Below are 40,501 nucleotides of genomic sequence, written 5' to 3' on the forward strand. Positions count from 1 at the left end.
CCTGTGTATCACCAGCCTGCTTATGGCTATTCGCAGCAGAGCAGCTACCAGCAGCACTCCGGTTACGTGCAGCCGGTCTACCGCTGAGGCTCAAAGCAACGGACGGCTCTGAAGGCAGCCAAGTGCAAGACCCCGCCTCGCCAGGAGCGGGGTTTGTGGTGGCCTCACTCAGCTAGCACACCCTGGTAGGAGGTCATGGTGGTCTTCCATCTTGGTGATTTGGTTAGTGGGGGTGTCTGCAGAGATGGGGAACAGTTCGAAAAGGTAGACCTTCAGAACTCAATCAGGACCGACCTAAGCAGACCCATCTCGACCTCACAACGGAAGATAATTAAGTGATTGGAACCAGGAGAGCGTCAACAGAGCAGGCTTGAGGTGGAGTCCTGAACTGTGTTGCCCCGAATCCCAACCTTGGTCACGGCGATGATGCTGTCTGCAGGGATACTTCTTCAATCCTGCGGGCGCAAACAATCAACAATTACTCCCAACCTCTCTGATTACGGAAGCCAGCTTCAAGGTGGAGCGCGCTTTGAGCTGGAAGCTAGGGGGAATAGAGATCGCAATCCTCCATCGGGAACCTTGATGATCTGGACGCCAGATTATCAAGGGATGAACCCTTTAACTCAGAAGAAAATTGATGCAACATTGACAGACCTTATTGATCGATTTGAGTCCAGGTATGATCTCGTAACTGTCATCTGGAAAAAGCATTCGGATTCAATAATTTATAAGGAGTACTCGGACAAAATTAAAAATGGACTGGGCCCAGATTTGATACTGACTCACAATTTTATGATTCCTCAGCTTAGTGATAAAAAAGAAATATCTCCAATCCCAGCCGATCTTTCTAGGCTGCATTCCATACGCCCGAAGCTTCTTCGGGGGGCAAGAATAAATGGAGAACTTTATGCCGTTCCTTTTATTCTGGATGTGCAATTGCTTTGTTATGATAAGCGAAAAATGTCGACTCCGCCAGCCACTCTTCAGCAGATGGTTGCATTGTCTAAATCAGGAATTTCAACAGCAATTGGAGGTAATTTCCTTGAGAAGATGTGGGGATTGCCGGGTTTCAGTCCATCATTGTTTGGCGAGAAAAAGCCTCCTGCTGCAACGCTAAAAGCCGGTCTGACTGAGTGGATGAAAACCCTTCAGGCGATCGACTCAGAGCCGAACCTGGCTCTTTTTGAGAATTCAAGGGTCATGACAAAATACTTCTCAGAGGGGAAGATTAGTCTGATGAATTGTGCCTCAATTGACTTGCCATTTCTGAGGGCTCGAGTTGGAGCGGACAACCTCGGAATCTCTACATTGCCAAGTATTAATGGCCAGCCAGCGCAGCCAAGGCTTACAGGTGCCTCCTTCGCCGCCAATCCCTACATGAGTAATAAGCAGAAGGATCTTGCCTTTCGATTTACTAACTTTGCGATTAGTACTGATCAGCAACAGCAAATTGCAATCAACTGGAACTCCCTTTTGCCAGTCAATGAGAATAGTGATTTTAACAAAGAGCTCCTCCCTGTGTTGAAGATTTCAGAAGATTCATTTAGAAGGTCTTTTCAGCTCACGAAGGATGAACTTGAAATTTTGGCGATTAACTTTGATAGCATTCAAGAACTCTTTGAGGATGCAACTTCCGGGCTGATTGACCCTGCGAAAGCGAGTACTGAAATCATTGATCAACTTGAGATTAAGCAATGACTACCACCAGTCAAGTCAACCTTGAGCCCATCACTGTTTTTTTGAATGAGTTCTGGCACGCCCTTGGGCGTCCAGCCGTGAGTGCACAGATACTTTTGATCATGGCATGCTTGTTCTTCGGGCTTTTTCTGTCAGGAAAGAGTGATTTGTCGATTCCCGTGTTTGGGATGAATCTAAATCGTAGGGCAAGATTTGCTCTCTTCATTGTTGTTCCTGTTGCTATATCTTGTCTTGGAATGGCTATTTTTCAGCACCCTTACGGACTCATCAAGCAGGTAGGTGTTCTCGTGCTGCTTTTTGCGTCCCTGTCACTCTTGTTTCAGATTGCCGTAAAAGTCGTTAATGGTAGTCGTAAAGGTCTGGTTGAAGGGTATAGGGATAGGGTTGCTCTCCCTGTTTTTAGTGCATATTGCCTATTCACGATTGTCCAAACCTTTGGTGATCCCGGATCCCTCCTTGGCACGCCAGTCATCCAATTGTTCCAAACCCCATTTAGCTTTGGTGACGTAATACTAGTTACCTTTGGACTGTTTTTATGGGTTAATTTGTCTTCTCTTCTCACTCAGACTGTAGAATGGATTTGTGGATTTAATAAATTTTTTGATCGGGAAGCCTCTAAGGCGGTTTACACTCTGATTCGCTATGGCTTGATAGGTTTTGGGCTGTTTGTGATCGTTGGGATCATTGGCGTGAACCCAACAGTTTTTGGACTTATTACTGGGGGCCTTTCGGTGGGGATAGGCCTAGGTTTGAAAGAGATTATAAGCAATTTTGTAAGTGGAATATGGCTTCTACTGGAAGGCTCCACTAAGCCTGGGGACGTTATTAATTTAAATCTACTTGACAGCTCAGCGGATCCATTCCAGATCGCGAAGATCACAGACTGTGGCTTAAGGGCAGTCACCGTGACCAACGTTAGTGATCATTCTGAGCGTATTATCCCAAACAATTTGTTCTTTACTAATCAAATTACTACATATACCAAGAATCATAAGATTATCGCGCGTAAATCTTACTTCGGAGTCGGCTATGGAAGTGATCCTGCTGAGGTCGTTGAGTTGATTACCAGCGCCGTTGCATCACACTCTGAGGTGCTCAGTAGCCCCGCGCCATCTACAAGGTTTATTGAGTATGGCGAGTCCAGTCTCAACTTTTATGTGAAATTCTTTATTAAAGATGTTATGGGAGGGATACGGGTCACCAGTGAGGTGAACCTAATCATCTGGGAGGTATTGAAACAGCATCAAATAGAGATCCCTTTTCCCCAGCGAACCCTGCACTTCGCCGATCCGCTGAATCTGCTAAAAGAAGACAACAATTGAAGCTGGATCTGAATTGGTCAATGCCAAGCTCTCGCCTCAGCGGCTCTTGGCTCGTCGGCGCTGAAGTTTTGGGTCCTCGTCACGACTGATTCGCCTTGGGAAGGCTGCCACGAACGGCTATGCCTGCTTTGCCTCGTACCCAATTGTCGATGAGTTGTAGTGCTTGATCAGGTACTCGCTCTGATCAAGTGAAGTCGGTTTGAGATCGCAGCTCATCAGTGTGCATTTGTCTGCTCCTTTCTTGCGGTTTGTTTGATGATTCATTAGGCGTGGCATGGGCGCCGCCATCCTCCGTTCTGAATCCTCAATCGCCGTGTCTTGCAGATAGCGCTGACGCTCGTCCTCTCGATTGCTATTGGAGACCAGCTGGGCATGCGCTAGGAGCCCAAGCGCGCTTTGGCGGACGATTCACTGATGGCCTATCGCAGCTCCATGCTTGGTCAATGGAGTTATTTGAACTGCTGATGCGAATGACCAATAGCCAAAAAGACTTAAATAGTGTGTTCTGGCGAGCTCCTGGTAAGCGTCTATGTCGCCTATGAGACAGTCGCAACACACGAGTTTTTGTATGGCCAGCCTCCAATATCGCTTTGCCAAGCATTCTCTCGACCGCAAGAGCTTCGCGACTGAAAGCCGCGAGCTGACCTATCGGGGCGCTACTTACAAGACTCGTGTCTTAAGCATCCCTGCTGAGGGGAATCCCGTCGTCTCCCTTGATTTTCAGCTCATGCAGGAATCTGTTGCGGCTTGAAGCTTCTACGTCTGGAAAGTTGGCTATGTGGTGTTCGCGTCAAGACGGCTCGTCTTGCTCTTGATCGTCAGCTTGATCCCACCATGGACCAACCTGATGCAACCCACTCATTCCAGTCGCTGAATCGAGCTGCCCTTCCTAGCTTGGCTGCCAATCAGGCTCATCCTTAAACCCAGCCGCTAACTGGCGTTTGCGCTGTTGTGGGCAAGCTCACAGCAACAAGAGATCGAGCTGCTCAAGATGCAGCTGCAGATGCAGCAACAGTCCCGCTATGGCTATTGATCACAGCGCCGGGGAGCCTGATGCCTGCGGGCTGAAAGCAAGTCAACACCAACGCGTGGGACAGCAGGCCCGTGATTGCCGAGTCGACCATGCGGCAGATCGACTGTGCTGATATCAGCTGATCCGGTGGAAAGCAGAGGGGCCGAAGGAAACCTCTCTGCTCACCGGCATGCGACTCAAGGGTTCCGAGGCCCCTGAATCGTTCTTACTGTCAGCCGAGACCTGCCGGTGCCAGACCGTGAATGATCAGTTGTCGCGTGCCCAGTGATGCACTGCATTTGTGCCCTCTGCGTCTGTTTGACCTTGAGAAGGGGCAACGGCCGCGGAGGTTGACTTGATTCGTTTCACTGGCCGGCCATGTTCATGCAGAGCCGATGTGCATCAAGTGCTTCGCCTGGTGAGATCAATGTTGAATCGTGAGATGTCAACACCGCATCGTGCTCGACGTGTTCGTCGCTATGAGCTTTGTCTTTGCATCAGCACAGCTGTTATGGGTAGGCCCTCGCTCTCGATGCAAAGCATGGGGGTGTCCTGCCTTTTGATTTGCATTCCTGACAGAGGCTTCTGAGATTGATGAATGGCGATAACTTTTTGGGGTATTGATCTGTAGGCCCTCTTCCGAAAGCGCAGCCAGAGGTTTGCCATTGGGAACGCCAATTCATGACGACACTCCAGACAACAACAGCACTCCGTGAAGCAGCACTTCAGCGGCTTGAGGCTTCATTGGCGGCTAAGTCAGTCTCCAGCACGCAGCCCAAGAAAGCTTCCGTCATCAAAGGTCAGGCCTAGGTCGTGGGCCTTCGTGAGCCTTTGGTCAACCGTCTCTGCCTTGTTTGCTATGGCATCACTCCCTGCCCTGGGAACGATCAGATGTCACATCAGACTTGTCTAGGCTTCCAGTACGGTCCTCCTCATGGATATTGCCTACCTCCTTGGAGTGGCTGCTGCTTTTGGGCTCGGTGGCGTGCTCGCTGCGTTAAACAACAGGCGTGTGGCTCGCCGTGATCGGCGGCATTTGCACTGAAGAGACGTGCCTGAGGCAGAGATGTGTTCCGGCGTGGGCAGCGTGCTGGATAGTCAGGCGTTGCTGCTTTGGCCATGGATACGACGCACAGTCAGTGGTTCTGTCGTGCTTCGGGAGGGGCATAAATGCCGATTGCATCGTCTCCCTCAGCACCTAAGACACTCTTATCTATGCGATGGTCTTCAGAGAGGTGTCGATGCATTCACGCTCCAGCCGCTCCTCGGCGACGGCTCAACCAGGACGACAGGCCATCACGTTGCTTTTAACCCTCGCAACAGTCATTTTTTGCGGTTGGGTCAACGGGCGCTTTTGATGTGATCGCTCAATGAAACATCACAAATAATTGTGTTGTAACTGTCTTGTCTTTGCCCTTTGTGCTGGCTGCCTCCTTATTGCTCTTGAGTGAAAAATACTTTTGTGTTTTGAGCCAATTTGAGCACATCCTGTGGTTAAGGTTCCCGTTAGAGGCTTTAGTGTTGTTGGGGGTTTTGCTTGTGTCTAAGACTCTTAAAGAAGCAAGCTTGCTTGGATTTACCTTTTTGCTGGGTTTGGCCGCAATTGAGGTCATGCTTCATTTCGCTGGGTTTTGATCGGGATCGCGACGGCGCATGGGTGTTCGTCCTTATGACGGTCACTGTGTCATTGACGGTACAGAACACGATTCACTTTCGTTCGCAAGGTTGTCAGAGAGGCTTGTGGAGACCATTCATCGTTTCGAGGGTGATGCCTCCAGTTTTTAAGTGTGTGATGGATGCGGAGTTAGATGCACTGATCGTGCTGATTTGGCGAAATTGCTATTCCAAATGGTCTGTCTATGGCCTCGACTTAGTCCTGCTTTTCCGGGTCTGTGGCATCAGGGCCCACTGTTCGATGCTGGGATCAGCCTCCGTTGCAGGAGCGGATTCTTTCTGGATCCCCTCCTGAACTCGAACGGTGCCAGGTTGCGGATGGCTTGTGGAAGTGTCTAAACCACCAATCCAACTGCGATCACTAGCAGTGCAAGCCAGGTTCCGGGAGGGGGACTGTTGTCGGTGAACCAGGGTTTGTTGTCCATCTCCGCATCATGTCGGCACGGGGCCCCGCTTCCCTCCCTTGCTATTCGGGCAAGTTCTCAATGGCGCGATGCATGAATCGCTTCACGAACGGCATGGGCCACCCTTCGCGCTGAAGATTCTCGGCGATCTGATCGATCTGAATGGAGATCTCATCCGCAACGAGGTCCTCTAAGAGGGCGTTGGAGTGTTCCGTGCTGGAGGTCATAAGGCCAGGTGCGTCTTCTTGCACTAGCCCAGGTCGACCTCATGCTGCCACTCCTCCAGGACTTTCCCTTTGGCCTGACTAGCAATGCCGCACGAGTCGTGTCTTCCCGCGTGTTATGCGGAGGGGTCGTTGTGACCACCATCCTTGGTTGGTATCTGTACGTTCGACCTGATGATTGCAGTGAGCCCTCATGAATCGGTGGCCATCAGCCATGCGTCATCTGGTGCGATTTCTATCTCCAATCATTGATGCCGTGCCGACGCTCTCTACCTTCTTTGGATGTGACTTGCCTCTAAAAGCAGAGGCCTCAATGCAGGGGGACAACCTCAAGCCCGTTGGGGCGGCCTGCACAATCCTGTTTAAACATTTCGCTTTCTGTGCGTTGTCTGACGATGGGAGTTGAGGAACCCTCTTTGTAATTAAATTCAAATAAATGATTGAAATCTGATCGGTCTATTTGCTCCATCTCTGACCAGCCCAAACCTTTCGCCAGCTCTGGCATGTCCCAGTAGTGCCAGATGACGACGACGAGAGGGTCTTGCGAAGCTGGCAAGCTCCTTAAGTGCTTACCAGCTTGGATTGCTCCTTCCTTGGCTTGCCAGAGGAATTGTATATCTTTCCGTGTTGCTATAGCAAGAGGAACTGCTGTTTGGTACTCACGCTGATGAGATCTGGGCTTATTGATGTCAATAGGATGCACGTAGATTGCACTAGGCTTGCCAAAACAGCCAATCAGCATATAGGCCAAATTGATAGAACGTGTGAATCCTTTTGGGTTCAAGTTTTGAGATGTGTTGGACAAATTTTTGTCCCCATGGCGAATTAAGATTAGGCGCTTTGGTGCGGCTTTTGCTGATGCAACTGTTAGACCGAATGTAAGTAGGGTTAATGAGGCCAGCAGTCTGAAATGGATGCGATCAAGCATTAGTCGGACTCGAGTCCATTAAGCATGCATCATCGTTGCTTCCATTCCGCTAGCGATGGTACGTGCGGAGCGATGGCTTGGAGTTTTGTCTGGTTGCGACGTTTGTCGACTACTTTTGTGGGCATAGAGCTTTGCCGCTCTCACCGTCCGAGACCTGATTGGTACTTTGTGCTTCCCGATCAGGTGTTGGTCAAGGCTGGTCTCAGAGTCGGCACCTGCCAATCGGGCTAAAGGTGAAGGCACGATCATGCACCCTGATATCTCTGTTCTCAGGGGTGGAGATCAAGGCCTGTTTTTTGGGAAGCTTTGCTGAGTCTGCCCCAAAGCGATATTGAAGAGCGGCAGAAAGTCTCCAATCGTAGGAGTCATCATAGGAGCCGTTGATTCTGGCATCTAAGCCATCAGTAATGCGGTATGAGAGGCTAGAGCGAAGGCCTACATTATTCACTTCGTCTCGACCTTTGCACTTGTTGTAGTCGCCCTTTTGGTAGTAAGCACCAATGTTTGCTTGAAGGTTGGAAGTTATCCAATAGCCAGTATCTAAGCCATAGGTTAGTAGCGCCCCGCCATTGTAATTCCAGTTCAATACCTGGGTTGTCTCGCCGACTGGGATTAATCCATATGCATTGAATTTCCACTCGCTAGAGATAGCCTCTAGGTTGAAGCCAATTTGTTGATAAAAAGCAGACCCATCTTCAACTGATATCCCTGAGTCTGCATAGCCGCTATTCATTGGTCTTGAGTCGTAACCAGCATTCAATCCATACATCCAAGAGTCTTCTTCATTCTGCCAGCGATAACCCAGACGTGTTGATGTGCTGATCGTGGTACCTTTTACTGTTGTATCAACGATGCTTGAGTAATTGCTTCGATCAGCAAAGTTGATGTTGGCGAGCGCATCGAGGAAAATAACGCTGTTGTCGTTTACAGCCACTGGCAAGAAGCCACCGAGACCCGCCTGGTTCGGGGTGCCCGCAGCTTGTAGTGCGGCTTGAAAGCCAATCGTTGGTTTGATCTCTTCCTTCAGGCTGATGCTCATTACGCCGAGGTCATCTGCACTGCCGTCTTGGCTTCGACCAGGAAGTGGGTTCAAGGCCAAGGCAGAAGCCAGCAGACCGATAGAGAGGCGTTGAAGCAAGTGTCAGGAGCCACTGAGAAGAGCATGGCCTCTTTTCTCTCCTATCAGTCTCCATCTCGGTCAGTTTCAAGACGGGCTCATCTGCAGTGAATCCTCAGATATAGATGCTCACGATCTTTAACCGTCAACTGTTCCCGCTCGGCACTCACTCTTTTCAGGGCCTTGTTAGACGGCGATCTGTCTATCGTTCCATCTGATAACCAATTTCAGTAGATCATCGGGAGTAATTGTCCATACCGATCTGATCTGAGCTTGGCCGTTTATCGCCGCTTTCATCCCTAAAGCCTCTTCGAGCTTCTCTCTACCGAGCAGCGCCTAATCAATCCTTCCAAGCACAGAATTTCAGCTTGTGCATTGTTCCGCGGCCAAGGCTTCTTGAGGCGATTGATTGCCAACAATCACCCTTTTGGATCAGCCCATCAAAGCAGGCTTGGGCATTGCGCATGTTGCCTGTATTCCAGCACAGGCGTGCTGCTGAACCTTCGCGCTGCAGGAAGCCGTATACCCCATTCCGCGCGATGCGCATTTGATATCCAAAACAGTCTGATGTTTGGACAGGCCGACCATCAGGGCACACGACTAACAGCCTTTCATCACTGAATGAGTCTGTTTCTCCCTTGGATGTGAATGAGCACCGATCGTCCAATCGAGTCACACCATCCATCACCAGGAGACATTTGGCATTCAACGCACTGGCATCGCTCGGAACTGTATGCAGTGAAGCAAAGCTGGCCGAGAGGGCTGCCATCAGCGCCACGGCTTTGATCATGGAGAGCACTGGGTTGTCATCACCATGATTGCCTCTGTGATGCCTTCTTACAACTGGTTCACAAGCTAAGAGACGACGCTCAAGACCAGTTTGCAGAGGGGCAAGCCCAATTGTTCAGGCATGGTTCACCAGCGTTTCGTTAGAGGGGATGGCCTTTGACTCGTTCGGTGGGGATAGCACTGATCAATCCGACCATTGCGAAGCGACCATTTCAAAGCCCTGCAAAAGCCATACCTTTTGGCATAGGTGCATGAGCTTTTTGCTTGTTATAGCGTTATGAATTTTCATGCATTCAACCTCGCCAGATTTCATGATTAGATTCAAAAGGCACATGTCATCCTTTGAATCTATTGATCAATAGGCTAGAAGATTTCTGATAGGGTGCTTAGGGCTGGATGATGACCTCGAGCTGAGTTCTGATTGTTTCAATGGTTATCAATTGTTTTTAGCTGGATTTAACTCCATGGTTGCGTTAGTTGCGATCTTCTCTTTCAAAGAGACTGCTCCGGCTAATCCAATGGGTCCAAAAATTGACCCTGCGAGCAGCCATAGCCAGCTTGGATGATTTTTTGAATCTGCAATAGCAGTACTCAGTAGGCCACATGGAATCCATACACAAAATAAGGCGATCAGGATGTATGTGCTCATGGTTTGGCTTGTTTTTCTTCGTTCTAAGTTCCCATTGCTGTTTTTGTTGTCGTATTTGATTGAATAGTCTGTCGTCAAAGCACCCTTTCGTTGCAGCAATCAAGGCTTTCTCAGCATCCCGGTAACAACATGTCGGTGACGCATGGGAGTGTGCTGCTTCACGATCAACAAGGGATGGATTGGTGTGGGTACGACGGCCAGAGATCCGCCATCAATGGCTTCTCCATCGATTGATTGATCACTAGCGTTAGCCGAAGTGGCTGTGCTTCATGCCTGATGTGCTGGTTTTATTCATGCCTCATTGTCGCTTGAATGCTGCTCGAATGAGCCAAACTGAATCAATCAATTGTTCAGCTAACATCTTTACTCCTACCTTCATCAACAGATGATGTGACCTTTGTAACACAGTTTTTAATCATAAAAAGCGAAGGCCTACGTCATATTGGCGATATTGGCGGTAAAAATTATAATCAATTTGCCTCAGTCCTCTGGATAATTGTCTGGTGCGGATACGAGCTTGTCCTGGCCATGCCATCAATTTTTTGCGACACTCGTTTGCAATATCCATGCTCATCTCAACGATCCCGTGTGGATTCTTTTGATGCCAATAAAAAATCATCTCAAAAGCGAGATGAGTTAATACAGTCTTGTGATCAGCTTATAGAGCAATGTTACCGACAGATATTCTTTCATGCTATGACTGCTGATCGAGATGTTTCTCTGGAGTCACAACTACGCTCTGGCAGTATTACGGTCAGAGATTTTATCAGGGGTCTTCTTCTTTCAGAGCGATTCTACAGAGGCTATATTCTTTGTAATAGCAATGAACGAATCGTTGAGCAAGTGATAGGAAGAGTGCTTGGCAGATCCGTTTACAACTCAGAGGAAGTTTTGTCTTGGTCTATCGTGATTGCTGGGCAAGGATTTGCTAAGTTTATCGATCTAATTTTAGATGGTACTGAATATATGGATCGATTTGGTTACGACAGTATGCCGGTGCAGATCAACCGTCTGATCCCTGGCCAAGCCATTGGTGAGGTCCCCATCTATCAAAAATTGCCAAGATATTCTGAGTATTGGAGAGATAAACTGATTTCTAGCAAAATGATGATGTCGATTGATCAATTTAATACCTACAGCCTAAGAAGAGCGTCTGTTGCAAGTCTTATCTATGACAAGCCCGAAGGGCGAGCCTTGACTATCTGGACCCTTCTTCTCTCTATTGGATCGATTGGTGCCCTCATCATTGTGCTGTCAATCTTTAATGCCACTTTTACGGTGCGATGAATACTTCAAATCAGCTCATCAATGACCGCAAGCTTTTCCAAGCAAAGGTAACTAGCAAGCCTTGAAAAATAATGCAAGAAGTTCATAGAAGTCACGACATTGTCAGAGCTGCGTTTAATTCAAGCCTTGTTGAATTGGCACAATTACGTTCAGGGAATGAGCCAATATTAGGTGGTAGCCTTCATGCCAAGGCTGTCTGGGTTGATGAACTGGCTTGTATTGGATGTGGATACTGCACCAATGTTGCTTCAAATACATTCATGATGCTTTCTCATTCTGGGCGATGTAGAGCCCTTCGCCAAGATGGAGATTCGTTGATGCTGATTCAAGAAGCCATCGATACATGTCCTGTCGATTGCATCCATTGGGTTGACTTTAGTGAATTAAGATCTCTCTTGCCTGGACAGTCTGCTGTGGTTACGAATAGATGCACGCATCAATGGCCTGCTTGAGCATTCGTGAATCATGCAGCCTTGGTCATTATCAGGCTGCTTGATGTTTCTCGGTGATTATCGACGTGATCTTGATCCTTTCTTCGCTTCAGTGATTTACTTGTCTAGTTCTCTCAGTTAGATTCAGATGTCAATACAGATCTGGCCTTTTCTTGCTGTTTAGAGTTAATATGCTTTTCTCATCAATCAATTGATCGTTCTCGATCGGTTTGGCAAGATTTTCCCAAGGCCCTTAGAAGATCTACGTGCTATAGCTTTATTTTTCTATTCTTTCTCCTGTAGAGAAATATCGTCAACCCGGCTGCTGCCAATGGTATCGCAGTAAATATAAGTATGTATAGGGATGTATTGCTTGGATGCATGGCTCATGTTTTTAGAATTCTAGTATTATGTGTGTTACTGGTCGTGTATTGATTGATTGCCTGTTGCGGGTTAGATGATTCTTGCTTGCTTTCGAAGTTGTGTTCACAGCTGGCCTTTTGTTGATCCCTTTTGTGCCAATTTAATGTGTCAGGTTCAGTTGGCGCGTTAGCTTGCGAAAGCAATGCATGTAGAGATTGATGGCTGAGTCATTTCTCCTTTGGGTTGATTTATCTACTGCTGTTGTGTGTTTTGGCTTTATTGTTGGGATATTAAGCTCTTTGATTATTGACGATGACCTCTATTGGTGATCATTCATTGTATTCTTCTCAATTTTGTCTTTTGCTTTTTTTCGCCCCTCACGGAATGCATCAAGATCCATCTTGGCGTTGTTCCATCTGATTAATTTTTCGATGCTTTGCCCTTGGAGCCAGTTGCTTTCTGCAGCGATCAGCCTAGCGTGTAAAGCTCGCTCTGTTTTCGTCTCAAAACGAATTGTGCCGCTATCTAGCGGTGCATTGATGAAGTAGTCCCAATTTGGCTCAATCATTTTGATCAGAGTATTTTCTATATTTAACCCCGCAACGCTCTCTTTAGCAAATTATATGATGGCTATGACGTCTGGATTTGTTGTTTGTTTGAGTACATTGAATTGGTAGCATTTGACAGGGTTGTTGGTAAAATGAATGAAAGCATTGTTTGAGCTTATTGCCCCTTGGCCTGTAGCTTTTTGTGCCCTCTTCCTCTGACGACTGTGGATAATTGGCACAGCATTTAATTGACTGTGGATTTACGGGTCGTTCTTGTTTTTGCTCCAATTGTTCTGGCGCTCTCTTGGGCTGGTTACAATATTGGCCGTGCAGCGCTCGGTCAGTTTCAGTTAGCGCTGCGTCAATACAAGAAAAACACTGGTAACTAGTCTGGTTAGCTGGAGGGGCATGTTCGTTGGCTTGTCATGCTTGGTTTGTGTCCTTAATCGATTGTCGTTAGGTGAGGCGTTACAAGATCTCTAACGAGATGATCGAGGTAGCCCCCTGCTCCTATCTCAACGCAAAGCACAGCTATTCTTGCGCCATCTAAAAATTCTTGTTGCTGTCGCTTCATTTCGGCATCTTGTTCTAACCCCTGCACCCTTGCCCATGCAGTTTGTTTGATTTGTGCTGCCTATTTTGCCCTGTTGGTCTTTCCTCCTTCAGCTCTCTAGTCGTGTTGGACCTGTTTCAGCGCTGCAATGGTTCTGGAAGACGATTTAGCTCCAATCCATGCACTTCCTTCCTCTTCATTGTTCCGTGTTGTTGTCTGCAATGATTCGAGCACCGAAACTCTTTTGCTATCGCTTTATTTGAACCCCCTGGTCCCCTTGGCGCTTTCATAGCACCAAAGGAACAGGCGACGTGGGGCTGTCGATCCCGTCCAAAGGATGACTTTTGAATTATTATTTGCCATCTCTAAGGCCTCAGTGCGCAACCTTCCTCACATGCGTTACGAATGATTCCCTTCTCCTGACCAGATGAGCTTCTTGCCTGAGAGGCCGCTCGCGCAGGAGCCTCTAAGTATTAATACTTGTCCTTGGCTTGGCGTCGTTGGCTCTCTTGCCCCGTGCCGTTGACTTGCTCGGGTCAGTGTGCAACGTAATCCTTTCGCTGGTGGGGCATTTGTCGTGTCTGGGGTCTACAGAGGCTGGCTTGATTGCTCTTGAGCCACCGAGCCTTTGTTGCATTCTTCTCTGTTGCGGTATGGCTTCAAAGCTTCATTGCTCTGTTCTCGAAATCTGGTGAAAAGATTCAAATGTGATCGGTATGCTTTTCAAGCGTCTCTCTTGTCTTTATTCCTAAGGAGGGAGACTCTCTTTTCTCATGCCATTCAGCACAGCAAAATTCCTTGGCCTTGGGCTGTCCATAATTGCCATCAGTTATCCCTCCACCGTCTTTGCTGGTGATCAGAAGAGCAGTGAATGTCTGACCGCATCCGCCCAGGTACCTGAACTTCAACATGGATTGATCGAGGGGTATCTTGTGCAGTCCGATTTCCCTGACAGTCTGGAGTTGTTGCCACAACCTCCGAGCCTTGGACAGGCTGATCATGCTCTGGATACATCTATCTCGCGAAGAAGCTTCAGTCTGCCTGGAACGCCGCGCTGGACTCTTGCAGCCAGTGATGCCAACCTAAGGTTCCCCGATGCGGCTGGCACCTTTTCCTGTGCAATCGGTGTTCCCATTAGCGAGTCTGACACTCCTAGGCTTTACCAACTCCTCAGGCGCAGTCTCACCGATGCTGGTTTGTCGACTTACAAGGCCAAAAATAATTACAATCGGCGTAGACCATTCCTTGTGAATCAGAAGCCGATTTGTTCCCCAGAAGATACGATCGAGCTCACTTCAGATCCCTCCTATCCCTCTGGACATACTGCTGTTGGATGGGCTTGGGCATTGATTTTGAGTGAAATGGTACCCGACCGTAGCAATCAAATTCTGGCCCGAGGATTGGCCTATGGTGAGAGTCGCCATCTCTGCAATGTTCATTGGTACAGTGATGTAATCAATGGTCGAGTGATGGGAGCAGCGACGGTAACTGTTCTGCATAACAATGCTGAGTTTCGTGCCGACTTTGCAGCCGCAAAAGCAGAAGTTGCCAATGCCCGTGCCAGGAATCTAGTACCGAGCCGTGATTGTAACGTCGAGGCTTTAGCGCTTGATCAGGATACTCACTGAGAAGCTGTCTGAGCGAAGCAAATTGGCTTAGTAATGTTCAAGTATTGACAGCAGTGCATTACACCCTCCTTCGAATCAGAGGCTAAGCGTAGGCTGGAAAGTAGAAAAAGAAACCAGAGAGAAGGAGCAGGCCTCTCCTTCTCTCTACTCCCCATTGGCTCACCTCAAAAGCTGCATCTCTTGAGATGTTCTTATCGATGCGACTGCATTCAATCTTTAGTACTGATTTTAATGGATGGCATGGTCGCCTTCCTCAAGGATCGACAGAGAGATGTCGCAATGACCCTGGCGCAGTTTGATCATCTCCTGGTATTGATTTGATTCATAAGCAGCTTGTGCTTGAGCCACATTCTCAAACTCGATAATCAACGTGAAATGGCCTGGATCTCCTTCGCGTACATCAGTATTCAGTTCTCTGCATAAAATTTGTCCCTTGTGAGCTTCCAGAAAAGGTGCGAATGCGGTAAGAAAGTCTGTCATCCCTGCTGGATTGGTGATATTGCCAGCAACGCTCCAATAACCTTTAGCCATTTTTTGAGTGAGAGAACGATTTATTATTGCATGGATTAGCGGATTATCAAAGCAATTCACACCGAGACTCTATGATCATTGAATTGCCTCAACTGTTCTTGTTGATCTTGATTTTCTATTCACCTCCCATGCCTTTCCGGATCGTTCTATTCCTTCCTCGTCAACATCTCCATGGCTCAGCCAAATGGTGTTCTTCGCGACTCCCAGTGGGTCTCTAAATGAATCCAATTGGCCTCGCCATGAGCTGCTCTATTTGACGAAGTTGGTTGTAGGCATTCCTTTGACTCCAGCAACTGTTACCCAAATAATCGTTGTTTCATCGCTTTGATTTTGCACAAAGTGTGGTGTGTCGCCACCCTCGATAAAGGCCTTGCCAGCTTTGAATTCTCGTTGCACCTCTGTACCATCTGGCATTACCTGGGTCACCATCAGGTCTCCGGAGTTTTCGCCTTGGACATAAACCATCATCGGTGCTGGATGGGTATGAAGAGGGATTTTGCTGCCTACAGGTAACTCAACTCGGAATAGGCGCAGTTCTGGTGTTCCTTCTGGGTACTTCAAAGCAACTCCATCAATCGTTTTCGTGTCGCTAAAGACTTTTTGGATAACAGGCTTGCTGGATGTTGTGGTGTCTTGCGTCTTGTTTGACGTACACCCCGCCACCCCCATGACGATCACGGTCGTCGTGCTCAGAGCAGCCAGAAATTTCTGCACCATGATTGGCTTGGTTTTGTGGATTATCTCACCACTTTGACGCTTTCCCCCTGATCTTGCCCATGACTGTGACGCCTGTCACTCAGGCCCCAAGCCTCGTGATGCTCAACAGTCGCTCTTGTCGACAACGACGATTCGCCGTTGATTAAACAGTTCACTTCCCATTGCTCTGCTTGTGATCGCTCAGGGTTTGATTTGATTCGGGTGTCTTGTCTTGATGATCTGCTCCTCACTGCTCATCCCATGTCGGCTGCTGTTGATCGGGTCTTCGTCAATTCGTGTAAGCAAGAAAAAGGGGCTAGTGAAAGACCAGCCCCTTCGTTATTTGTTGCAGGTGTATGTTTCTCGACCCTTTCGCTTCTCTATGAAGTGATTGCAGAGTAGGCCACGGTTAATGTGATTCTTACGATCTCCATCACACCAGCAATGGTGAGGACTGTACCAACTTTAGAAAGGAATTTTGGAGGACGACCACCAGCCCATGCGGCTGAAGTGCCAATAAACTTATAGCTTGCCGAGGCCGGTGATTTGATGGCGTAGTTGGAGGTGCTTGAGAAGGAGTTCTTCAGTTTGCTGTCGTTACCGATCGCTTTGTCTGAGTAGGCAAATCCGAGCACCATCGCGGCTGTTCTATTGAATGATGACTGATAGGAGCCTGCATATGATCTCCATGAATGCATGTATGGAACCGTATGCTTTCCGAATGTTTCTAAGTATTCGGCTGAATCAACCATGGCATCAATGACTGCACCATGGCCTGATTCTGCTTGCAGGCTTATATAGTGTGCAATTTCTGCTTGGTTACGTGGTGTTCGGCCTAATAGATGCTTGAAATCCAGTTCAATCGTTCTCATGGGGTCGCGACCCTCATAGAAATTCTTGGTATAAAACTCACTCTTTGCTAGTCCACGTACGAAGTCCTGGATGCTTATTCTTCCATCGAGAAGCTGAGCTTCGAGAGAACTCTCTCTCTCATAGTCCATCACGTGTGCATTGCCAAAGACCTGTTTGTATGCGGCATTGATCGCATTGGTGCATGCGTTTTGGCTTGAGTCTTTGAGCTGGTCACTGGTGACTTTTCTTCCGCACTCTTCATGGCTCCGAGGCCCTGTCGGTAGCTTTAGATTGGTGCATAGTGTGCTGCGGTACTCAGCTTGTGTGAGTGATGCTCCTGCCGCTTTTGTATTGTCGTACGTTATTGGTTGCTCAGTTGCACGTTCGCCGCCAAACGTCGTGATAATTGAATTCGATGACAGCATTTGATTTGACGGTCGCAAAGAATGGTTGTTACGACAACCTATTCCGAGTCTTTTGTCTTGAGTTGGTCTAAGACTCACTTGTAGGTTTTTTGTAAAAGTCCTTCAAGGAAAATTACATAAGGCCTTGGATTTGTGTTTTTTTGTTCTGTTGCAGGGATTTTTTGGCTCCTCTCTTCTATTCTTCATTCCTTTTATTTTGTATTGACCGGGTTTTCAAGGATTTTTTGTTTATTGCCAGTCATTGGCCCCGGTTTGATGGCCTGGTTTCTGATTCGCCGATGCAGCTACTTTCGTGACCGATTGTTTCTTTCATTATGATTTGAGATCGCATTGTGCTTCCCCAGGTTGGACCGCCGGTAGCTTTGTTGCGGTTGCGATGAAAACCCTCTTCCCGCAGGCTGGCTGAATGCGCCCCGGCATTGTCATGCTGGCTTTCCGCTGATCGTTGTCGCGGCATTTGCCCTTGTCATCGTGTTGCATCTGGTTCAGATTCTGTCTTGCTCTATTGCCTGTCGCCAGGATGGACTTTTGATAGACAACAGTTTTTCAGTTGAGATGTCTTACGAACCAGGCACGACAGAGTGCCGTGTGCTGATCAACAGCAAGGAATCAATTGAAACGATGTTGCTCAATTTGAGCCGTTTAGAGGGCGCGGAGTCGATTCTTCTCCAGCTGCGCCAAGTGCATCAGCAGTTGGAGAAGCTTCATGATCAGCGTCGCATCCAAGTTGACGCCCAGGAAGCCTCTGCGGTTTCACTCTCCTGATTAGCAGATCTCTCTAGGCCTTCCCCCTCCTCTCCTCTTCGGCTGGGTTGGTTCAACGCACAGGGGGGTGACAGCGACGCCATCCGCTTTGGAGCATGGTGTTCCAAGCCTCAATCGCATTGTTCCTGAGCATGCGTCGCTGGCTGTGGGGAACTGGAAGTTGTGGTGGTGCCCACTTAAACGTTCTCAGTGACACCCAGCGGGACTGGACCGTTGGGGTGTCGGGTTTGAACTGAATCAGCAGTTGCTGCGCTTCATGCACCAGCCAGCCTTCCCCACCGTGCTGCTCCGGCTGTCGTTTGGGGTCAGGGCGCAGGAGAGGCATGTGATCAGTCTGGCCGATGATTCCAGGCTTCGTCTTTAATCTCTCCACTGTTCTGGTCTGCATCTATCAGAGCAGTGCCAGCGCACTGCGTTGTCTCTCCCGCTTTGAGGCACCGAAAGGCTTCCCGAAAAGCTGGCCATAACAGCTTCTCCAGCTCTTGTGTATCTGTGCTCGATCAGCGCGATCACTGGCCTGATCGGGGATCCGTAGTGTTTGGCACAGTCGTCATCGTTCATGTCTGGTGTGATAACAGCATCAAATCAGTGGAAATCTGTGGAACTTCTCGTGCTTGCTGCCATTGCCGTTCCCCTCTCAACCCTTGTGATGCAAGCCCTGTCCTCTGAATCAGATGATGAATTTGACTTCCTTTGATTTGCCGGCTGAACGGGTTTCAGACCTTGAAGGCACCCTTGCTTCCCAGCTCAGATCCGAACTTTTTCAACCGCTGCTTGGAGCGGCCTCGTTCCGGTGCTGATCAAAATTGGTCGCTTGGTCGTGATTTCCACTTTGATACCAGCCCGCGAGATGGCCACAATCGCTCTGCTGATCGCAATGGAACCGATCACAAAAGCGAGAGGCCAGCGCAGCATCTCGACGATGACAAGACTTCCATTCATGCCGAACTAGCGCCTGAATGATTGCTAGCACTGCAACAGTCAGTCTGCGGAGTTGTTGTTGTCTTTCCCAAGGCTGAAGGCCGCAATCTTTGCGTCAGCCCAGCGAGCAAAGAAATAAACGGTGATGAACAGTGGGACATACGCCATCCACAGATTGTCTGGGCCCATGCCGCTGTTGTTGATGATGGTCAGCCCCGCGTAACCGACCACGAAATAAATGCCCGCCCGCCTCAGGGCGCCCGCCAGATTTGGATTCATCACTGCCCCTGCACTGATGTCACTTTAGTTCGTTCAGATCTGCTGTTTGTCGCGGTGGATCAATAGAGCGCTGGCGAGTTCGTGCGTTCTGGTGGGGAATGAACTGGCTTGTCACTGATGAGATTGGCTTCGGCATGAGGCGATCAGGACCGGTCATCAGTTGCAATGTTCCAATCAGCGATGTCTGCAGCAGCAAGCAGATGGCGACGTCCATTCGCTGCTGCCAGAGAAGGCACGTCATTGTCGAGACGCATGGCAAATTGATTTCAGCCTGTTTTGATCAGGATCGCTGTACTGCAAATCACCTTGGCTGGCAGATGTGGAGCTGATTGACCCCCTTGGTGATGACGGTTGAGCACTCCATGCAGTTCAGTCAGAGGGGTTCAGCCATCCGTCCGCGATGGTGAGGGCCTCTTGCCGGCTCGAACAGAGTCCGCCGATATCGAACTGTTCAAGCCGATCGCGCACTTTCCCTCGGGCTCCTGCCACCAGCACCCGGCGCTGGTGACTGTGGGCTTCCTCCACGATGCGTTCGATCGCAAGGGTGGCCGTGACGCCTAAATGGGGCACATCCGTGATATCGAGAATCAGCACTTGGTACTGCCGCACGAGCGTCATCCGTTCGCTGATTCCTTTGGCTGCGCCAAAGCTGAGTGGTCCCTGAAGGGCAAACAGCATCACAGCATCACCGCACTGATCCAGTAGGTGCTGTTCATCAGCTGGCAGAGCTTGGCGATCGGTGTTGCCCATGCCAGCCAGCTGGTGCGTGGTCAGCGATTCGATCGTGAGCAGATTGGCAACGAACATCCCGATCAGCACGGCTCCGATCAGGTCCCAGAACACGGTGAGAAGCAGCACGCCCCACATCACCAGGGCTGTTTTGATCGAGAGTCGATGGGCTCTGCGCAGGAACCCCCAGTCGATGATGTCCAGGCCGACCTTGATCAGGATGCCTGAGAGCAGCGCAGTTGGGATGCCCTCTGCCAGTGGCCCTGCTCCCAGCAACAGAACCAGCAGCACGACCGAATGGGTCATGCCTGCTAATGGCGTTTTGCCCCCCGACTTGATATTGATCACGGTGCGCATCGTGGCGCCAGCCCCTGGTAAGCCTCCCATCAGGCCTGCGATGGCGTTGGCAAGCCCTTGACCCACCAGCTCACGGTTAGAGCGGTGGCGGCTCTGGCCGATGTTGTCGGCGACCAGTGAGGTGAGCAGCGAATCGATTGACCCCAGCAGTGCCAGCACCATGCCGGCACGGATCAACAAGGGAAGATGCATCCCCCAGTTGGGGATCACGAACTGCAACCCACCTTCCGGGATGTTGCCGATACGCGGCAGGGTCTCCCATCCCAAGTTCTCTAGTCGTTGATCGTTGAAGAGCAAAAATGACAGCGGCGTAATCAGGATCAAAGCCAGCAAAGGTGCAGGCAGGACACGACTGATCCGTTTGGGAGTGAGAAAGACCACTGCCAGGGTCATCAAGCCCACCGCCAGGGCTGCCGGGTTGGGCCGGAAATCTTGAATGACCATCGTCAGCGAGCTGATCACCCCACCTGACGAGGGCACTCCCAGTAAGGGCCCGATCTGAATTAACAGAATGATGATGCCGATCCCCGACATGAAGCCGGACACCACCGAATAGGGCACCATCGTGATGTAACGGCCCAGCTTGAGCAGGCCGAACAGGATCTGGAAGAGCCCCCCTAAGACCACCGCGGCCATGACCAGTGGCAGCAGCTTGCCGCCGGTCAGTTCGCCTGCAACACCAACGGCCAGCAGGCTGCTCACCACACCAGCCACAGTCACGCTCATCGGACCCGTGGGCCCGCTCACCTGGGCTGGAGTGCCCCCGAACAAGGCGGCCAGAAAACCTGTGACGATGGCCCCATAGAGCCCATAAATTGCACCACCAGGGCCTAGCGCTGCATTGCCGAAAGCCAGGGCCAGCGGCAGTGCAACAACGGCTGCGGTCAATCCCCCGAGTAGGTCACCGCGCCATTGACGCAGATCCCATCCATAGATCAGCTGTTGTCGTCCGATGCCCATGCATTGCTGAGCAAAGATTCATTCTTCTCGGTCTTTCGCAATCTGGCTGCTCACCGTCATTCCTCGATAAGGGCCAGCGTGTTCAAGGCTGTTCGATCCACCCTTGGAGTTCGTTCAGCGACTGCACACCCACTCGGCGTTCTCCAGAAGGATGGATCCAGGTGGGATAGGCGCGGATCTCAGCAGCAATGCAGGCTTTGGCTTGTTCGGGGAGGGTGTCCGGTTTGGCGCATTCAACGTAGGGAAGTCGTTCCTGCCCTCTCTGGCCGAACAGATTGCTCTGGTATTGACAGGCTGGACAACGCCAGGATCCGTAATACTTCACCCCCGCGTCCTTGAGTTGGTCGGCTAAATGGACTTGAGCCGGAGTTGACGCGGTTGGCTTTGGTGGGGAGGGCGTTGCGCTGCTGCCAGGGCTGGCGGACGAGCCTGCCAGCATCAATGCTGTGGCAAGGCTGGCGGATGCCCAGTGACCCATCCGTGCCTTTTTTGCAATGGTCATCACGATCGCTTCGGCTCAGGCGGGATGATGGATAGCTCTAATTCTGTCGAAGCCAGAGCTGGCCTGCTGGATCCAACGTTCGGGCTTCCCTCCATTGCGGTGATTCCATCGCTGAGAAGAAACTGGGACACTGGCTAGAAGCAGGGCCTGCGGGCCGGGGGGAGGCCATGGCTGGCACGGGTTACCGCGACTATTTCAAGGTGCTTGGTGTCGATCGTGGCGCCGATGCCGACACGATTAAACGGGCTTTTCGCAAGCTCGCCCGTCAATATCACCCGGACGTGAATCCAGGGAATGCTTCTGCTGAAGCCAAATTCAAGGAGGTGAGCGAGGCCTATGAGGTGCTCTCCGACCCTGACAAACGTCAGCGTTACGAGCAGTTTGGTCAGTACTGGAATCAGGCTGGCGCAGGGAATGGGGGCGCAGGCAGTGGGGGCGCTGGAGTGGATGTCGATTTTGGCCGCTACGGCAATTTCGACGATTTCATCAATGATTTGCTCGGTCGCTTCGGTGGTCAGGGCGGCGGTCCTAGCGGTTTCAGTGGCGGCTTTCCGGGAGGGTTTGCTGGTGCTTCAGGTTTCCCGGGCGGCGGTTTTGCCGGTGGCGGTTACGGCGGTGGGGGGCGTGCAGCATCTCGGCAACCCGCCAACCTTGATGCGGAAGCCACGGTCAAGGTCTCGTTCTCTGAGGCGTTTCGCGGCGGTGAACGCACCCTCTCTGTGAATGATGAACGCGTTCAGGTGCGGATTCCTGCAGGAGTCAAGAACGGCTCTCGCCTACGGCTGAAGGGCAAGGGAAATCTTCAGCCAGGTACCGGACGCCGTGGCGATCTCTATCTGAATCTTGAGGTGCAGTCTCATGGGGTCTGGCGGCTCGATGCTGATCAGCTGCGCGCCGATTTGCCGGTTGCGATCGATGAACTCGTTCTGGGCGGCACCGTGACCGTGATGACCCCCGATGGCGAAGCCGATGTGACCATTCCGGCTGGTACGCCGCCAGGCCGCAGCCTTCGCTTGAAGGGAAAAGGCTGGCCAGGGCGCACCGGTCGTGGTGATTTGCTGTTGACTCTCAGCCTGCAGTGGCCAGACGCTTGGAGCGAACGTGAGCAGGAGCTGCTGCGCCAGTTGCAGCAGGCGCGCTCCACGGATCCGCGGCGCAGCTGGCTCAAGTCCGCCCGCCTCTAACGCAAGGCCTACGATCGCAATCACAATTCCCTGCCCTGGATGGAGCTCACCTACCGCCCTCGTCGCCTGCGTCGGACCCCTGCTCTGAGGGCCATGGTGCGCGAAAGGCTCCTGCAGCCATCCGACTTCATCTACCCGCTATTCGTGCATGAGGGTACGGAGATCGAGCCGATCGGAGCCATGCCTGGTGCCTTCCGATGGAGTCTGGATCAGCTCACCGGCGAGGTGAAGCGGGCCTGGGATCTCGGCATCCGCTGTGTGGTGCTGTTCCCCAAGGTGTCGGAGAGTCTCAAGACGGAGGATGGCGCTGAGTGTTTTAACGAAAACGGCCTCATCCCAACCGCCATTCGTCAGCTCAAAAGAGATCTGCCCGATATGGCGATCATGACCGATGTGGCCCTTGACCCCTATTCCTGTGATGGCCATGACGGCATCGTCAGCGAGGACGGGGTGGTGCTCAATGACGAGACCATTGAGTTGCTCTGTCGTCAGGCGGTGATGCAGGCGGAGGCTGGTGCCGATTTGATTGGCCCGAGCGACATGATGGACGGACGCGTTGGTGCCATTCGAGAAGCCCTCGATGACGCTGGATTTGAGCATGTGGGGATCATCAGCTACACCGCTAAATATTCCTCTGCCTATTACGGCCCTTTCCGTGAGGCCCTCGACTCCGCTCCACGAGCTGCTGGCAGCAAGCCGATCCCCACAAACAAGGACACCTATCAGATGGATCCGGCCAATGCCCGTGAGGCCATTACCGAGGCCCAGTTAGATGAACAGGAAGGGGCTGACATCATGATGGTGAAGCCAGGATTGGCCTATCTCGACATCATTCACCGTTTGCGTGAGGAGTCTGAATTGCCGATTGCCGCTTACAACGTCAGTGGTGAATACTCCATGGTGAAGGCTGCCGCAGAGCGTGGTTGGATCGATGAACGTGCCGTTGTTCTGGAGACCTTGCTCAGCTTCAAGCGGGCCGGTGCAGATTTGATACTCACTTATCACGCCTGTGATGCTGCGGGTTGGTTGCGGCAGTCCTGATGATTTGCGGCTAACGAAAGGAGGCACCACCCTGCCTCCATGGCCGCCGCTCGCCCCCTCCGCTTTTGGAGCCCTCTGCCCTTTGTGGCCTCGGCGATTGCCTTCGTGATCGCAGCTCACCTGTTGCTGGAGGGTGATCGTCGCGATCGGCCTTCTGCTCTCAACTTGATCGGTAGCGGCCTGATCTGTTTCTCGATCGGATGTGTCTGCCGCACATCCTGGGGGATCTCCTTCGCTCACGATCCCGTTCCTGCTCCCGCAGCCCTTGAGCCTCGCCAGTAGGTTCAAACAACGTTGTTTTCTCCGCTTCCAGTCGGTCTCTCCAACATGGTTCCCGTCCATCGTCTTGGTCATGTCGCCATTCGCGTTGAAGACATGGACCGTGCCGTCGGCTTCTACACAGGTCTCGGCATGCGAATGGTGTGGAAGGCCAACGACTGGTGCTATCTCGAAGCCGGTGATGGCCGCGATGGTCTGGCCTTGCTGGGACCGAACTACAAGGCGGCTGGCCCCCATTTCGCCTTCCATTTCCACGATCGAGCCGATGTGGATCGGGTTCATCAGCAGCTGCGAGAGCATGGCGTCAAGGTGGGCGCTGTGCATGATCACCGCGATGGCACTGCCTCGTTTTATTTGCGCGATCCCGAGGGAAACTGGCTGGAAATGCTTTACGAGCCACCCGGAGGGATTCCCTCCAATCAGCTGGAGGCGGCGGTTCTTCAGCCCTAATGCCGCCCCTTCATCACGTTGCCTCGTCGCATCACAGTCCCGTGCTTCAGCAAACGCTGGAGTTGCTGGAGTGGCCCAGGTTGTGTTCCCATCTGGCCTCCTTCACTAGCACCCTGCCTGGACGTAGGGCTGCGGAAGTTACCGCCCTGCCGGAGCACCTCGAGATCAGTCGCCAGTGGCTGGCCCGCTCGATTGAGCTCGCCGGACTGAATGGAGTCACCGAAGGGGGGCTCAGTTTTCAGGGGGTGCACGATCTGGAGGCTGTGCTGCTGCGCTGTAGCAAGGGTGGTACCGCCCATGGTGAGGAGCTGTTGGCGGTCGCCGACACCCTGGCCGCGGCTCGCCGCCTTCGGCGTCAGGTTGATGACCCCGAGCTGCGCCCGCTCTGCACGGCATTGTTTAGTGCTGTGGCCACCATGCCTGAGCTGGAACAACGGCTCAAATTCTCTTTGGAGGAGGGCGGCCGTGTGGCTGATCGAGCCAGCCCTGTGTTGGCTGGGCTGCGTCAGCAATGGCAGCTCCTGAGACAACAGCGACGTGATCGGCTGCAGGAGACGCTCCGGCGTTGGTCGGCCCAGCTTCAGGACACTGTGGTGTCGGAGCGTCATGGTCGACCTGTTCTGGCGGTGAAGGCCGGTGCCATCGCTCACTGCAAAGGCATGGTGCATGACAGCTCTGCTTCTGGGAACACCGTGTTTGTGGAGCCTCAGGCGGTGATCGAGCTCGGCAACCGTTTGGCGGACCAGGAGGGGCGCATTCGGGAGGAGGAGCAGCGCTTGCTTGCGGAGCTGAGTGCGGCGGTTGCGGCTCAGCATGAGCCGCTGATCCGGCTCGGGGAGGTGTTGCTGGTTTTGGATCTCAGCTTGGCTAGGGCTCTCTACGGCCAGTGGATCGGAGGGGTCCCACCACGCCTTGAGGCCGACCCCCAGACTCCCTTCGTCTTCGATCAGCTCCGTCATCCACTGCTGGTGTGGTTGGAGAAGCGCGAACAGGGAGCACCGGTTGTTCCGATCAGCATCTCGGTCTCCCCTGAGCTGCGGGTGGTGGCGATCACGGGGCCTAACACTGGTGGTAAGACCGTGACGCTGAAAAGTGTCGGCTTGGCGGCTCTGATGGCGCGGGCAGGGCTTTGGCTGCCGTGCAGCGGCAGTCCATCATTGCCCTGGTGTGCTCAGGTGCTGGCCGATATCGGCGATGAGCAATCGCTGCAGCAGAGCCTTTCCACCTTCAGTGGTCATGTGAAGCGGATTGGCTGCATCCTGGAGGCGCTGGACAACGGCCCGGCACCTGCCCTGGTGTTGCTCGATGAGGTTGGGGCCGGAACGGATCCCAGTGAAGGGACAGCCTTGGCGACGGCCTTGCTGAGAGCGCTTGCCGATCGGGCCAGGCTCACAATCGCCACCACGCACTTCGGTGAGCTGAAGGCCCTCAAGTACAGCGACGATCGGTTCGAGAACGCCTCCGTTGCCTTCGATGCCGAAACCCTGTCCCCGACCTATCAATTGCTCTGGGGGATTCCTGGTCGCAGCAACGCTCTCGCCATTGCCTCCCGTCTCGGACTCGATCACCAGGTCATCGATCAGGCGCGCAGTTTGCTCAGCCCCCAAGCCGACGGCGATGTGAATGTTGTGATCCGTGGCCTTGAGGAGCAGCGTCAGCGTCAGCAAGCAGCGGCTGAAGATGCCGCGGTGCTCTTGGCTCGTACGGAGCTGCTGCATGAAGAGTTGCTCGGCCGTTGGGAGCGTCAGCGTCAGCAGTCGACGCAACAGCAAGAGCAAGGGCGCCAGCGCCTTGAAACCTCGATTCGAGATGGCCAGAAGGAGGTGCGTCGACTGATCCGTCGGCTTCGCGATCAGAATGCTGATGGTGAAACGGCGCGTCAGGCAGGCCAGCGCTTACGACGGCTCGAATCGGATCATCGGCCTGCGCCCCAACGCAGGCATCACCCAGACTGGAGCCCAAAGGTGGGGGATCGCATTCGTTTGTTGGCTCTCGGCAAAGCGGCTGAGGTGTTGGCGATTTCTGATGATGGTCTGCAGCTGACTGTGCGTTGCGGTGTGATGCGCAGCACTGTGGAGTTGGCGGCGGTGGAGAGCTTGGATGGCCGTCAACCCACACCGCCACCGGCCACTGTGCAGGTCAAAGCCAGAGGGATAGGAACGCGGGGTGCAGAGGTGCGCACCTCACGCAACACCTTGGATGTGCGAGGGATGCGGGTGCATGAAGCTGAAGCGGCTGTCGAGGAGTTGCTCCGCGGTGCCAATGGACCTCTCTGGGTGATCCATGGCATTGGCACCGGCAAACTCAAGCGCGGTTTGCGCCAATGGCTCGACACGGTGCCCTATGTGGAGCGAGTCATCGATGCAGAGAAGGGTGATGGTGGCCCTGGCTGCAGTGTGATCTGGCCTCGCTAGAGGGGTGGGAGTGCTGGTTCTGGTCCGCGGCTGGGAGGTGGTTCCGGCAAGGAGATCGCTTCGCCATCCGCATCGAACAGACGCCATCCCTGTGGGTCTGCCGCGAGGTGTATGCGGCAGCCGGGGTTCAGGCTCAGGCTTGGTTCGGCGCGAACCTGAACGAGATGATCGCCATCGAGTAGACGGCAGGTGACGAGTTGCTCGTTGCCCAGCACTTCACTGTGGCTGACCTCTGCCGGCAGGTTGCGGTTGGTGGCAGGTGCCACTTGCAGATGCTCGGGGCGGATGCCGGCGGTCAGGGTTTTGCCTTCGAGGCTGGGGAGGGCTGCCGCGATCGGCCCTTCAGGTGTGAGACGTTTGTCGCCAAGAATCAGTGTGGAGCCTGCTCCCACTTGCACCGGCAGAACATTCATCGGGGGACTGCCGATGAATTGAGCCACAAAGAGGTTGGAGGGCCAGCGGTAGAGCTCCATGGGCGTGCCGAGTTGTTGCAATCGGCCCTGATTCAGAACGGCGATGCGATGTCCCATCGTCATGGCCTCCACCTGATCGTGGGTGACATAAAGCGTGGTCGTTCCCAGCTGCCGTTGCAGGCCAACGATCCGGGCCCGCGTGCTGGCACGCAATTTGGCATCCAGGTTGCTGAGTGGTTCATCCATCAGAAACACCGCCGGTTGGCGTGCCATTGCTCGTCCGAGAGCAACACGTTGTTTTTGGCCACCGGACAGCTCCTTCGGTCGGCGGTCTAAGAGATGGTCCAGCTCAAGGGCTGTTGCCACGTCGTTGACGCGCCTTTCGATTTTGCTCTCGCGCTGCGAGGGGATGCGCAATGGCTGGGGTAGGCCACGGGTGCGGCGATGCAGCTGATCCTGCAGCTGCTGAAGATTGGTGCGAGCTCTGCTGCGCCTCAGGCCGAAACTGAGGTTGTCGCGCACGCTGAGGTGGGGATAGAGCGCGTAGCTCTGAAACACCATCGCCACATCCCTCTGGGCCGGCCTGAGGCCGGTGATCGGACGATCTCCAATACGGATCTCTCCGTCTGTCGGAGAGTCAAGGCCAGCAAGCAGTCTCAACAGGGTGCTTTTGCCGCAGCCTGAAGGCCCCACCAAGACCAGGAACTCTCCATCCTCAATGGTGAGATCCAACTGCCGGATGACTTCCACGGGTTGGTTTTCACCACGGCCGGGATAGGTTTTGCTCAGCCCCTCAAAGCGAACGCCTGCCACTGCTGAGATCCAGGATGCCGCGATCTTAGGGTTGATGGTTGGCCCTGCCCGACGCTTGACGTGCAATTCATTGACCAAGCCCGAGTCACCGTGCGCGGAGGCCGTGGAGGCGATGGCATTGTTGCGTTTCGGCGCGAGAAATATGTGCCTGCTGGTGGTCCATCCGGAGGCGATGGGGGGCATGGGGGCAACGTGGTGTTTGAAGCGGATGCGAACCTTCAAACACTCCTGGATTTCAAATACAAACGCCTCTTCCCGGCTGTGGATGGGCGCCGGGGTGGGCCGAATCGCTGCACGGGTGCCTCAGGCCCAGATCTGGTGATCAAGGTGCCATGCGGAACGGAGGTCAGGCATCTCAAAACCGACATCCTGCTGGGAGATCTCACAGACAGCGGTGAGCAATTAGTGGTGGCTTTTGGTGGTCGCGGTGGTCTTGGCAATGCCCACTACCTCAGCAATCGCAATCGAGCACCGGAGAAATGCACGGAAGGCCGAGAGGGTGAGGAATGGCCCTTGCAGCTTGAGCTCAAACTGCTTGCTGAAGTGGGGATTATTGGCCTGCCGAATGCCGGGAAAAGCACGCTGATCAGCGTGCTTTCAGCAGCGCGACCCAAGATCGCCGACTATCCCTTCACCACCCTGGTGCCCAACCTTGGTGTGGTGCGTCGTCCGACAGGAGATGGCACTGTGTTTGCCGATATTCCCGGTTTGATCGCTGGTGCTGCCCAAGGCGCCGGCCTCGGCCATGACTTCTTACGCCACATTGAACGCACGCGGTTGCTGGTTCACATGGTGGACGGTGGCTCAGAGGACCCTGTGGGAGACCTCCGCGTTGTGGAACAGGAGTTGGAGGCCTATGGCCACGGTCTTGTGGATCGTCCGCGGTTACTAGTGCTGAACAAGTTGGAGTTGATCGATGCGGACGAACGTGAGGAGCAGCGGCAGCGTCTCGAGGAGGCCAGTGGCAGACCGGTGATGTTGACCTCCGCGGCGATGGGGCAAGGCCTGGATCGTCTTCTTCAGAGCGTTTGGGCGGAACTCGGAGTCTGAAAAAAGGTGCTGCACTCTGTTGTGCTTTGTCACCTCCATGGCAATAAAGGGAGCAGAGCTGATCCTCTGCTGTGACTTTTTTCACCTGTTTTGATGATCGTGGTGGGCTGATCGCCCGCTGCCAGACCCAAGCCGAAGTGGAAGCCCTGCGACGCCGTGGTCGTCCTATCGCATCGGTGCAGCCGATGAAACCTCAGGAGGCTGTGGTCTGCGGTCTGACCAGCAGTCCGGCGGAATATGACGAGGAGCTCTGAAAGTTCCCCGCTCAGTGTTGTGCGACTGCACTGAACCATCAAAAAAGCCTGCAGCTCTGTGGCTGCAGGCTTTTTTTGTTCTTCTCTGGCGCTGGGTCAGTCGTCGTAGACCCGACACTCGTCTGCATCAGGGTTGGCCTCGCAGTAGAGCTCCAGGGGTGTGGGGTCGTGGGAGTCTTCAGGATGTTCCTTCTTGTACTCCTGAAGGGACTCCAGCTCCTCAGTGATGTGGCGGACCTTCGCCTCATTCCCTTCAGCCTGGGCTTCCTGAAGGTCGGTCTGGTCCTTCTGAATGTGCTCGTCGATTGATTTCATGAGAGCTGCGGCCAGCACCGCCTTCTTGCAACGCTCATTACCTTACGGCTCATTTCCACGGACGCCACAGCCATGGGGTGCCACTCCGTTTCCGTAACAACGTCATTGTCAGCAGGCCATGACCGGCGCTAACAGCTGAATAGGAAGTGGGCAGTCATCCCATGGTTCGGATCAGGCAGCGCCAGGGCCGGCATTTCATGGATGACGAAGGGCGGATGTTTTGGATCAACGGCCCGGAGGAGTTCTGCTATCTCTCCGAACAACGCCAGTGGCGTGAAGGTCTTTCCTTCCAGCAGGTTTTGGAGTGGAAACAATGTGCGCCGTCCGGCCTGGTGAGCCAGCGGTTCAGTTCGATGTTGGCTGCCTGTGAGGCGTTCGAACACAACCAGGTGATTTGGTCTCATGACCTTTACCTGCGGCGGATGGGAGATCAGATGCAGTTGCACCGCTCTGCTCAGGATTACCGCCCAACCGCGATGAAGAAGGCAGAGGAGGCGGGTCAGCGGGTGGAGCCCCAGCCCTGGGAGGGCACGGTGCAGTGCCCTCCCAGCTGTGAATGGCCGGCCCCGTCGTCTGGGGAGGCCCTGCTTCACCCGCGTCGTCGCAGACGCTCCGGGCTCAAGGTGCCAGTTCGCTGAGTTCAAGCCAGCGTTCTTCTGCCTCGGCCAGTGTTTCCAGCAGTGTGGCCAGCTCTTGGCTGAGGCTGGTGAGATCGTCGCTGCCGCTGCCGATTGCTGTCTCTAGTGCAGCCTTGCGCGTTTCCATCTCTGGCAGCTGTTTGTCGAGTTGTTCCAGCTCCCGCGCTTCCTTGAAGCTGCGCCGGCGGGGCTTGTTGCTGGTTGGTGTGGCTGCCTTCTCACGTGGCCCTGCGCTTGATGTTGATGATGCGCGGCTGGTGGTGTTGCGGCTGAGTTCTTCGGCCCGTTCCAGCTCCCGGCGGTGGTCGAGAAATTCGCTGTAGTTGCCTTCAAATCGTTTGAGCTTGCCCTCTTCAAAGCAGAAGAGACGGTCAACGGTGCGATCGAGAAAGTAGCGATCGTGGGAAACCACGATCACGCAGCCTCGAAAATCCTCGAGAAGATCCTCCAGCACGCTCAGGGTGTGCACATCCAGATCATTCGTGGGTTCGTCGAGCAGCAGCACATTCGGGGCCTGGATCAGCAGGCGGCAGAGCGTGAGCCGGCGTCGTTCGCCACCGGAGAGTTTGCTCAGAGGGCTGTGTTGCTGGGCCGGAGGGAAGAGAAAGCGTTCCAGCAACTGCGAAGCACTGAGTTGCTCGCCCCCCAGATCGATTCGGGAGGCTGCTTCTTCCACGAATTCGATCACCTTGCGCTCCAGCCCTCGGCCACTGGTGAGCAGATCGGTGTGCTGATCGAGATAGCCCAGGTGCACCGTGTCGCCAAGGCGAAGTTCCCCTCCGCAAGGCTGTCGGCGTTCGGCAATCAGATCCAGCAGAGTCGATTTGCCGCTGCCGTTCGGACCGATGATGCCGATTCGATCCTCTGGGCTGAAGCTGTAGGTGAAGTCGTCGAGCAGCACAGTCCCACTGGATGTGCCGTCGTTGGTGACCCGCAGGTTCTCCGCTTCAATGGCCACCTTGCCGATCCGGCGGCTCACGCTTGCCATCTCCAGCTGGTTTTTGGCGCGCTTGGGTGGGGCTGCGCGCATCGCTTCGATTCGTTGCAGCCGAGCTTTCTGCTTGGTGCTGCGGGCTTTCGGCCCCTGGCGAAGCCAGGCGAGCTCGCGGCGCAGCACGCTTTTGAACTTGGCCGCAGAGGCGGCATCGGCCGCATCCTGCTCTGCCTTGCGTTGCAGATACGTGCTGTAGTTGCCGTCGTAACTGCGGGCTTCGCCGTCGGCTACCTCCACAATCCGACGGGTGACTCGGTCAAGCACGTAGCGGTCATGGGTGACGAGCACCACCGCTCCTGGATAGCGATCCAGCCAGCTTTGCAGCCATTCCACGGCGGCCGCATCGAGGTGGTTGGTGGGTTCATCCAGCAACAGCACATCAGGGCAAGCCACCAGGGCTGATGCCAGGCCTACCCGTTTGCGATACCCGCCGGAGAGCTCCTCCACCGGTTTGTGCAGATCGCTGATCCCCAAGCGTTGCAACACCTCCTGGCACTGTTGTTCCAGCCCCCAGGCCTCGGCTTCATCCATGCGTTGGCTGAGGTGGCCAAGCTCGGTGAGCAGGCTGCTGTTTTCGGGTTCCTGGGCCACGGCTTCGGTTAGGGCGCTGAAGCGCAGCAGCAGTTCCCGTTTCTCTCCACAGCCGGCCAGAACCTGCTCAAGCACTGTGAGCCCGGGCTGCACCACACTGTCTTGGCCCACCAGCTCCACGCGCAGCCGTGGCGAACAGCGCCGCTCTCCTCCGCCAAGCGGCTCGTCTCCTGCCAGCACCTTCAGCAGCGTTGATTTGCCAGCGCCATTCGGGCCGATCAAACCGAGCCTGTCATTGCTGTCGATGTGAAGGGTTAGGGCGGCGAAAAGGGTGCGGATGCCGAAATCTTTTTCCGCATCCACCAGGCTGATCAGACTCACTGGGCTCCAGCCGTGCGCTGTTGCTCCAGATAAGCAAACACGCTCTTATCGCCGACATCTGCAGCGGCCGGACCGCCGAATTTACGTAAGGCCAGCACGATCAACAGGATCGCCGCTGCTCCTAGCAGCACCAGGCTTAGGGCCGGTGGTAGCAATCCGCTGAGCTGTCCCAGCAAGGCGATGGGCAATAGCAGGGTGAGCCCGATTGCCTCAGGCCGCTGGAAGCAAAAGAACTCCTTGAAGCCGATACCGGCCAGGGCGGCAAAGAGGGGGCCCACCGCCAGGATCCAGAGAGGTTGGCTCTGCAGAGTGCTGAGCGCGTTTGTCGGGCCGGCGAGCACCAGCAGTGCGGCCCAACCGAGGCAACCCAGCAGCCAGAACAGCTGCAGGGTTTGGTGCAACGGTTTTAAATAGATGTGGATCCAGCGCAGGGCGAGGCCCATGGCCGCGGCGAGGGGCAGGATCCAGAGCCAGGCCAGCTGACCTCCCAATTGCCACCATTGCAGGAGCCCGGCGCTGAAGGCGATGCCACTCACCAGTAGGGCGAAGCGATAGCGCTGCACATCCCGGCGGTCTTGCTCCGTGATGGTGTAGGGGCCATAAACGCCTTCAAACTGGGGATCGGCCGTGGTCATGGCAGCTCAGCTGAACTGTTCACCAGTGTGCTCAGCTTTCTCCGAAAAAGAAAAAAAGCCTGCCCCCAGGGGGCAGGCGCAGGGTGCATGAGGTGAGTCGATCAGGCGAGAGGGTCGATGAAGAATTCCCTCTGTGCCCAGACGGGTTGCTGCTGACGCTCTTGACCTGGTTCCCATGCCGTGTGCTCCATAGAAACCGTGGAGGCCAGGGTGCTTTGCACGGTCTCCTCAGGCAGCGTGGTGCTGGCTTGTTCAACTGAGTGGAGTGAGTCGATTTCTGTGCTCTGAGAACGTGTCCCGGGTTGTAAGGGGGCGCCGATGTTGTCATTGGAGAGGCCAGCAGCGCCAGTCAAAGCATCGTTTTGAAAGCTCCCATCAACTTGGTTGCCGATCGAAGCGCCAATAAGCTCATCGGTGTCGATATCGGCCCAGTCGGCATTGGCTTGACTGCGCTGCTCTCCCGTCAGAGGCTTGACTTTCAACAGACCTTGGCTGTTGCGTTCGGTATCAGTAAGGACAACTCCCTTGTTGATATTAGAAAACTCAAGGATTTTTGTGTTGTTATTGTTGGTCGTTTTTGTGATAAAGCCACTGCTTTTACTGGTGTCGCTGTAAGTGAGCTTGAATGTGTTTCCGGCTTCGATGTGGGCAGCAAGTCCATCAATTGCAAGAGAGTCGTCCCCCTTGTTGCCATTGACAACTGTAGTTTTTTTCAGTGTTGTGTTGGCGGGATCAGTGTTGAAATTGGTGGCATAGCTGATGAACAGTTTGTCGTCATATTGGGATCCATTTGTGGTCCCAGTAGCCCCTGTCTGTAGCGTGTATCCGCGGCCTTGGTTGGAAGATGGTTGGGCATCGTCTAGCGTGTGATTACTGCCACCCCAGGTGCGAAGTACCTCGACGCCAGACAATTTGTCTGTCCATAATTGTGCAGTATTAGTGACTGTGATTTCTTTTTTATTCGTCCCGGTGCTGATCGAGACGGCTGACTTTAGGGACGTGTAGCTGGCGGTGTCAGTGCCTGATCCTCCATAGACGGTGTCAGAGCCTTCGCCGGGGTCAAAGAAGTCATTGCCTGATTCCCCTTTTAACTCGCTGTCGCCGTTGTCGCCCATTATGCGGTCGTGGCCTTCGAATCCGTTGGCTTTTAGCACTGTCGTCTTCTCGACATTGCTTTTGCGCTTGATGATGATCCTGTCGTTTCCGATGCCGCCGGGTCTTCGATCCGTTGGTCGAGAGACATATTGCCATTGCGAGTCTTTCGCGAAGACATAGTGTGCTGTTCCGTTTGTTTTTCTTAAGTGAAGAAATTGCTCAAAGTAACTTTTTGTGTTTCCGAGTCTTTTGGCTTCTGCGGTTTGGCTGGTGGTGAGATGTATTTGCCCAATAAGTCGAGCACTGTTGTCGCTTGCTCCGTCTGTCCGTGATGAGTTGATTTCAATAATTCCTCCTTGTACTGGGTCCGTGCGGTAAGTAATTGTGGGTGTAATTCTTGCGGTAAAGTTAATTTGGTCCCGGCCGATTTTGAAGTCTTTGAACGTGTCATACGTGCGGTTGCTCCCCAGGTCGAACGGGGTGACCGTAAGGTCTCCGGGTATCAGTTTGTTGATTTCTCCTCTGCGCTTGTCGATCAAGCGCTTCTCTTGAAGCTCTTCTTCGATGCGGGCATCTTCTGCCATTTGGTTGAAGATTGTTTCGCCGATTAGCGCTCCTACTCCGAGGGTATATTTTGTGTATTTCTTGAATGTTCTTAAGTGGAGTTTTGATGCATATTTGTCTATTTTTTTCTCGATTGTGCCTGCGACTGTCTTTGCTGCTGGACTGAAAGTCTTTGCTGTTGTCAGGCTTCCGAGAATCCCTTTGTGGCTTCCTCGGATCTCTGCTTCGCTTTTTGTTCTATTGGCAAGGTCGTTGATGTCTCGGACGGACTGGAGAAGGGCCTCGGCCCCCTCGATCTCTATTTTTTGGATGCTTTCATCGTTGTGGTCTGCGTGAAGAACAATGACGTGCCCGCTTTCATTGCCGAGTTTATGGACTTTCCCAAATGTCTGAACAATGGAAGATTTGTTTTCGTATGAAAGTGACCAGATGTCTTTGGGAGCTGTGTTGTTTGTTGGTTCCAGCTCAGCGAATCGACCGGAATTGGCATAACTTCTGGACTTGTCAGTTGTGGCGCTATTGATATTGCGCTCAAAGCTCCCATCACCGATCTTTCCTCCGCGGAAGGAGTCGCCGCTGGAATTGGTGGTGTTGTTGTATTGGATTTTGATATTTCGAGAGAAGATATTAGAGAACCGACCAGTTTGTGTCCCTCCCTTGGCAGTATTTTTCCGAAAGTCGACGTCGTCGAAGGTCAATGAGGATTTTTCGTTGTCTCTTGCGAAGCTGCTGATGATTCCAAGGGCTGCTCCGTCTCCTCCACGCCCAGGTTTTCCACCCTCAGTTCGTGTGGGATCACCGGCTTTCGTTGCTGACGATGCCCATTCGCCGCTTCGGCCATTGGCACCCTGTTTGTTTTTGTACGTCCAGCTTGGAGTGCGTTTCTTCCAAGACCCGAAAGGCCAAACGTCGTGACTCCAGTACCTATCAGCTCCGGCATTGGCGCCGGCGCTGCCGCCGACCCCGCCGCCTGCGCCGAAGTTGCCGTCTCCACCGCGGCCGCCATAGCCTCCATTCCCCCAATCGCTCCCAGAACCTTTTGTATACCCACTAATGATTGGACGGGCGTCGGAATCAGTTCTCGGCCTTGTCTGGTAATTGCCGCCACCGCCAGCGCCGCCGCCAGCGCCAGCTTCGCCGAACTTGCTTCCATTGCTTCCCTTGCTTCCATTCTCGCCAATTTGCGTTCGCGCGTAATCTTTAGGCTTGACCCAGCCTGTCATGTAACCAGGGTGCAAATAGTCGCTCCAGCCTTTGCGGCCACCTTTGCCGCCCTTGTTTCCTGTGGAGCTCTCATTGAATCCTCCTCCACTCTCTCCACTCTCTCCGGTGGTTGGCTCTACAAATTTGTGCCAGCCCTTGGCATAGAAAGACTTACCTCCTTTGGCTCCTTCGGCTCCCGTCCCTCCTTCGACCGTGTTGCCTTGAAAGCTGCTTTCGCGCCAGGTTACGTGTCCGTTGAAATGCAGCACGGCTGAGCCTGCTCCAAGTCCACCGCCGCCTCCCTTCTGCCCGTCGCCTCCTTTGACGTGGCTATTGATCAGATGCATGCGGGTGATGTCGACCTTCAGGTCCTCGACCCCGCCGACATTGACAGAGGAATCGATGTTGTTCTGGTTGCCGATTTGAAATAGCGGTCCGGATGCATTTTTGCCGTCAATAATGATGTTTTTGGTGAGATCTTTATTGAATGTCCAGTCTCCTTTCTCAAGGTGGTAGCCAGTTTTCACTTTGATGTGAAAACTCGATGTGAAGGAAATTTCAACCTCTTTGCCTTCTTGTACAGCTTGATTACCTTGACGAATGGCTTCCCGCAGGGATCCTTCGCCATCGTCGTTGTTGTTCGTGACCTTGATCACGAAGCGTTCTGTGGTTGCTGTCGTCATTGCTGAGTACCTGGGATGTTGTGGTGAGGCGTTGCCTCTTTGACATCCACAAGGTCTCTGCGCTCTTGGTGAGGCTTGCGTTCGCTTGCTGGTGGGGGCTCGGATCAGATCGGGTGAAAATCAGGTGACTCGATTGCTCCCAATTCGCTAATGGGGTGCTCCGCTGATCAATGTGTTCAGGTCCGGCCCCGCAGGAACCAGTCCGCCAGGATTGAGCGGGAAGAGAGCGCCGAAGTAATCCCGCCGCCAGGCCTCGCCATCGCAGGTGCCTGCGACTCCGGGCAGCGCGTAAAAGCGCTGGCGCCAGCGCCATAGGGCAGGGAACATCCACAACGGCCTGGCGCTGCAGCCAAACAGGGGGGCATACACAAGCTCCCAGCGGATCAAGGTGGGAAACAAGCGCACATCGGCGATGGTCAGCTGTGCACCGCACAACCACGGCCCTTTTCGCTGCAGGGCTGCCTCCACTTGGTCCAGGGCGGCGAACAGTGCGTCGCTGGCCTCGTCATAGGCCTTCTGCGTTCGAGCAAAGCCGCAGCGATAAACCCCATCATTCACTGCTGGTTGCAGCAGGGTTTGCCAACGCTCGATGGCCTCTTGGGTGCCTTGAGGGGCCAGGTCTGGGGCTCCATCCCCGCCAGGCCAGCGATTGAGGGCTTCGCTGAGGGCCGCACTGTCATTGCCCAGCAGACGGGGTGTGATGTCGGCGTCGTTGCCTGGATCCACGAGGGCTGGAACGGTGGCACGGTGATGCGGCGGTGTGCCGCAGTGTCGGTAGAGGGCTAGGAGGGAATCGCATCCCAACCAGGAGGGAGCAAGACTCCAGCGACCGGCGCGGTGATCCGCCTGGGCCATGAGCAGCGTGAGTGTTCCCTCCAGTCGCCGCAAGCGGTGCATCAGCCAGGTGCGGTGGGCCCAGGGGCAGCTGCGCCCGATCACCAATCGTGGCCGTTGCTGGAGGGATCGACCCAGCAGCTCCTCTGATCGAGGAACCGTGACTTCCAGTCGATCGCTGGGCGGGCGGACGTAGCGCCCTTCCGCATCAGCTGGCCCCAGCCCCTGCATTAATTGACGCCATTGCCAACGCCAGCCCTCACGGGCAGTGGCAACAACCAAAGGGGGGACTGCCATGGGTCGCGGTGTTCAACAGTGTCAGTCTGGAGGTGTTGGCATGTGGTGAATGGCACGTCCTCGTGTTTTGGTGGTGGCCGGCACCCATGGCAACGAGATCAACGCCCCATGGTTGCTTGATCAATGGCAGCGCAATCCGGCTCTGATTGCTTGCGCAGACGTCACCCCAGTCCCCGTGATCGGCAACCCTGCGGCTCGTGCGCAGGGTCGGCGTTATCTCGATCGTGATCTCAATCGCAGCTTCACGCTTGAGCTTCTGGCGCGGGCGGACGATCCAGCCATGGCTAGCTGCGAGTCATCGCGACTCGATCGAGAGATCGTTCGAGCCCATGAATTGGTCAGTCGCTTCGGACCTGAGGGGCCGGAGGGCTGTGTTGTCGCCCTCGATCTGCACAGCACCACCGCGGCCATGGGCAGTTCGCTGGTGGTCTACGGCCGCAGGCCAGCCGATTTGGCCCTTGCGGCTGCGGTTCAGCAGCGTCTTGGTCTGCCCGTTTATCTGCACGAGGCCGATCAGGACCAGCAAGGGTTCTTGGTGGAGCGCTGGCCCTGTGGTCTCGTGATTGAGATCGGCCCGGTGCCGCAGATGCTGCTTCAGGCAACCATCGTGGAACACACGCGCCTCACGCTGGAAGCCTGTCTGGCTGTGATGGCAGATGCGCGGCGGCAGCAGTTGGTGTGCCCACCGGCCCTGATCGTGCATCGCCATCTCGGCAGCCTCGATCTTCCCCGTGATCCCGAGGGGCGGCCTGATGCTTGTGTGCATCCGGCGCGTCAGGGGCAGGACTGGCAACCGCTGTTGAGCGGCGATCCACTGTTCCTGAAGGCTGATGGCAGCGTGATTCCTTACGAGGGCCCGGATGGCAGGGTCCCGGTGTTCATCAACGAGGCCGCCTATGGGGAGAAAGGGATCGCACTCAGCATCACGGAGCGTGAGGTCTGGCCCGTGGAAGGGGCCGTTCCTGAGGCGCTCCAGATGCTGTTAGCTGACGATTAACGAGGCGCGCCGTTGTAAATGACGCTGTCAACCGTGTAGCCATCAGGGGCAATCTTGATCTCTGTTTCCGTGGTGGGCTGGCTGTTGTCTTCAGGCCAGCCGGGCTGTCCGCCCAGGAATTGGAAGGTGTAACCGTCGGCGTTGTTTTGGATGAGGCAGTCGCCACCTCCAGTATTGGTTTGGAACATGCAGGGTGCAGGCCGGTAAACAGTGAGCCCACCGTTGTCGGTGACGGCTGTATTGCGCGCCAGGTTGAGGGCCCGAATCTGAGCGGCCGGTACTTGGGCATGCACCAGTGAGGGGATGGTCGCCCCCAGCGCTGCAGTGCCTGCCAAGACCACCACCGCGGAGAGTGAACGAAGGCGGATCATGCCAAGAGGAGAAAGGCACCCTTAGTGGTGAATCCGTTAGGCCTTGATGTCAACTTGGGGCGGCTTTCGGTGGGGCTGTTAGGGAATCGGCGTGTTGGTGACACTGCGAATCGTCTGACCATCCGCAGACACCGTCACGGTTGTGGTCACCGTGGGAGTGACGGGATTGCGCTGTTGCCAGCCTGGTGGTCCACCGCGGAAGCTGAAGATGTAGCCGTCTGGTGTTTGACGGACTAAACACTCGGGCGCGCCAGTGCTGTACATGCAGCGATCGGCTCTGTAGCCGGACACTCCCCCATTGAGGGATTCGGCACGCATGCGCGCCAGATTGGCGGCTTTGGTCTGGGAGAGCGGCAGCGCACCGGGCTCGCCGTTGCTGGGTAATGCGGCGGAGAGTGTTGCGCCAAGGAGCACCAGGCTCGCCAGACGGGCCGCTTTGGCAGGTTTGAGGATGGGTCGGAGAAAGGGAGTCATCGCTCCGATCTTGGCGTTGGCAGCTTGCACAGATAGGTCTGGATGGGCCTTGAGGTCTGACCGGATGTGACTGCAGCAAGGGCGGAGTGCTCTTTCAGCCGCATACCCAAGTGTTCTGTTCCTCCGTGCAGGGGAGATTGCTGGTGGAGCCATCGCCCCAATAAATACGCAGCCGGTCATCGACGGTGCCCAGCCGCAACGTCAGGGATTTCACAGGGCCAGCCGGTGTTTTGTCGCCTGGATCCGGGCCTGGAGAAGGGTCTTGGTCCAGACGCCTTTCCAGCTGCTGAAGGCGATAGTCAAGCCGCTGGATGGCCTCTGTCTGGTTGATCGCCTCGGAGGATGACTGCTTTGCACTGCAGCCCACCGAGATGAGCCCGACGATGCCAATCAACGCCAGACATTTGATGGTCTCGGCTCCGGGACGAGACGGGGTCGCAGGGTTCATGGGTGGCTGCGGTAGTGCCCAGTTTGCTGCTTCAGCAGGGATAGACCAGGCGTTCGCTCCAATAGACAACAGCGCCTTGTGCTTCCAGTTCAAGACGGCGGTGGCGAGCCTGGTGGAAGGGGACGGTCTCCTCCAGGCGTCGTCCGGCATGGAGCCAGCGGATCAGAACCACGAGGTCACCGAATCTCAATCCGAGAATCTTAAGTCTTTGTTGACTTCCCTTTGCTCGGGGCTGGGCCTCTGGTTTGGATTTGCTCAAGAACTCTTCACCGATTCCGGCTTTTCCTTCGCCATTGGGAGCCGTTGGGCGAAAAGACGCCCATGGCGCTCCGCCCAAGGGAGAGGCGATTGACACAAAGGTCTCTTTACAAAGCGCAATCTTGCGTTACATTGCTTGAGGCAGGGCATTCCTGCCCTTCCGTAACCGTCTCTTCGGAGACATTCTTTCCGTTCTCATGACCACCACCATCCAACAGCGCTCCGGCGCGACCGGCTGGCA

General features: G+C 54.2%; 40 protein-coding genes. 18 read left to right on the forward strand and 22 right to left on the reverse strand.

The genetic code is table 11. The features are described from left to right. Positions 1–411: 411 nt before the first annotated feature. The 4 genes from DXY10_RS13250 to DXY10_RS13270 all read left to right on the forward strand — a co-directional run bounded on the left by DXY10_RS13250 (position 412) and on the right by DXY10_RS13270 (position 5,667). Positions 412–1,698: an extracellular solute-binding protein gene (locus DXY10_RS13250; RefSeq protein WP_170955862.1), complete on the forward strand. Its 1,287-nt coding sequence runs from the start codon at positions 412–414 to the stop codon at positions 1,696–1,698. Continuing rightward, the gene (locus DXY10_RS13255) at positions 1,695–3,020 is read left to right on the forward strand and encodes a mechanosensitive ion channel family protein (RefSeq protein ID WP_115019930.1); all 1,326 of its coding nucleotides are present in this window, start codon (positions 1,695–1,697) and stop codon (positions 3,018–3,020) included. Before DXY10_RS13250 ends, DXY10_RS13255 begins: the two co-directional genes overlap by 4 nt. Positions 3,021–3,588: 568 nt before the next feature. Next, positions 3,589–3,771 (forward strand): hypothetical protein, encoded by a 183-nt coding sequence (locus tag DXY10_RS13260; protein ID WP_115019931.1) that lies wholly within the window; start codon positions 3,589–3,591, stop codon positions 3,769–3,771. A gap of 1,665 nt (positions 3,772–5,436) precedes the next feature. Further along, a complete protein-coding gene (locus DXY10_RS13270; protein ID WP_136989221.1) occupies positions 5,437–5,667 on the forward strand; it encodes a hypothetical protein in 231 nt (76 codons plus the stop codon). A gap of 505 nt (positions 5,668–6,172) precedes the next feature. Here DXY10_RS13270 and DXY10_RS14700 read toward each other — a convergent pair. From DXY10_RS14700 to DXY10_RS14340, 4 genes are all read right to left on the reverse strand, one after another. Next, entirely contained in the window at positions 6,173–6,337 is a 165-nt protein-coding gene (locus DXY10_RS14700; RefSeq protein ID WP_170955864.1) for a hypothetical protein, read from the reverse strand. A gap of 307 nt (positions 6,338–6,644) precedes the next feature. Next, on the reverse strand, positions 6,645–7,262 hold the full coding sequence (locus DXY10_RS13275; RefSeq protein WP_136989223.1) for a hypothetical protein: 618 nt from the start codon (positions 7,260–7,262) through the stop codon (positions 6,645–6,647). A gap of 202 nt (positions 7,263–7,464) precedes the next feature. After that, positions 7,465–8,400, reverse strand: coding sequence for a carbamoyl-phosphate synthase (locus DXY10_RS13280; RefSeq protein WP_115019935.1), 936 nt, complete (start codon positions 8,398–8,400; stop codon positions 7,465–7,467). A gap of 1,204 nt (positions 8,401–9,604) precedes the next feature. Further along, positions 9,605–9,817: a hypothetical protein gene (locus tag DXY10_RS14340; protein WP_206749702.1), complete on the reverse strand. Its 213-nt coding sequence runs from the start codon at positions 9,815–9,817 to the stop codon at positions 9,605–9,607. A 390-nt stretch (positions 9,818–10,207) separates the two neighbouring features. On the opposite strand from DXY10_RS14340, the gene DXY10_RS13290 reads away from it, so the two are divergent. Together DXY10_RS13290 and DXY10_RS13295 are read left to right on the forward strand one after the other, a co-directional pair. Next, positions 10,208–11,104 (forward strand): phycobilisome rod-core linker polypeptide, encoded by an 897-nt coding sequence (locus tag DXY10_RS13290; RefSeq protein ID WP_244282343.1) that lies wholly within the window; start codon positions 10,208–10,210, stop codon positions 11,102–11,104. Positions 11,105–11,175: 71 nt separating this feature from the next. Continuing rightward, the gene (locus tag DXY10_RS13295) at positions 11,176–11,556 is read left to right on the forward strand and encodes a ferredoxin (RefSeq protein WP_115019937.1); all 381 of its coding nucleotides are present in this window, start codon (positions 11,176–11,178) and stop codon (positions 11,554–11,556) included. A 661-nt stretch (positions 11,557–12,217) separates the two neighbouring features. On the opposite strand, the gene DXY10_RS13300 is transcribed toward DXY10_RS13295, so the two are convergent. After that, entirely contained in the window at positions 12,218–12,466 is a 249-nt protein-coding gene (locus DXY10_RS13300; protein WP_115019938.1) for a hypothetical protein, read from the reverse strand. 234 nt (positions 12,467–12,700) lie between these two features. Between DXY10_RS13300 and DXY10_RS13305 the strand changes: the two genes are divergently transcribed. Further along, complete coding sequence (locus DXY10_RS13305; protein WP_115019939.1) at positions 12,701–12,835, forward strand: photosystem II protein Y; 135 nt, start codon at positions 12,701–12,703, stop codon at positions 12,833–12,835. Between the two features lie 937 nt (positions 12,836–13,772). Continuing rightward, on the forward strand, positions 13,773–14,627 hold the full coding sequence (locus DXY10_RS13310) for a phosphatase PAP2 family protein (protein WP_115019940.1): 855 nt from the start codon (positions 13,773–13,775) through the stop codon (positions 14,625–14,627). A 228-nt stretch (positions 14,628–14,855) separates the two neighbouring features. On the opposite strand, the gene DXY10_RS13315 is transcribed toward DXY10_RS13310, so the two are convergent. From DXY10_RS13315 to DXY10_RS13325, 3 genes are all read right to left on the reverse strand, one after another. Continuing rightward, positions 14,856–15,158 carry a DUF1330 domain-containing protein gene (locus DXY10_RS13315; RefSeq protein ID WP_115019941.1) on the reverse strand — a complete coding sequence of 101 codons (303 nt, stop codon included), beginning with the start codon at positions 15,156–15,158 and terminating at the stop codon, positions 14,856–14,858. 249 nt (positions 15,159–15,407) lie between these two features. Beyond that, positions 15,408–15,875, reverse strand: coding sequence for a cupin domain-containing protein (locus DXY10_RS13320; RefSeq protein ID WP_115019942.1), 468 nt, complete (start codon positions 15,873–15,875; stop codon positions 15,408–15,410). 359 nt (positions 15,876–16,234) lie between these two features. Next, on the reverse strand, positions 16,235–17,131 hold the full coding sequence (locus DXY10_RS13325) for a phycobilisome rod-core linker polypeptide (protein WP_115019943.1): 897 nt from the start codon (positions 17,129–17,131) through the stop codon (positions 16,235–16,237). Positions 17,132–17,686: 555 nt separating this feature from the next. Between DXY10_RS13325 and DXY10_RS13330 the strand changes: the two genes are divergently transcribed. Next, a complete protein-coding gene (locus DXY10_RS13330; RefSeq protein WP_115019963.1) occupies positions 17,687–17,896 on the forward strand; it encodes a hypothetical protein in 210 nt (69 codons plus the stop codon). A gap of 52 nt (positions 17,897–17,948) precedes the next feature. On the opposite strand, the gene DXY10_RS13335 is transcribed toward DXY10_RS13330, so the two are convergent. The 4 genes from DXY10_RS13335 to DXY10_RS13360 all read right to left on the reverse strand — a co-directional run bounded on the left by DXY10_RS13335 (position 17,949) and on the right by DXY10_RS13360 (position 21,644). Beyond that, positions 17,949–18,221 (reverse strand): DUF1651 domain-containing protein, encoded by a 273-nt coding sequence (locus tag DXY10_RS13335; RefSeq protein WP_115019944.1) that lies wholly within the window; start codon positions 18,219–18,221, stop codon positions 17,949–17,951. A 656-nt stretch (positions 18,222–18,877) separates the two neighbouring features. Next, positions 18,878–19,096, reverse strand: coding sequence for a hypothetical protein (locus tag DXY10_RS13345; RefSeq protein ID WP_115019946.1), 219 nt, complete (start codon positions 19,094–19,096; stop codon positions 18,878–18,880). Positions 19,097–19,465: 369 nt separating this feature from the next. Beyond that, positions 19,466–21,142, reverse strand: a complete 1,677-nt coding sequence (locus tag DXY10_RS13355; protein ID WP_115019948.1) for a SulP family inorganic anion transporter — start codon at positions 21,140–21,142, stop codon at positions 19,466–19,468. A gap of 82 nt (positions 21,143–21,224) precedes the next feature. After that, a complete protein-coding gene (locus DXY10_RS13360) occupies positions 21,225–21,644 on the reverse strand; it encodes a hypothetical protein (RefSeq protein WP_244282345.1) in 420 nt (139 codons plus the stop codon). 167 nt (positions 21,645–21,811) lie between these two features. Here DXY10_RS13360 and DXY10_RS13365 point away from each other — a divergent pair, with 167 nt between their 5' ends. Genes DXY10_RS13365 through DXY10_RS13385 form a run of 5 tightly spaced genes read left to right on the forward strand, consistent with a single transcriptional unit; the run spans position 21,812 to position 27,012 of the window. Then, complete coding sequence (locus DXY10_RS13365) at positions 21,812–22,828, forward strand: DnaJ C-terminal domain-containing protein (RefSeq protein WP_115019949.1); 1,017 nt, start codon at positions 21,812–21,814, stop codon at positions 22,826–22,828. Between the two features lie 39 nt (positions 22,829–22,867). Then, positions 22,868–23,869, forward strand: coding sequence for a porphobilinogen synthase (gene hemB / locus DXY10_RS13370; RefSeq protein WP_115019950.1), 1,002 nt, complete (start codon positions 22,868–22,870; stop codon positions 23,867–23,869). A 39-nt stretch (positions 23,870–23,908) separates the two neighbouring features. Then, a complete protein-coding gene (locus DXY10_RS13375; protein ID WP_115019951.1) occupies positions 23,909–24,151 on the forward strand; it encodes a hypothetical protein in 243 nt (80 codons plus the stop codon). 45 nt (positions 24,152–24,196) lie between these two features. Then, complete coding sequence (locus tag DXY10_RS13380; protein ID WP_115019965.1) at positions 24,197–24,598, forward strand: VOC family protein; 402 nt, start codon at positions 24,197–24,199, stop codon at positions 24,596–24,598. Further along, positions 24,598–27,012, forward strand: coding sequence for an endonuclease MutS2 (locus DXY10_RS13385; protein WP_115019952.1), 2,415 nt, complete (start codon positions 24,598–24,600; stop codon positions 27,010–27,012). Before DXY10_RS13380 ends, DXY10_RS13385 begins: the two co-directional genes overlap by 1 nt. Here DXY10_RS13385 and DXY10_RS13390 read toward each other — a convergent pair. After that, the gene (locus DXY10_RS13390; RefSeq protein ID WP_115019966.1) at positions 27,009–28,238 is read right to left on the reverse strand and encodes an ABC transporter ATP-binding protein; all 1,230 of its coding nucleotides are present in this window, start codon (positions 28,236–28,238) and stop codon (positions 27,009–27,011) included. The genes DXY10_RS13385 and DXY10_RS13390 overlap by 4 nt on opposite strands. A 60-nt stretch (positions 28,239–28,298) precedes the next feature. On the opposite strand from DXY10_RS13390, the gene cgtA reads away from it, so the two are divergent. Both cgtA and DXY10_RS13400 read left to right on the forward strand, forming a co-directional pair. Continuing rightward, positions 28,299–29,288, forward strand: coding sequence for an Obg family GTPase CgtA (cgtA, locus tag DXY10_RS13395; protein ID WP_115019953.1), 990 nt, complete (start codon positions 28,299–28,301; stop codon positions 29,286–29,288). 71 nt (positions 29,289–29,359) lie between these two features. Next, positions 29,360–29,542 (forward strand): hypothetical protein, encoded by a 183-nt coding sequence (locus DXY10_RS13400; protein WP_115019954.1) that lies wholly within the window; start codon positions 29,360–29,362, stop codon positions 29,540–29,542. Between the two features lie 96 nt (positions 29,543–29,638). On the opposite strand, the gene DXY10_RS13405 is transcribed toward DXY10_RS13400, so the two are convergent. After that, positions 29,639–29,857, reverse strand: a complete 219-nt coding sequence (locus tag DXY10_RS13405; protein ID WP_115019967.1) for a CP12 domain-containing protein — start codon at positions 29,855–29,857, stop codon at positions 29,639–29,641. Positions 29,858–30,018: 161 nt separating this feature from the next. Between DXY10_RS13405 and DXY10_RS13410 the strand changes: the two genes are divergently transcribed. Then, positions 30,019–30,495, forward strand: coding sequence for a hypothetical protein (locus DXY10_RS13410; RefSeq protein ID WP_115019968.1), 477 nt, complete (start codon positions 30,019–30,021; stop codon positions 30,493–30,495). On the opposite strand, the gene DXY10_RS13415 is transcribed toward DXY10_RS13410, so the two are convergent. The 4 genes from DXY10_RS13415 to DXY10_RS13430 form a co-directional block, all read right to left on the reverse strand. Next, positions 30,476–32,401, reverse strand: a complete 1,926-nt coding sequence (locus DXY10_RS13415; protein ID WP_115019955.1) for an ABC-F family ATP-binding cassette domain-containing protein — start codon at positions 32,399–32,401, stop codon at positions 30,476–30,478. The two genes, DXY10_RS13410 and DXY10_RS13415, sit on opposite strands and share 20 nt — an antisense overlap. Beyond that, positions 32,398–33,036, reverse strand: coding sequence for a DUF2301 domain-containing membrane protein (locus tag DXY10_RS13420; RefSeq protein WP_115019956.1), 639 nt, complete (start codon positions 33,034–33,036; stop codon positions 32,398–32,400). Before DXY10_RS13420 ends, DXY10_RS13415 begins: the two co-directional genes overlap by 4 nt. A gap of 101 nt (positions 33,037–33,137) precedes the next feature. Continuing rightward, complete coding sequence (locus DXY10_RS13425) at positions 33,138–36,581, reverse strand: calcium-binding protein (RefSeq protein WP_115019957.1); 3,444 nt, start codon at positions 36,579–36,581, stop codon at positions 33,138–33,140. Positions 36,582–36,728: 147 nt separating this feature from the next. Continuing rightward, positions 36,729–37,712 carry a glutathione S-transferase C-terminal domain-containing protein gene (locus DXY10_RS13430; RefSeq protein ID WP_115019958.1) on the reverse strand — a complete coding sequence of 328 codons (984 nt, stop codon included), beginning with the start codon at positions 37,710–37,712 and terminating at the stop codon, positions 36,729–36,731. 49 nt (positions 37,713–37,761) lie between these two features. On the opposite strand from DXY10_RS13430, the gene DXY10_RS13435 reads away from it, so the two are divergent. Then, positions 37,762–38,709: an aspartoacylase gene (locus tag DXY10_RS13435; protein ID WP_115019959.1), complete on the forward strand. Its 948-nt coding sequence runs from the start codon at positions 37,762–37,764 to the stop codon at positions 38,707–38,709. Here DXY10_RS13435 and DXY10_RS13440 read toward each other — a convergent pair. The 4 genes from DXY10_RS13440 to DXY10_RS14705 all read right to left on the reverse strand — a co-directional run bounded on the left by DXY10_RS13440 (position 38,706) and on the right by DXY10_RS14705 (position 40,192). Then, positions 38,706–39,077 carry a hypothetical protein gene (locus DXY10_RS13440; RefSeq protein WP_115019969.1) on the reverse strand — a complete coding sequence of 124 codons (372 nt, stop codon included), beginning with the start codon at positions 39,075–39,077 and terminating at the stop codon, positions 38,706–38,708. The two genes, DXY10_RS13435 and DXY10_RS13440, sit on opposite strands and share 4 nt — an antisense overlap. An 81-nt stretch (positions 39,078–39,158) precedes the next feature. Continuing rightward, entirely contained in the window at positions 39,159–39,554 is a 396-nt protein-coding gene (locus DXY10_RS13445; protein WP_244282347.1) for a hypothetical protein, read from the reverse strand. Positions 39,555–39,648: 94 nt separating this feature from the next. After that, a complete protein-coding gene (locus DXY10_RS13450; protein ID WP_115019960.1) occupies positions 39,649–40,002 on the reverse strand; it encodes a hypothetical protein in 354 nt (117 codons plus the stop codon). 31 nt (positions 40,003–40,033) lie between these two features. Then, complete coding sequence (locus tag DXY10_RS14705) at positions 40,034–40,192, reverse strand: hypothetical protein (RefSeq protein ID WP_170953845.1); 159 nt, start codon at positions 40,190–40,192, stop codon at positions 40,034–40,036. Positions 40,193–40,501: the final 309 nt, after the last annotated feature.

The sequence above is a fragment of the Synechococcus sp. UW140 genome (assembly GCF_900474295.1).
Classification (GTDB): domain Bacteria; phylum Cyanobacteriota; class Cyanobacteriia; order PCC-6307; family Cyanobiaceae; genus Synechococcus_C.

Excerpts from the sequence above, each read along its gene's own strand:
- DXY10_RS13255 (WP_115019930.1), top strand. The coding sequence starts at position 1,695 with ATGACTACCACCAGTCAAGTCAACCTTGAGCCCATCACTGTTTTTTTG.
- DXY10_RS13260 (WP_115019931.1), top strand. The coding sequence starts at position 3,589 with ATGGCCAGCCTCCAATATCGCTTTGCCAAGCATTCTCTCGACCGCAAG.
- DXY10_RS14700 (WP_170955864.1), bottom strand. The coding sequence starts at position 6,337 with ATGACCTCCAGCACGGAACACTCCAACGCCCTCTTAGAGGACCTCGTT.
- DXY10_RS13275 (WP_136989223.1), bottom strand. The coding sequence starts at position 7,262 with ATGCTTGATCGCATCCATTTCAGACTGCTGGCCTCATTAACCCTACTT.
- DXY10_RS14340 (WP_206749702.1), bottom strand. The coding sequence starts at position 9,817 with ATGAGCACATACATCCTGATCGCCTTATTTTGTGTATGGATTCCATGT.
- DXY10_RS13295 (WP_115019937.1), top strand. The coding sequence starts at position 11,176 with ATGCAAGAAGTTCATAGAAGTCACGACATTGTCAGAGCTGCGTTTAAT.
- DXY10_RS13300 (WP_115019938.1), bottom strand. The coding sequence starts at position 12,466 with ATGATTGAGCCAAATTGGGACTACTTCATCAATGCACCGCTAGATAGC.
- DXY10_RS13310 (WP_115019940.1), top strand. The coding sequence starts at position 13,773 with ATGCCATTCAGCACAGCAAAATTCCTTGGCCTTGGGCTGTCCATAATT.
- DXY10_RS13315 (WP_115019941.1), bottom strand. The coding sequence starts at position 15,158 with ATGGCTAAAGGTTATTGGAGCGTTGCTGGCAATATCACCAATCCAGCA.
- DXY10_RS13320 (WP_115019942.1), bottom strand. The coding sequence starts at position 15,875 with ATGGTGCAGAAATTTCTGGCTGCTCTGAGCACGACGACCGTGATCGTC.
- DXY10_RS13325 (WP_115019943.1), bottom strand. The coding sequence starts at position 17,131 with ATGCTGTCATCGAATTCAATTATCACGACGTTTGGCGGCGAACGTGCA.
- DXY10_RS13330 (WP_115019963.1), top strand. The coding sequence starts at position 17,687 with ATGTCTTACGAACCAGGCACGACAGAGTGCCGTGTGCTGATCAACAGC.
- DXY10_RS13335 (WP_115019944.1), bottom strand. The coding sequence starts at position 18,221 with ATGCCTCTCCTGCGCCCTGACCCCAAACGACAGCCGGAGCAGCACGGT.
- DXY10_RS13345 (WP_115019946.1), bottom strand. The coding sequence starts at position 19,096 with ATGAATCCAAATCTGGCGGGCGCCCTGAGGCGGGCGGGCATTTATTTC.
- DXY10_RS13355 (WP_115019948.1), bottom strand. The coding sequence starts at position 21,142 with ATGGGCATCGGACGACAACAGCTGATCTATGGATGGGATCTGCGTCAA.
- DXY10_RS13360 (WP_244282345.1), bottom strand. The coding sequence starts at position 21,644 with ATGACCATTGCAAAAAAGGCACGGATGGGTCACTGGGCATCCGCCAGC.
- DXY10_RS13365 (WP_115019949.1), top strand. The coding sequence starts at position 21,812 with ATGGCTGGCACGGGTTACCGCGACTATTTCAAGGTGCTTGGTGTCGAT.
- hemB (WP_115019950.1), top strand. The coding sequence starts at position 22,868 with ATGGAGCTCACCTACCGCCCTCGTCGCCTGCGTCGGACCCCTGCTCTG.
- DXY10_RS13375 (WP_115019951.1), top strand. The coding sequence starts at position 23,909 with ATGGCCGCCGCTCGCCCCCTCCGCTTTTGGAGCCCTCTGCCCTTTGTG.
- DXY10_RS13380 (WP_115019965.1), top strand. The coding sequence starts at position 24,197 with ATGGTTCCCGTCCATCGTCTTGGTCATGTCGCCATTCGCGTTGAAGAC.
- DXY10_RS13385 (WP_115019952.1), top strand. The coding sequence starts at position 24,598 with ATGCCGCCCCTTCATCACGTTGCCTCGTCGCATCACAGTCCCGTGCTT.
- DXY10_RS13405 (WP_115019967.1), bottom strand. The coding sequence starts at position 29,857 with ATGAAATCAATCGACGAGCACATTCAGAAGGACCAGACCGACCTTCAG.
- DXY10_RS13410 (WP_115019968.1), top strand. The coding sequence starts at position 30,019 with ATGGTTCGGATCAGGCAGCGCCAGGGCCGGCATTTCATGGATGACGAA.
- DXY10_RS13420 (WP_115019956.1), bottom strand. The coding sequence starts at position 33,036 with ATGACCACGGCCGATCCCCAGTTTGAAGGCGTTTATGGCCCCTACACC.
- DXY10_RS13425 (WP_115019957.1), bottom strand. The coding sequence starts at position 36,581 with ATGACGACAGCAACCACAGAACGCTTCGTGATCAAGGTCACGAACAAC.
- DXY10_RS13430 (WP_115019958.1), bottom strand. The coding sequence starts at position 37,712 with ATGGCAGTCCCCCCTTTGGTTGTTGCCACTGCCCGTGAGGGCTGGCGT.
- DXY10_RS13435 (WP_115019959.1), top strand. The coding sequence starts at position 37,762 with ATGGCACGTCCTCGTGTTTTGGTGGTGGCCGGCACCCATGGCAACGAG.
- DXY10_RS13445 (WP_244282347.1), bottom strand. The coding sequence starts at position 39,554 with ATGACTCCCTTTCTCCGACCCATCCTCAAACCTGCCAAAGCGGCCCGT.
- DXY10_RS13450 (WP_115019960.1), bottom strand. The coding sequence starts at position 40,002 with ATGAACCCTGCGACCCCGTCTCGTCCCGGAGCCGAGACCATCAAATGT.